Genomic DNA, 55,760 nt, shown 5'->3' with positions numbered 1-55,760 from the left:
ATGATGTCATTTTCATCATAATGAATCAGCGAGTCCATCGCGACGACATGGTCGAAAACGCCCAGATTATGGCTGCGCATATCACCGACGCGCCAGTCGATAGCCAAGTGACTTGGCGTGCGTTTTTGCGCGATCTCGACCAGGCCATGCGAAACGTCAATGGCGACAACTTCGGCCCCGCGTTGCGCTGCGATCATGGCGAGCGCGCCTGTTCCGCAACCTGCATCCAGCAAACGCATGCCGTGCATATCCGTTGGCAAGGTCGACAAAAGAAGTTCCCGCATAGTGTCGCGCCCCGCCCGCACGGTGGCGCGGATTCCGCTGACCGGAACGTCAGAGGTCAGATCCTCCCACGCCTTTCGCGCTGTCTTGTCGAAATAGGTTTCGAGCTTGGTTCGGCTCTGCTGATAGCTGGTCGAGGCGAGGCTGCTGTCCATCATTCAAATCCCAGAAAATCGAAAATGTCACGGTCCTTCATTGGGCGGGCTTCCTGATAATCGACGCCGTCCCAAAGCTTTTGCGCAAGATCCATATATTCCTGGCAAGCGGCATCGACTTCGGGCGTGCTGTCCATTTCGAACAAGGTGCACTTTTTCAGGCGCGACCTACGAATGGCATCAAGGTCGGCAAAATGCGCAAGACGCTTCATGCCAATTTCATTTGCGAACCGGTCGATTTCGTCAGTGGCTTTCGAACGGTTGGCAACAACGCCCGCCAAGCGCACATTATAATTTTTCGCCTTCGCGTTGATGGCGGCAACGATGCGGTTCATTGCAAAGATGCTGTCAAAGTCATTGGCGGCCACGACAATTGCTGCATCAGCATGTTGTAATGGCGCCGCAAATCCGCCGCAGACGACGTCACCCAAGACGTCAAAGATCACAACATCGCGATCTTCAAGCAGATGGTGCTGCTTGAGGAGCTTTACAGTCTGGCCAACGACATAGCCGCCACAGCCCGTTCCGGCAGGCGGGCCGCCAGCCTCAACACACATCACGCCATTGTAGCCCTCGAACATATAATCTTCGGGGCGAAGCTCTTCACTGTGGAAGTCCACGGTTTCCAGAACGTCAATGACGGTCGGCATCATCTTTTTCGTCAGCGTGAATGTCGAGTCATGCTTGGGATCGCAGCCGATTTGCAGGACGCGGTGGCCAAGCTTTGAAAAGGCAGCCGAGAGGTTCGACGACGTTGTCGATTTGCCGATGCCTCCCTTGCCATAAACTGCGAAAACCTTGGCGCTGGTAATCTTGTCGCTTGGGTCCAGAGCGACTTGAACGCTGCCTTCGCCATCGGGTGGAGCTGTATCCAAAAGATTAAGTGTCATATCTGTACTCCAGTCATTCTGCTGCGACCAGGCCTTCGAGCCGGTCTTCCAAGTCGTTGCTGGCGGCTTTCAGGCGCGCCAGTGTATCTGCATCGGGTGTCCACAAATTGCGTTCGCATGCTTCGAGCAGCCGATCTGCAACGCGGGCGGATGATTTCGGGTTGAGGTCCGAAAGGCGCGCACGCATTTCGGGGTCAAGGACAAATGTTTCACTGATTTGCTGATAGACCCACGGTGAAACCGTACCTGTAGTCGCAGACCAACCCATTGTGTTGGTCACGTGCAGTTCAAGGTAACGCACACCTTCAAAGCCATGCTTCAACATGCCCTCATACCATTTTGGATTCAGCATGCGGGTCCGTGTTTCAAGGTCGATTTGCTCGCCCAGCGTGCGAATCTTTGTGTCGCCCTGTGTTGCGTCCACCACATAGATTGGGCTTGCCTTGCCACGTGCCTTTTCAATGGCTTTGCTCATACCGCCCAGACCATCGACATAATGGTCGATGTCGGTGACGCCGGCTTCGACTGATTCGAGATTTTGGTAGGACAGTTCAACGCCAGCCAATTCTGTTTCGAATAAAGCGCGGTGCTGTACCGGTGCACCGCTGCGGCCGTAAGCAAAGCCTTTTTTAGCTTCGAACATATTGGCGAGCTCTTCAGGGTCAGTCCAGGTGCCGCCATCGATCATCATATTGACGTTTGCACCATAAGCGCCCTGCGCGTTGGAGAAGACCCGCAACGCGGCGGTTTCAAGATCGCATCCATGCTGCTCCTGGTGCGCAAGGCTGTGCTTGCGGACGAAATTGTATTCAGCTGGCTCATCGGCCATTGTTGCAAGATAGGTCGCGTCTGCGATCATCCGGGTTTGCAATGGCAATAGGTCACGGAAAATGCCCGACATCGTCACGACGACATCGATCCGTGGACGGCCAAGCTCTTCCAGCGGGATCAGCTCGGCACCGGCAAGCCGGCCATAATCGTCGAAGCGTGGACGCGCACCCAATAAGGCTAGAACTTGTGCAACCTGCGTACCTTCGCTCTTCAGATTGTCGGTGCCCCAAAGCACCATCGCTACGGTTTCGGGGAGCTTTCCGCCGTCAGCCATGTGGCGCGCCAGAAGCTGGTCAGCTTGCGACCGACCCTGAATGCAGGCAAATGTGCTCGGAATGCGGAAAGGGTCGAAACCATGAATGTTGCGGCCGGTGGGCAGCACATCAGGATTTTTGAGGATGTCGCCGCCAGGAGCTGGTTGTACATAAGCTCCGTCCAATGCGCGCATCAATGCGCCAAGCTCGTCGTTGGAATCGATTTTCGCTTCGATTACGGAACGTTCGACATCAGGTGATGCGCCTGCCATGGCATCGACGAGGCCTTCGCGATCCTCTGGTGTCATTTTGCCGCCAAACACGTGCAGGCCGTGCGGGATCAACTCGCGCTCGATCTCGTACAAGCGGCCAGCGAGATCGTTAAGGTCACCAGCTTCAATATCAAGCGTGGCGCATTGGTCGCGGATGAGGAGTTCAAGGTCGCGGCGTTCGTCGCTATCATCTGAGATGGACCGATAGCGCTCCAGAAACGATTTGAGATCCGTAAAGCCTTTGTACAAGCCAGCCTCGGCTAGCGGGGGTGTCAGATAGCTCACCAAAGTGGCACCCGAACGGCGTTTTGCAATGATGCCTTCCGAGGGGTTGTTCGATGCATAGAGATAGAAATTGGGCAAATCGCCAATCAGGCGGTCAGGCCAGCAATCGCCACTCATCCCGGCTTGCTTGCCGGGCATGAACTCAAGCGCGCCATGGGTGCCAAAGTGCAAGGCGGCATTGGCGCCGAAATCTTCGCGGATATAACGATAAAAGGCTGAGAAGGCGTGCGTTGGGGTGAAGCCGCCTTCGAAAAGCAACCGCATCGGGTCGCCTTCATAACCAAAGGCGGGTTGAACACCAACAAACAAATTTCCAAAATGTGCGCCGAGCACGTGGATGGACTGACCATCGCTTTGCTGGCGGCCCGGAGCTGGACCCCACTGCGCCTCGATCTGGGGCAGATATTTTTCGCGGCGTACATGGTCATCGGCGCTGATGCGGGCGGCGACATTGGCGTCTGCACCAAATTGCGCGGCGTTGCCGTGCAATAGCGCATCACGCAGTGCATCGACGCTGGTGGGGACCTCTACTGCATAGCCATCGTCGTGCATGCGCTGCATCGTTGCATGAAGCGATTCGAACACTGCGAGGTGGGCGGCGGTTCCGGTTGCACCGGCGTTTGGCGGAAAGTTGAACAATACGATCGCGACTTTGCGTGCGGCCTTTTCGGACCGGCGCATCCGGATCAAAGCGGTGACTCGCGATGCGAGTGCCGCCGCCCTTTCAGGGCAGCTTTGCATTGCGCGGACATTGTCGGTTACGGAAAACTTGCAATTGCGGTGGCAACCGGTGCAGCCTTCTGGTGAGCCGTCAGACCGACCACCAAATACGCTTGGGGCGATGGCGCCATCAAGCTCGGGGATCGCCATCATCATTGTGGTTTCAAGCGGCAAAAGCCCCATTTTGCCTGCGCCCCATTGCTCCAATGTCTGGAACTCGATGGGGTGCGCTGCGATATATGGCACGTTCAAACGGGTTAGCGTTTCAACGGCTGCATCAACGTCATTATAGGCAGGTCCGCCGACAAGCGAGAAGCCGGTAAGATTGATGATTGCGTCGACAATCGCAACGCCATCCTTGACGAAATAGGCGTCAATAGCCGGGCGAGAATCCAACCCACTGGCAAAGGCCGGGATAACCTTGAGACCTTGTGCTTCCAAGGTTTCGATCATGCCGTCATAATGGCCGGTATCTTTGCCAAGCAGATAGGAGCGCAGCATAAGCAACCCAACAGTGCCTACAGGGCTTTTCACCGACGGCAACAAGGTTGCGTCAGCGGTTAGACGCGCTGGCATGTCGGGATGATAGACGCCGACTTCCGGATATTCGCGCGGTGCATGGGCAGGCAGATGCCCTTTCAGCGCTGCCCGGTCACCCGCAGCATAACGGTCAATCAAGCCGCGGATCATATCAACGACATTGTCGTCCGAACCCGACAGCCAATATTGCAGCGTTAGAAAATACTGCCGGACATCCTGTGCTGGTCCGGGAATGAAACGCAGGATCTTGGGTAAGCGGCGCAGCATTTTCATCTGGCCCGCACCTGAGCTGCCGCCTGGCTTGCCTGAACCGCGCAGCTTCTTAAGCAACGCCAGCGGACCCTTGGCTGGCTTGTCCATGCTGTAATTGCCGAGACGCGTTAGTTTTACAATGTCGCCAGCCGACATGATGCCGACAATTGCATCGCACGCCTCACGTCGCGCGAGCAATGCTGGGTGAATGGCGCGGACATGGTCGTCGAGGAACAGCATGGTCGCAATGATAATGTCAGCGCGTGCGATGTCGGCCTGCGCGCGTTCCAGCACCTTTGGGTCGCGATCCCAGTCCGATGCGGCATAGAAACCGATGCTTACATTATCACGCGCCAAATCGTGATTTGCGCGTTCCACCGAAGCGGCCAAATGGTTGTCGAGCGTGATGATGACGACACGGACGCTGGGTTTGGCATTATCGCGCATAATGTGCCTTTGCCTCGTACAAAGTGGTCAGTTCGATGGTCACCACGCCATTTTCAGCGGCGAACACTTCGGTGTTGCGGCGGGCTTTGCCGCGGACGAAAAAAGGAATTTTCTTAAGTTCGCGGCTCGCTTCGTCGCTCCAGATGGCTTCGCTGCCTTCTGCCGACACTGACGGCGCGGCCTGTTCTTGCGGCGCCGAATGGCCCGGGCCCAAATGCGATGCGCCCGCACCGTCATGAAATTCAAAATCGTCGCGGAACATCGTCAGCAAATGTTCCTCAAGCCCCATCACTAAAGGATGGACCCAGCTATCAAAAATGACATTTGCGCCTTCGAAGCCCATTTGCGGCGAGAAACGCGCTGGAAAATCCTGCACATGCACTGGCGATGAAATGACGGTGCAGGGGATAGAAAAACGCTTGGCAATATGGCGTTCCATTTGCGTGCCAAGGACCAGCTCGGGTTGCGCTTCCTGAATAGCCTTTTCAACCTCAAGATGGTCGTCGGTAATGAGCGGCTCTAGTCCGTATAGCTTTGCCGCAGCGCGTACATCGCGTGCATATTCGCGGTTGTAGCAGCCAAGGCCAACAACCTTGAAACCAAGTTCTTCACTGGCAATCCGCGCCGCCGCAACCGCATGGGTGCCATCACCAAAGATGAAGACGCGCTTGCCAGTGAGGTAATTGGAATCAATCGACCGGCTCCACCATGACAGCCGGGAAAGCCCTTCACGCAGCATGGGTTCGGGATCGACGTTGGCGAGGCCAGCGACTTCACGGATGAAATCCTGCGTTGCGCCAACGCCAATGGGTACAGTCCGCACGGTAGGTTGGCGGAATTCGCGGGCAAGATAATCGGCGGCCAGATCACCCGTTTCGGGATAGAGCACGATGTTGAAATCGGCTTCGCCCAGACGCGCAATATCGGCGACATTTGCGCCCAACGGGGCGACGACGTTTATGTCGATGCCGAGACTATTTAGCAGGCCTGTAATTTCAATGATGTCGTCGCGGTGGCGGAAACCCAATGCCGTTGGTCCAAGCAAGTTCACCAAGGGGCGGCGGTTTTCGCGGTCTGAAGGGCGGCGGTTCTTGTCGACCAGGTGCCGGACGATCTGGTAAAAGGTTTCTGCCGCGCCCCAATGCTCTTTGCGCTGGTAGCTTGGAAGCTCAAGCGGGATCACCGGGATAGGCAGGCCCATTTTTTCGATGAGGCCGGCTGGGTCGTCCTGGATAAGTTCGGCGGTGCACGATGCACCCACGATCATGGCATCTGGCTTGAACCGTTCGATGATATCCATCGCGGCGGTTTGAAACAGTTGCGATGTGTCCTTGCCAAGGTCACGTGCTTGAAACGTCGTGTATGTCACTGGAGGGCGCTTGTCGCGGCGTTCAATCATTGTGAACAGCAGGTCCGCGTAAGTGTCGCCTTGCGGTGCGTGGAGCAGATAATGCACACCTTCCATTGCGGTTGCGACTCGCATTGCGCCGACATGTGGTGGGCCTTCATATGTCCAGACGGAAAGTTGCATCGCCTAAACCCTCAACACGTCGCGGCGGCGCAATGGCCGCGCAAAAAGTTCTGCAAGATCGCCCGCCTGGTCAAAACCATGGATAGGTGAGAATACCAACTCAATGGCCCATTTGGTCGACAGGCCTTCCGCCTCAAGCGGATTGGCAAGTCCAAGGCCGCAGACGGTTAGGTCGGGCCGGGCAGCGCGGACGCGGTCAAGTTGCCGGTCAACATCCTGACCTTCACTGAGCATGACGCCAGCGGGCAAGGCGGCGAGTTCCTGCGCAAGATGTGTGCGATGCAGATAGGGTGTGCCAACCTCAATCAGTCGCATGCCGAGTTCATTGGCCAGAAAGCGCGCAAGCGGCACCTCAAGTTGCGAATCCGGCATGAAGAAGATGGACCGGCCAGCGAGACGCGCACGTTGATGTGCCAAAGCGGTTGTCGCCCGCTCTTGATAGGGATGAAGCACGGCATCGAAATGCGCATCGGCAACGCCAAACGCTGTGGCCGCAGCGTGCAGCCAATTGGTGGTACCTTCGACGCCAAAGGGGAACAATGCATCGAGGCGAGTCGCACCGCGCGCCTCAAGTGCGCGTCCAGTATCCCCCAAAAATGGCTGGGCGAGCAGGAACACCGTGTTCGGACCAATTCCGGGAAGGTTGGCCACGGTGCGTTCGGGCAGACTGGCGACATTGGAAATCCCCAATTCCGCAAACAAGCGGCGGAACTGGTCTTCGACAATATCAGGTAACGACCCTACGATAATCAGGTTTGAAGGCGTCCCTTCGTCCAGCATGGGCATGATTGGGACCAACGATGCAAGGCACGCGTCCTCGCCTTCGGTAAAGGTGGTTTCAATGCCGCTGCCGGAATAATTCAATATGCGCACATGGGGGCTGTGCTTTGCGCCAAGACGCTGGGCTGCCTTGGAAAGGTCAAGCTTGATAACCTCTGAAGGGCAGCTGCCTACGAGGAACAATGATTTGATCTCCGGGCGGCGCGCTAACAACTGGTCTACAATGCGGTCGAGCTCAACATTGGCGTCTGCCAGGCCGGCAAGGTCGCGCTCTTCCATGATGGCAGTCGCGAAACGCGGCTCGGCAAAAATCATGACACCTGCGGCGGATTGCAAAAGATGGGCGCAGGTGCGCGATCCGACAACGAGGAAAAATGCGTCCTGCATTTTGCGGTGCAGCCAGATAATGCCTGTGAGCCCACAGAACACCTCGCGCTGTCCGCGTTCCTTTAAAACCGGCGCCATCGCCGTCGTTGGCTTTGCGAGCGGTGCCAGAGCGTTCATGCTGCCACCTTGCTGTTTTGGGCCGCGTCAAGCCGAGCCACACGGAGCTTGTAGAGGAACTGACCTGCGTTGATCACATAAGACGCATAAGCCGCTAGCGCGACATACATGCGGTCGTGCGACGATCCCCAGTCATTGAAAAGCATGAGCAAATAGGCAGTGTGCAGCGCGAGCACCAACATGCTGAAAACATCTTCCCAGAAAAATGCTTTCGCAAAGAGCCATGCGTCAAACACGACCTTTTCCCAGATCGAGCCCGTAATCATGATGGCGTAAAGCGCGAGCGTTTTAACAAGAACAGATATTTCAGCTGCCTGCTCGCCCGACCCGGTGGCAAGAAACCGAATCACGAGAAACAGACTAATCCCGAAAATCAGAAACTGAACGGGGGCCAATATGCCCTGAATAAATGTCCAGACCGATTCGTCGCGACGCTTGCGTTGCGCCGCAGTGTAGAGAGGCGCGTGGCCGCTTGCTGCTTTTGGCGCTGCGATCGTGAAATTTGCTTCCGACTTAATCTGCGTGCTGATGGACAGAACACATCCTCCCTATCTCCGTTCGACAAATAAAGGCGTGATTTATAAAAGTGTCAAGTTTTTTAGACGTCCAAAAATATTGACACTTAAGGTTTGCCATTCTGTTTGGCTTGCTATACGGTTGTGGCCACTTGAGATGATTTCATCGGAGTAAAGGCCGACGTTATGCCACGCCGACCAGACCGTAAGGGAGTCTGAATAATGGCTACTGTTTTTGGACTTACTGGACTTAAATCCAAGCTAGTTGACTGGCGGGGCGGCCAAAAAATTGACCAGATTCAGGAAATCGATGGCGCAGATGATGTCATCAACAGCATTCGGCTCGTCGTAAATCGCAATGAACAATATGACCTATCCCTTTTGCTCGAAAATCTTGTCATTCCGCGCCTGATTGCGGATCGCAGCGATGACGCACCTTGGCCTGATTCTCTCAAGCGACCGGTGGTTGATAGTGCTATTGAAAGGACGCCCAGTCGGCGGACTATCGATGAACAGGATGTTGAAGCTTTTTCTCATATGTCCGTCAATGAAGAGGCGCATGTTCTCCTGGCATTTGTCGAGGCGCGTCTTGCAACCGGCAATTCTGTTGAGACAATTTTCGTAGAATTGCTTGCGCCTGCCGCGCGCCGATTAGGCGAGTATTGGGACGCGGACAGCGAGGATTTTGTCGGCGTCACCATGGGCTTGTGGCGAATCCAGGAAGTTTTGCGCGCTCTTACCTTACGTATCCCACCAGCGGCGCGCCCCGGCCAAGGTCAGCGTTCGGCGTTGTTTTCGCCGATGCCCGGGGAACAACATAGCTTTGGAACGCTTATGATAGCCGAATGTTTTCAGCGGGCAGGCTGGGAAACCGATGTTTTGATAGAGCCGACTCAATCCGAGTTAACCGGGAAATTTGCCATGCGGCACTATGATCTCATCGGATTGACGGTAAGCAATGATTGTTCTACGGGCGCGCTTCACGGCTTAATAAGCATGATAAAAGCTGTATCGAGCAATCCCCATGTTAAGGTGATGCTTGGTGGACGCGTTATTAACGAGCAACCTGATCTGGTAACCCGCAGTGGCGCAGATGCTACAGCGGTGGACGCACTGTCCGCCGTGGCACTGGCAGATCATATGATACCAATAAGCGCCGCAAGTTTTGAAAATCTGAGTTAGGAAACTGGTCCATTCGATGAACCTTGAGTCAACGCACACGGACCGGATCCCCTTCGGCGATCCTGAAGTCATTTTTGATGGTTTCTCAAAAGAGGACATCATCAACCTCGCTTATTGCGCTGGGGATTTCATGCTGGCGATCGATGAGGCTGGCGTCATCCGCGACATCGCCGTAAATGTCCGCGATCATGGATTTGCAAACATGTGGATCGGCCAGCGCTGGTCCGACACCGTCACGGTCGAAAGCCAGATGAAAATCGCGCAGTTATTGGGTTCGGGCCCTGCGTCCGGCGCGGTTTGGCGGCAGGTCAATCATATGCACGATGGTGACGATGTCCCGATAAATTATAAAGTGATAACACCTGTAAGTGGCGGGTGGAAGGTGGCCATCGGTCGCGATTTGCGTTCGGTTTCTATATTGCAGCAGCGTCTTTTGAAAACGCAGCAATCCATGGAGCGCGATTATCTGCATTTGCGCCAAACCGAAACGCGCTATCGGCTCTTGTTCGACAATATTTCCTATCCAGTCCTGATTGCCGATGCTGAAGGGCTAGATATCCAGCAAGCAAACCGCGCTTGCCACGCGCTCGTAAATGCAGCTCCAGGTTCACTTGAAGGCAAAAACCTGTTGGGCCTTGTGCACCCGGATTACCGCGACGACATCATTGCCTATATCGGCGCCGTCACCGTCAACAGCCAAACGGTTCCGGCCAATGTCCGGCTTTTGGGCAGGGCCGGGTCGGTAAAGATCGCAGCCTCAGCTTTTCGGCAATCCGGGAAGCAGTTTTGGCTGATCAACATTGACGACGGCTTGCATGAGGTCCCGGGTAAGCAGTCTGATCGCTATGTACTCGATGTCGTCGAGAAAATGCCTGATGCGTTTGTCCTGACAGATGAAAAGCAAGCAATCATCGTTGCCAACCGTGCCTTTGCCGAGCTGGTTCAGGCAGGCTCGGTCGAACAGCTTTTGGGCGTATCGCTCAGCCGGTTCGTTGGACGTCCCGATGTTGATGTAGGGCTGCTTAAAAAGCAGCTTAAAGACCATCAGAATGTCCGGAACTTTAGCTCGATCATTAATGACCTGAATGGCGGTGAAGAGCCCGTTGAAATATCAGCAATCATGATTGATCATGAACAGCCGTTATTTGGATATTCAGTCCGTGGCATTGGCCGCCGGGAACGTGATCTGCCACAAAGCAGAAACGAATTTCCGCGCTCGGTCGAACAACTTACCGAATTGGTAGGTCGCAAGACGCTAAAGGAAATCGTGCGCGAGAGTACCGATCTAATCGAACGCATGTGCATTGAAGCGGCTTTGGTCCACACTGCGGATAACCGTGCATCGGCAGCAGAGATCTTAGGACTGAGCCGGCAAAGTCTATATTCAAAGCTGCACCGTCATGGGCTTGGCAATCTGATTGGCAAAGACGACTAATGTCACAATAAATGGACATTTTAATGTCCAATTTATTTGACACTATGTCATAAGTGACATAGCTTCGTGACATGTCAGAATCTTTGATTTCGCCAGATATTCCACGTGTTGCCGTTAAGCGACCGCGTGTTGCCGATATAATCGAACTGACCAAGCCGGTAACTTGGTTTCCGCCGATGTGGGCCTTCATGTGTGGAGTAGTATCTTCGGGCATCGCGATCAGCGAAAATTGGATATTTCTGGTGGCCGGCATCGCACTAACCGGTCCATTAGTGTGCGGTACCAGCCAGGTTATCAACGATTATTGCGACCGGCACGTCGACGCCATTAACGAGCCTGCGCGACCCATTCCATCTGGTCGCGTACCGGGCATTTGGCCCATCGGCATTGCAATCACAGGATCGATGATCTCGCTGATCTTGGCCGCAGCACTGGGGCAATGGGTATTGATTGCCACTTGCGTCGCCTTATTTAGCGGGTGGGCCTATAGCGCCGCGCCGTTCCGCGCAAAACGCAGCGGCTGGTTCGGGCCACTTTTGTGTGCGTTGAGCTATGAAGGACTGTCCTGGTTTACAGGGGCCAGTGTTATGCTCGGCGCTTTGCCAAGCGCAACGGTCTTGATTGTTCTTCTGCTGTACAGCCTTGGCGCGCATGGCATCATGACCCTGAATGATTTCAAAGCGGTTGAGGGCGACAAAGCCACCGGCCTGCGGTCTCTGCCCGTTACTTGGGGCGTGCGACCAGCGGCAATCTTTGCATGTCTTGTCATGGCGGTAGCCCAAATGGCGGTGATAGGCGTTTTATTCGCGCAAGCCCTGACGCTGTCTGCGGTAATCGTCCTGGTCTTTACACTGCTCCAGCTGATATTGATGGTGCGGTTGGTTGGTGACCCCGCAAAATATGCACCTTGGTACAACGCCACCGGGGTATCGCTGTATGTATTTGGTATGTTAGCCGCAGCGCTTGGTCTTGGGGCATATATATGATCGCGAACCAGGGATCAACGCACGGCATTGGCTGGTTTTCCATTATCCGCCTTGGCACGGTGCAAGCAGCCATTGGTGCCATCGTCATGCTCGCAACATCGCTGTTGAACCGCGTGATGGTCGTTGAATATGCCATTGCTGCATCGGTGCCGGCCGGGCTCGTCGCATGGCATTACGGGGTCCAGTTAACGCGGCCGATATGGGGGCACAATTCCGACAGGTCAGCGCATCGCAGCACCTGGGTAATTGGCGGCATGGGGGTGCTGGCCTTGGGCACTTTGCTGTCTGTGGATGCCACGATAATGATGGCATCGAAGGGCGTATTTCCTGTATTCCTTGCCATTGCCGGATTTTCGATGATCGGGCTTGGCGTCGGCATGTCTGGCACAGCTTTGCTGGCTTTGCTCGCTTCGCGGGTGTCGGTCGAACGTAAGCCAGCTGCTGCTGCAATCAGCTGGACGATGATGGTTGCAGGAATTGTGGTCGCAGCGGGCGTTTCGGGCAGTTATCTTGATCCGTTTACCGAAACGCGTCTCGCTATCGTTACCAGCATCGTCGTACTAGTTGCATTTTGTGCCGCTGTCCTGGCGCTGCACGGACTTGAGCGTGGCAGCCAACCTGTCGACAGCGGGATGCCAAAGCCGAATATACCTTTGCGTGAAGTGATCCAGAATATCTGGGATGATGGTCCGGCCCGCCGTTTTACCTATTTCGTATTCATATCGATGCTGGCTTACAGCATGCAGGATCTCATCCTTGAGCCATTTGCCGGTTTCGTTTTCGATATGAGCCCTGGGGAATCCACCAAGCTAGCGGGCGTTCAGCATAGCGGGATCTTGCTGGGGATGTTGATATCCGGCGCTGGCGGCAGTCTGCTCGCGCGGAAATACGGTCAAAATCCACGATTTTGGATTATCTTGGGCTGCTTCAGTTCAGCCATCATGCTGGTTGGCTTGTCTTTTGCTGCCACGGTAGGCCCCGCATGGCCTTTAAAGACCAATGTGTTTGCGCTTGGAGTTGCCAACGGCGTTTTTGCGGTCGCTGCCGTGGGCGCGATGCTTCAACTGGCAAGCGATGGGCGCGCATCGGGCGAGGGCGCGCGCATGGGCGTCTGGGGCGCAGCGCAGGCAATTGCCTTTGGCGCAGGGGGTCTTCTGGGCGCCGTCATCGTTGATCAACTGCGCGCCCGGATCGGGCAAGACAGCATAGCATTCCAAACAGTTTTTGCGGTGGAGGCAGCCATGTTCGTGGTCGCTGCCCTGATCGCAACCGCCACGCAAATGACGCGGCCAACACCTGCAAGAAAGGCGGTGATATTGTGAGAACCCAAACAGAATATGACGTGATCGTCGTCGGCGGTGGACCATCGGGCGCAACTGCTGCTCATGATCTTGCCTGTGCTGGCTATAAAGTTATGCTACTAGACAAGGCTGGCCGGATCAAGCCCTGCGGTGGCGCAGTGCCCCCACGCTTGCTCAAGGATTTTGACATCCCGCAAACTATGTTGGTCGCGCATGCAAAATCCGCGCGCATTATCGCACCTTCAAACAAAAAAGTCATGATGCCTGTGGGTGATGGCTATGTTGGCATGGTGGACCGTGACAGCTTTGATGAATGGCTGCGCAATCGCGCCGCAGAGGCAGGGGCAACGCGGGTAACCGGTAAATGCGAAACGGTCGATGACAGTGCTGCCGTGGTGAAGTTGTCCTATCGTTCCGAGCGCAATGGGCCACTGCATACAGTAACCACTCGGTCGGTCATTGGCGCTGATGGCGCGCGGTCCTCCGTAGCGGCGCAATGCCTAAAAAACGCCGAACGCGTTAAGTGTGTCTATGCCTATCATGAAATTGTCGAAGTACCCGACAATGTTACAGAGGATTATGACCCGACACGCTGCGATGTGTATTATCAGGGGCATCTCTCACCCGATTTTTACGCGTGGATATTCCCGCATGGCAAAACCGCAAGTATTGGTTTGGGCAGCGCTGACAAAGGCTTTCCGTTGCGCGAGACAACCCGGCTGATGCGTGAGCAGACCGGACTTTCCCATTGGAAGACGTTGCGAAGGGAAGGCGCGCCAATCCCGCTCAAGCCACTGAAGCGCTGGGATAATGGCAGGAATGTCGTAGTCGCGGGCGATGCCGCTGGTGTTGTCGCACCGTCATCGGGTGAGGGCATTTATTACGCGATGACTGCCGGCCGGATGAGCGCCGATGCTGTTGCCGCGTTTTTGAAATCCGGCAACCCGAGTGCGCTTCGACTGGCGCGCAAATCCTTTATGAAGGCGCATGGCCGGGTATTCTGGATCCTCGGCATCATGCAGTATTTCTGGTACAAAAATGACAAAAGGCGCGAACGTTTCGTGAAGATGTGCGAAGACCCCGATGTGCAGCGCTTGACATGGGAAGCCTACATGAACAAACAACTGGTACGGCGCGATCCCATGGCCCATCTCCGCATCTTCTTTAAGGATTTGGGGCATCTGTTCGGGCTAAAACCAGTGGAGAGATAAGCCTGGCATGAACAGAGCGCGCATTTTCCCGACCATTATCGCCGGGTCATTGGCTGTGGTCACTGCGATTGTCGGAGGAACGATAACGGTCCTCGATGACTGGTATTATTCGCTTCAGCAACCCGCCTGGGCGCCGCCAGACTATATGTTTGGTGTTATCTGGACCGCAATTTTTGCCATGATTGCGGTTTCCGGCGTGTTGGCTTGGGAGAAAGCACCCACACGCCGCGAATCCGAAACCATCCTTGGCCTCTTTGCGCTGAACGGTTTTCTCAACCTGGGATGGAGTTTTCTATTCTTCCGGATGGAACGACCCGATCTTGCCGTGTTTGAGCTCATTGCCTTGTGGCTATCCATTCTGCTGCTGATCGTCTTTTGTGGCCGCTTTTCCAAGTGGTCGGCAATCATGCTGGTCCCGTATCTCATTTGGGTGACCATCGCGGGTGTCCTCAATTATCAGGTGGTTCAGCTGAACGGCCCGTTTAGCTGATGGAGCATTTCTTCGCCAGCGGCCGTGCCGTTGATGTGGTGCTGGTTGTATTGGTTGTCGAGGCATTGTGGCTTCGCCTGCGTGGGCAGAAATGGGCGGACATCTTTCCTGCCTTGCTGCCCGCCATATTCATGATGCTTGGCCTGCGCGCTGCCCTTACCGGAATGGCTTGGCCCTTTGTCTCAATACCGTTGGCCCTGGCGTTCCCCGTACATCTATATGATCTGCACCGGCGCAAGATGCTTCGACGCTCTTCTTAGTACGAGCCAGCCATAAAAAAACCCGGCGCAATGGCCGGGTTTCTTTTTGCCTATTTGCAGCCCTTAATAATCAGGGGCGTAGCCATGTTCTATGGCCCACAGGTACCAGTTGTCAACGACAGTGCCAGTCAGCAATATGCCGATACCCCCGGTTAATGTCGTCAACACCGCGAACCACCAAGCCCAGCGATGGATCGATTCCATCGTGGCGTTGAAGCCCATGGTCCATCTCCAGAATAAGGCAGCGCGTTCCGATGCGGTTCCACGGTCCGTGATCTGTTCCAACTCACGCTCGCCTCCATAACGGCCGACCGCAAGGATGGTTGCTCCGTGCATGGCGAACAAGAGAGCCGATCCATACAAGAAGACGATTGAGAGCGCGTGGAACGGATTGTAGAATAGGTTGCCATATTGCAGCGAGAAATTGTTCGTCCATTCCAGATGTGGGAAAATTCCAAATGGTACTGCTTCAGCCCAACTGTCCATGAAGAATGGACGGATGAAACCAAGAACCAGATAGAGCCAGATGGCCGAAGCAAATGCCCAGGACACATGGGTTCCCATGCCAAGTGCGCGCGCCCTGCGATACCCGCGGGCCCACCACAAGATGATCGATGTTGTCAGGAAGAACCCTGCCAAGATCCACCAGCCGCCTTTGGCAAGCGGAACAAACGGCGTGAAGCCATATTCCGGGGCAGGCGGGTAAAGCCCAAGCCAGAAGAACTGGCGGACAAATTCAACAGGGTTCCAGTCGACCGAGGCCAACATGCTGAACCCGATAATCTCGATAGCGAAAAAGCCGAAGACGAGCGAGGTGAGGCCAAGCCAGCCAAGATAGATCGGACCGATTTGTGCTTGGCCGAACTTGCCCATCCAGTAGCTGAACCCGGTCATCTCGATGCGGCGTTCGTCCAGTGCGGGTAGCTTCATCCCCATTTCTGGGGAATAAGCCAACTGCACCTGGGTAAATATGTTTTGATAACGTGCCATTTCTTTACCCCTCAATTAAGACCAGATCGGAATGTTGCGCCACCACTCCCACCATTCCGGCCAGCCACCTGCATAAAGTGGCCCCGCGATGATGATGCAGACCGCGCTCCAGAATCCAGCATTCAGCGCGAGGAAAAGACCAAGACGGTGAATACCGATTGTACCGACCGAATAGCCGATGAAATCGCGGAAAAAAGTGTCTTCATATTCCGGTGTTTTAACTTTCTCGCCCTTCATCGGGTTAACCGCTGAAAGGATGAGAGCGCCATGCAGCGCCAATGCGAAGCAGGTTGTGAAGAAAAACGACACGGCAATCATATGGGCCGGGTTGTAATGGAAATTCACATACATGTATCCGGTGTTCGAAACCCAGTCGAGGTGACTGAAAATTCCGTACGGAAACCCGTAGCCCCACGCGCCCATTAAAAACGGGCGGAAAATCACCAGCGTCATATAAGCCAATATGGCAAAGCCGAATGCGACAGGGACATGATATCCCATGCCCAGTTTGCGGCATATTTCGACCTCGCGCAGTGCCCAGGCAATAAAGGAGCCAGTGGCGCACATTGTTATGACTTGCCAAAAGCCACCTTCTTTGAGCGGGGCAAAGCCCAGCCCGTATTTAATGTCCGGCGGATTTATAGAAATCAGCCATGGGTTCCAAGTATCCCCCAATGACGCGGCATAGAAAATCAGCGCGGTCCCCAGAATGGCACAGATCGCCGAAATCACACCGAAAAAGCCGACGTAGAACGGCCCGATCCAGAAATCGAACAGGTCTCCGCCAATCAGCGTCCCGCCACGAACACGATATTTTCGTTCAAAGCTCAACAGCGACATAATACGTCCCCTTCTACCCCCAATGGGCAGGCACCACGGACCTGTCACACGATGCAACAGGTTGATTGTTTTGATCCCCGGGAGGTTCGTGACGCCGAAGCGCCACGACCTCTTAGGGGTTCTGGTTCAGGTCAATTCGCCGGAGCCATTGCAGGTGCAGCAGCCGGAGCAGCAGCAACCGGAGCTGCGACAGCAGCCGGTACAATAGTTGGACCCTCAATCCAGTTGAAGCGATCGGTGCTCAACAGGATAAAGTGAATTAACAAGGCCAGGACGAACAGGAAGATTGCCAAAGCAACCAATGTTCTGCGCGGATCAAATATTAACCAAATTCTCCACATGATACCGCCTCCTTATGTTAATATTGTTGTAATGGTTGCGGTAGCAACCTGGACCGCATCATTCAGCATTGCGTAGCCATTGACGGTTGGAAACCAAGGTCTCCACATCCATACCAACACATGCGCAATGATTGCGACGATGGTAAAACCAATGAAGCTGCTCACAAAAATTTTGTGAAACTCCTTGGCTTCTTCCGGAGTCAGATAGGCTCCGGGTCCAAAGCGTTCGTTATCGCTCATATTCCCTACTCCATTTTAACCCCTTCGAGCCGTATTTTGTGACTCTTCCGGGCGTTTGCCCTGCAGCACCCTTTGCTGCAAAGTTAAGCGACATCCGGCCCATGGCTGGATGAATATGCGGGGCGCCGGTCATGCGTCTGCCCCCTGTAACATGGCAGCGGCGAGCCGTTCGGCGGACACATGGTCCTCACCGGCGCGGCGGGCGCTGCGTTCTGCGGCATCGCGCAGGTTTTTCGCGGCTGAAATGCGCACCAATACCGGTTGCGCTTCGACAATGGAGTCCAGCTTTGCTTTGGCCTCATGATCCCAACGCAACATAGTTTGGCTTCTGGCTGGCGTAGCAGCCCCTGAGTCCATCTGAGTTGAAAGCGGCAATATGTGGAAAAGCGCATCGAACAACGCGTTGCACACTTCCTGCACCAAATAGGTCGCGCCGGAATAGCCCATATAGGGTGTTCCGGTGTGGCGGCGGATGGCTGCACCAGGGAATGAGGCGGGGACGAATATCCCGCGCCCGCCGCTTTCGGCCATGTACATGCGTTCGTTATAGCTGCCGAAAATCACCAATGGCGGATTGTCGAAAATGGCATCGCGCACCGCTTGATTGTCGGGCTTTTGCCCCGCAGTCCGGCTGAATGAAAAATTGCACGGGAGGCCCATGTCATCTTCAAGGAACTTGCGAATGCCTCGTGCGTAAGTATCTGTAGCGACAATACCGAAGCTTGCGGTACCGAAGAAATCCTGGGTCACCGAACGCCACAAGTCCCAAAGCGGTTTGATGGTCGTATGCTTTTCTTTTTCAATAAAGGGCTCAGGATCCAGCCCGGTCATTTCGCCAAGCTGGCGCAAAAACCGCGTCGTTGAATCAAGCCCGATGGGTGCCTGAAGATATGGACGCTCAAGCTTTTCACACAGGTTGCGACCAAACTCACGATACATGCAGACATTGACCGAAGCGAGCGCAAGCTTCTGGATATCTGCCAGATGCGTACCCAACGGGAACACCATGTTCACCTCGGCGCCAATGCCCTCGATCAGGCGGCGGATCTCGGCAAGATCCGATGGCATGTTGAATACGCCATAAGATGGACCAATAATGTTAACTCTCGGCTTATCACCTTCCGCCAACTCTTTTGGCATGATATTCTTTTTTGGACCAAATTCGGTCCAGAGCCAAGTCAGCGCGCGGTCTTCGGACTGCCATTGGTCCTCGTCAATGGTGCGGGGCAAAAACCGCCGGATGTTGGTGCCTTCGGGCGTGACACCACCACCAATCATTTCCGCGATGGAGCCAGTTACAACAACAGCTGGCAAATCCGGGTCGAGCGCTTTCCAGGCGCGGCGCATAGCGCCTTCGGTGCCGGTTTTTCCCAATTCCTCCTCGCCAAGGCCAGTGACGACGATCGGCAATTCATGCGGCGGAAGGCCGTCGGTATAATGCAGCACCGATGTGACCGGCAGGTTTTCGCAGCCGACTGGACCATCAATGATGACTTGAAGGCCCTTGATGGCAGTGAACGCGTAAACGGCGCCCCAATAGCCACCGGCGCGGTCATGGTCGATGATGAGTGTCATGATCCAATCGCCTCCGCTGCTTTGGCGGCTGCGGCATTTTGTGCTGCAAATTTCGCTTTGAACTTGGGCCGGTCGGTTGGCGTGTCTTCCCAGATACCGGCGGTATAGCCTGAACCCACACCTTCGAAAAAGGCATGCATTTTGTCGAAGCGTTCTTTGTTGCCGATGGCGGCGTTGATGACTTGCGCAAGGCTTCCTGCGCCGGCGGGGCCCATCAAAGGACGCGCGGAGATGAGGTTGGTGAAATACAACCCTGGAATGGCCTTGGCCTTGGCGTGTTGAACGACCGGGGTGGTTCCGATTGCCAAGTCAGGGTGGAATTCTTCGACTGCTGCAATATCCTGTTCAAGACTTGCACGGTAATTCACACGAACGCCCTTGGCCTCAAGCCATTCGCGGTCGGGGTCCGACCACTTCGTGCGTGGGCACGCGGTGCCGACATAAGGAACATCAGCGCCGCTTTCGATCAATAGCCGCGCGACCAGCAATTCCGAGCCCTCATAGCCCGATACCGTGATCCTGCCCTTAATGGGCTTTGCGGCGAGTGCGCCCTGGATTGCAGGTAATATGGCGTTTTGGGCCGCGGCGATTTGATCAGCGCTTGCGCCCGTTGCTTCACCAATCGCTTTAAGCCATGCGGCTGTTCCGTCGCGGCCAACTGGCGCAGAGCCGACGACTTTGCGTCCAGCGGCTTCAAACTCGCGCACGCTGGCGGTGTAAAAAGGATGGATTGCGGCGATGACCGCGCCATCGAGTGCCGCATATAATTCGCGCCACTCGCGTGTGGGCACTACGGGTCCGGCGGCAAGTCCAAGTGGCTCGAGCATATGTGCAATGCCCATCGGGTCAGCAGGGAACATTTCGCCGAGCAAAGTGACTGAAGGCTTGTCCGGTAGTGAGGCTGGTGCGGCGACCGGGCCTTGCCCAGCCTCCGTCCGCGCATATTTCAGCATGGCCCCTGCAAGCACGTCCTTAGCTTCGGCATGAGTAGGAATGCCAAAGCCGGGAACATCAATACCGATGATGCGTACGCCATTAATTGAGTCAGGCAGCAGCCGCAGAGGCACGCCGCTTGCGGTCGGGACGCACAAATTGGTCACGACGATCGTGTCATATTTTTCGGGGTCTGCCATCAGTTCGACGGCTTCTTTAATGTCTTCGAATAATTTGCCGGTGACGAGGGTTTCCGAGCTGAACGGTACGTAGCCAACGCTGCGCCGTGCGCCGTAGAAATGCGAGGTGAAAGTCAGGCCGTAGACGCAGCATGCTGATCCTGACAGGATCGTTGCAGTACGGCGCATGCGCAAACCAACACGAAGCGAGCCAAAGGCTGGGCACATTGATTGGGGCTGATCGTGCGGGCCAACCGGATAATCGGCGGCATATTGGTCAAGAATCTCGGTTTTGCCGGCCTTCTTTGCAGCCTCAAGCATTGTGTCCTTGCCGCCATGGCATCCGCTGCCTTCTGCAGGCGCAGCGGTAAGATCAATGCGATCACGCGCACGGTCTGTTCCTGCAGGGGCAACGAGTTCAGTCACGCATCATACCTCATCATAAATAACTTCAAGCGATGGCTTCACTTCGTAAGTGCCGCCGCGCATGTCCGCCTGCGTGGCGGGAACAAGTTGAATGTTGCCGCCTACTTCATCGGGCGAGAACAGGCCGAGCAGCCCGTCTTGCTCAAGTGGCTTTGGCTGACGTGGCGGGGCGTTGGCGACATTTTCGCCAAGCTGCGCGAACAACGTGCCCCATTCGCTGTCGGACGTGCCGATGATTTGATAATTGGCTGATTTGCGGCGAATGTCTTCGTTTGCGGGGATCGCAATAAGCACAGGAATATCGACTGCCTCAGCAAAAGCCTGTGCTTCTCCGGTGCCATCATCCTTGTTGATGATCATGCCCGCAACGCCGACATTTCCGCCCATTTTGCGGAAATATTCAACGGCCTTGCAGACATTGTTCGCGACGTAGAGTGATTGCAGATCGTTTGATCCAACGACGATGACCTTTTGGCACATGTCCCGCGCAATCGGCAGACCGAAGCCGCCGCAGACAACGTCGCCCAAGAAGTCGAGCAGGACATAATCAAAGCCCCAGTCATGGAAGCCAAGTTTTTCCAGAAGTTCGAATCCGTGAATGATTCCGCGTCCACCGCACCCCCGGCCAACTTCGGGTCCGCCAAGCTCCATGGCAAAGACACCGTCGCGCTGAAAGCAAACATCCTCAATGGAAACTTCTTCACCAGCAAGTTTCTTACGTGACGAAGTCTCAATGATTGTGGGGCAGCTTTTACCGCCAAACAGCAATGATGTTGTATCCGATTTGGGATCGCAACCGATGAGCAGCACACGCTTGCCTTGCTGCGCCATCATGTAGCTGAGGTTTGATAACGCGAAGCTTTTGCCCGAGCCACCTTTGCCGTAAATGGCAATAATCTGTGTTTCTTTTTTGATTTCACCCGTGTGAACGGGATCCGGTTCAATCGCGGCTTCACCGCGTAAAGCCTCTATGTCGAGCATAGTCATTGGCATTCTCTCCAATCGAGTACCATTTTCAGGCAATCAGGGTTTTCAAAAGCTTCTGGATAGGCCGCATCGGCTTGCGTTGCGGGTTCAATGCGGGAAATCAGGCCCGAAAGGTCAAGCGCGCCGGTTTCAATCAATGCGTGCACCGAATGCAGGTCATCTGGCTGCCATTCCGCAGCAATGCGGATGCGGGCTTCACGTTGAAAGGCGGGCGCAAAATCGAAGTTGATCGGTTGGCTGTAAAAACCAGCCAGGACGAGTTCACCCCCCTTGGCAAGACGGCCGATAAAGCTGTTTATCGACGACGCGTCGCCGCTGACGTCATATACATGCGCATAATCACGGCGGTCATCATCTTGCGGATGGATCACGTGATACCCAACGCCGCCGCCCTGCCGTGTCACATTGGTTTCCCAGACGACGGGGGCTGGTGCGCCAGCGGCGATCGTCAGGCGCGCGAGCAACCGTCCCAATATGCCGTGTCCAATAATGAGTTGTGGCGGCTCGCCGCGACATATGGCGTGCAACGCGGTTGCAGCAAGCGCATATAAAACGCCCTGCTCAGCAAGATTTTCGTTGATGGGCATTGCGCGGGCAGACGCGACGATGACGTTGCGTGCAGCGCCCCCGAAGAGCCCGCGGGCGTCGCGGTAACAACTTGCGCCGGGGACAAAAACCCACTCGCCGATTCTTTGCTGATGCTCTGGACCTGCATCAATGATGCGGCCAATCGATTCGTACCCGGGAACCAATGGATAACCCATGCCGGGAAAGCTTGGCATATTTCCGGTCCATAACAGCTTTTCTGTACCGGTGCTGATGCCGCTATAATGGATTTCCACCCGAACGTCTCCGCTTCCCATCGCCGTCAATGCGGTGTTGCGCATCGCGAGCTTGCCTGGGGCTTCGAATATGATCGCTGAAGTTTCCAAAACTGTCTTTTCTTCCCTGTCCACCTCACTCCAATTGATGGATGGAGGCTCTCTCAGGTGTCAAACTATCCTAACAGTTTTAATTGTCAAATAAATTGGACAGTCATGTGTCATTTAATTGCGACAATCGCGCTCGTGATGATTGGCAAAGCGGTGCGCACTCGCTTGATATTCGCAAATCCGGCGGCTTTCAGCATGATTTGCAGTTCGGCAGCGGTTCGGGGCCGACCTGAGCCCATCGCCCATAGATAGAGCCCGAAATAGGCGTGGCCCATCGGTTTGGCATGCGGGCTGTCGGCCATTGGCTCGACTATGAGCAGTCGCCCACCAGTTGGTAGGGCCGAATAGATTTTCGCCAACAAGGTCTGCACGACGTCGTCGTCATGGTCGTGGAGGATTCGCGACAGGGTGATCAGGTCATAACCTTCAGGCAGAGGACTGGCCTTAAAACTGCCGGGGTGAAGCTGCCAGCTGGCGGACAAAGGTGCGTTCGCGAATCGCTGCTTTGCGGCCTCTATGACCTCCGGTAGGTCAAAGATCCCGACCTCCAGTGCGGGCGCTGCCTGAAGGATTGCTGCCGCAAAAGCGCCCGATCCACCGCCCACATCAAGCATCCGGCGGTGCGCCTTAAAATCATAAGCATCGATAATCTGCTGCGATACCATTGGCTGAGTCGCCGCCATTAATTCCGAATAATCCGCGGCCTTTTCCTGGCTGCCGCTTTTGGATGCGTACGTCCAATAGGCCGATAACGCCGTTTCCTCGCGGCGGTCCTTAGCAAAAAGCGCCAGCGGGTCGGTCAGGTCCCGGTAGAGCAGGCGGTGGTGACGAATCATCGCCAGCGCACCATCATTGCACGACAATGCGGCTCCCGCCTCACCAAGTGTCCACCAGTTGTCAGCAAGCGACTCGGAGATTTGCAGCGACTCGCCCGCATGTAGCAGGCGGGATGCGGCATCTGGCGCAAGCCCAGTAAACGCCGCGACTTCCGGCGTGCTACGCAAGTGGCCATTAAGATAGCTAATCAAATCCGACTCAACGAAGGCGGCAAGAACCTGCGCGTAGACAAAGCCTGCAATCATATCGAACTGCGCTGCTGCCTTGCGCCGTGCAATGCTCCGCACAATCGGCGTGCGCGAGGCCCAGCGCTGAAATCCTGGACTGCCTAGGATCGCATTCCGCCGAAGCACCCAACGCGCCTTCAGAGATGGAGTGTAATAACTATCGGACATAAATGTTTGTCCATTTGATTGGACTTCTGATAGCCTGCGGTCAATTCAATCTTTACGTGGAGCCGTTATCACCCGCCAAGACTCATCCGCATTGATCATCGGCGCTGGCATTGGCGGTCTTGTCAGTGCGGTATTGCTGGCATCGCGCGGCATGGCAGTGACGGTTGTCGAAAAGGAAGCAGCGGCAGGCGGCAAAGTGCGGCAACTCGGCGTGTCCGGTGCTAAAGTCGATGCGGGGCCGACGGTATTTACGATGCGCGCGGTGATCGACGATATCTTTGCGGCGGCGGGCGCGAACACATCCGATTATCTGACTTTGCACAAAGCACACCGCATCGCGCGCCACGCGTGGAATGCGGACACGCGGCTTGACCTGTTTGCTGACCATGCGCGTAGCAAAGATGCTATCGGGGAATTTGCAGGGGTCAAAGCAGCGGCTGGGTTTGACAGCTTCTCACAAGAAGCGCGGCGGATATTTGAGATATTGGATCGGCCGTTTTTGCAGGATTCCAAGACATATCCGCCCGGCCTGATGTGGCGGATCGGGCTTTGGCGCGTCGGCGCGTTGGTTGCCATTCGCCCTTATGAAAGCCTGTGGAAAGTGCTCAAGGAGCATTTCGACGACCCGCGCTTGCTTCAATTATTTGGTCGCTACACAACCTATTGCGGGTCATCGCCATTTCACACGCCAGCCACTCTTATGCTCATCGCGCATGTCGAGGCGCAAGGGGTGTGGGCGATCGAAGGCGGGATGAGTGCGCTGGCGGCAGGTCTGGAGAAGCTGGCCCGCGAAAAGGGCGTGATATTCCGTTATAATGCGCCGGTTTCGCGCATCGATGTTCAGCACAAGGAGGTCACCGGTGTTGCGCTTGCCAGTGGCGAATATCTGGCCGCCGACAAGGTCATATTTAACGGTGACCCTGCCGCCTTGGCATCCGGCCTACTGGGCGCATCTGCCGCGCGCGCTACGCGCAAAATGCCTGCAAAGGCACGGTCGCTTTCCGCTCTGGTCTGGCTTGCCAACGCCAAAACCAGCGGCTTTGAGCTTGACCATCACAATGTCTTCTTCTCGGACGATTACGAGGCCGAGTTCAGAGACATCAAGGCTGGCCGTCCGCCCGCCAGTCCCACCGCTTATGTCTGCGCGCTTGATCGCGGGCAGGCAGGCGTCCCGGCAAATCGGCCCGAGAGGCTTCAAATCATCGTCAACGCGCCTGCCAATGGCGACACAGAACAATACGCATCAAGGGAGAGAGACAGATGCACAACGGACATGCTGGCACGCTTGCGCGCGTGCGGACTGGAACTGGAGGATCCACTGCCACACCGGCTGGTGACACCAGCGGATTTCGCGACGCTCTTCCCGGCGACGGGTGGAGCCCTTTATGGACGGGCCTCGCACGGGTGGGCGGCTTCCTTCCTCCGGCCCGGCAGCCGGACATCGATCCGTGGGCTTTACTGCGCGGGCGGGGCGACTCATCCGGGAGCAGGGGTCCCGATGGCCGCCTTGTCGGGGAGGCTCGCGACGCAAGCCTTGCTGTCCGACCATATTTCGACACGCTGGTTCCACCGCAAGGCTATCGCTGGTGGTATGTCGACGCGCTCAGCAATGATGGGCGCTTCGGGCTAACGATCATAGGCTTTATCGGCAGCGTCTTTTCGCCTTATTACAAGAAGTCGGGCCGCAATATCCCCGTCGACCATAGCTGCCTTAACATCGCGCTTTATGGCAAGGGCGCGCGCTGGGTCATGACCGAGCGGGGCGTGGGCGAAACAACCCAAGAGCGCGACTGCTTGCAAATCGGACCAAGCGCGATGCGTTGGGACAAGGACCGGCTGATCATCGACATCGAAGAGCGCGATATCCGTTTGGGCATCCCATGGCGTCGGCGGGTGAAGGGCCAGATCATATTGACGCCCGAATTGCTCAACGACCGCAGTTTCAAGCTGGATCCGCAAGGCCGTCACCATTGGCAAGCCATTGCCCCACGGGCATCGGTCGAGGTCAAGATGCAGCAGCCTGACATATCGTGGAAAGGCAGCGCCTATCTCGACAGCAACCAGGGCAGCGAACCCATCGAAAACGGCTTCCAAAGCTGGCATTGGTCGCGCGCGCATGTCGCCAAGCAGGTTGCCGTCATTTACGAAGGCAAACGCCGCGACGGAAGCCATTTCGCAAGCGCGCTGCGTTTCGATTCAAGCGGTACGCCAACAGAGGTGGAGCTGCCTATGGTCGCACCAATGCCATATACTTATTGGGGCATGGAGCGGCAAACCCGCGCTGACCGCGGGCATGCCTCGGTTATCAAGACATGGGAAGATTCGCCCTTTTACGCGCGCACCGCTTTGTCTGCGCGTCTGTGGGGGGAGCCAGTCATTGCGATTCAAGAGAGCATTTCGCTCGACCGGCTGATCAATCCGGTGGTGCAGTTCATGCTGCCGTACAAGATGCCGCGCGAGGCGAAGTAAAACTTTTGCCTCCGTTGGTGGCGAGCCGAGTCGAGACACGGAGCGTGGGAGCGCGACCGATGGGTGTCTCGACTGGGCTCGACACGAACGGGATCGGGAGATTGAGCCTCTCCTTCGTCCTCCCCGCGCAGGCGGGGATCCAGCGCCTGACGTCAATTTAAACTCAACGGCTTTGCGCAACCAACCACCACGTGTTGGATCCCCGCCTTCGCGGGGATGACGACATTTGTGGACTGAGAAGGATCGCCAACCATCCACGAGATTGGAAAGTCACACTAAGGTCTCACCTAAATGGCTGCAGAAAAATCTACGGGCTGATTGCATGCCCCTACAGCCATTTGGGCGGTTACCGATATAGTCTGATCAGAATGACAGGCCAAATCCTACATTGCAAGCAGGGGCATTACTCTTTTTCCGGCGCGCGCTCTTTGCCAGCCTTTTCCTTGTCTTTGGCAATTTCACGATTGATCGACCATAATTGCCAGAAGCCGAAGCCAAGCGCGACAATGCCCCCGAAAACGATCTCGATCCAACCCATATTGTCGAATGCGCTCGGTTCCACTTTGCCTCTCCCATAACGACTCATTTGTCGTATATTTAATGATTATGGCTTCAACTTTGCCTTAGCGAATACGGTTACAATTTCCTTAGCTTGCTCGGGATCTTCTTCATGGGCCAGATGGCCAAAACCCTGCATGTCCAGCACTTCACAATTCGGCAATAGTCGGGCGGCATCGGTCACGGCGGATTTTGGAATGGCGGCGTCCTTGCTTGGGTGGATCAGCAAAACAGGTGACGTGACTTCGCCAAGCCGCGCGCCCAAAGCCTCAAGCCGCCAGTTTGCCATCATCCGGATCGCGCCGTCGCAATGGCCCGATTTGCTGAACAGCCGCGTGTAAAATTTTGCGCCTTCAGCGTCGATCTTCGATCCAGTGGAGCGGGCAAGAAACTTGGCAGTCTGCCCCGGGGCCTGCGCCATCCGTGAAAAGATGATCGAAACAAAGGGATTGGTGAACAGCATTATGGCAAGCGAGGGGAATATGCGCGCCGCAAGACCTGGGAACGGCATCAAGGCTGGCGCAAAACCGACCAGCGGAACCGACCAACGCTTATCGAGCATCAGTTGCGCAGCGATTGCAACGCCTGCGCTATGGCCGACGATCAGGTCAGGCGTGCATCCTTGTTCGTCCAGCAAGGCGGCAAGCGACGCGGCCATTCCGGCCAGCGTGACATTGCCCGTCACGCCGGACTTGGTGAAACCGTGACCCGGCAAATCCATCGCAACCACGCGATATTGTTTGGCCAGCAACGGCATCAATGCGCGCCAGCTGTGCGTCGCGGCACCCGTGCCATGGATCAACAGGCACAGCGGTGCGTCGGCCGCGCCAAGGCCCATATGTTGGACATGCCAATGATATCCACCCGCGCGGACGAAACTACTCGATTCGCGATTTGGCCAATCCTTGCCGTCACTTGCCCAATCGGGATAGCGCCCGCTCACAGGCTTTCAATCGCTGCGACCATCGCCGCGCTTTGCGCCTGAGGCAGCGGTAAATAGCGACCATTCAAAGCCGCCGCGAGCGCGGCAGCCTCTTCGCGCGGGCGCGGCGAGATGTCTATGACAATGCTGCTCAGCCCAAGCATCGCCAGATTGCGCGCCGCCTGATTGGCTTCTTCCATCGCCACAGTCCGGTTGGCGCTCCCGTCCATCGCGACGTTGCCCTTGCCGTCGGTCAGCACCGCAATCAACGCCGTCTGGCCTGATCGCGTCGCCGATTCCGCCAATTGGCCTGCGGCAATCAATCCAGCCGCCAATGGCGTGCCGCCACCGCCGGGCAAAGCGGCCAGCGCGCGCCGTGCCCGAGTCAGCGAACGTGTGGGCGGTAACAATATCTCGGCTGCCGATTGCCGGAACGCGATCAACGCGACCTGGCTTCGTTTGACATAGGCTTGCGCCAGCATCATTTCGACCGCGCCCTTTGCCTCGGCTAATCGCGACAAGGCTGACGAACCAGAGGCATCGACTGCAAAGATCGTCAATGTCTCGCTGCGCTGCTCGAAATGGCGGACGCGCAGATCGGACGTTCGGATGTGGATTTTGCGGGTATCGCCCGCCTTGGCCGCCTGCCTGCGGATATTCTGCCATGGCGCGGCGGCGCGCAGGCTATCGATCAGCGCGAGCCTTTTGCCGTTTCCCGGCGTGCCAGGCCGTGCACTCATCGGGCGGCCACGGCTTGCGGACTTTTGTTTTTGCCCCGACTTACCCGCGGCGCCCTTGCCGCCGCGCCGTGTGGCTGAATCTATCTGGTCGAGAATATGTTTGGGGATCGCGGCGGCGGCGGCATCAAGCATGATATCGTTCAGGTCGATATCCTCGATACTGCGGTTCTCATCGCTGTCGTCTGGTTCGTTGTCTGGAGGTGTGTCGTCCTGCTCGGGCTCGGGCGGTGGCGGAGGTTCCATCTGCGGCACTTGCGTCGCGCGTGGCGACAGGACCAGTCCAACCGCAGCGATGATATCGGCATCAATCGCTATAGCACGTCCGTGCAATGCGGCATGCGCGCGTGCCGCCAGGTTCGTGAAAATCAACGGCCGGACCGAACCAACCCCAAGCGCAAGGGCGGTGGATGCAACTGCATGCAGTTGCGCGTCGGTCAGAGAGGCGACGGCGGTCAGCCTGATGGCGTCCGGCCAATCTTTTGGGCATCGCGTGCGCAGCGCCGATAGGTCGGCATGGAATGCGGCCCGCTCCATCAATATCGCGGGCGGCGCTTCGTCAGGCTCCGCGCCATCGTCGAGCAGGATGACTGCCAGATTCCCGTCGTCCATCGCCTGCGCGACATGCGCCGCGACATTGGCCGCGATCCGTTCAGCCATCGGCAAAATGACCGCGCCGCCCGCTGCTGCAGTCAGCAGGCCCGAGCGCATCACGGTTCTGCCCGCAGACAAGGTGGCGGTAAGGTCAAGTCCGCCAAGCAAGCGTTCGGCATCGACATTGGAGGGTATTTTGACGACAGGGCCGTGGAGCGCGGCGCGCGCATCATCCAGCATCTCGTCGCGCACCGGGCTATCGCCGCGCAAGATGATCCCGCCGAACGCCGCTGGTGAAAGAACGAAAAGCTGAAGCGCCAATTCTGCGTCACTGATGGTCGCGTTCAGTGACGGCGCGTCGCTCACCCGAAAAGCTCCTCCAGCGCGCGTTCGATACGGACCGTTGATCCGGTTTCATCCAATATATTGCGCCGTAACCGGTGCCGAAGCGCAAGTGGCGCAATCGATTTGAGATGCGCGCGCGTAACGGTTTTCTTGCCGTCCAGTGCAGCCACCGCGCGGCTTGCGCGCATCAAGGTGAGCTCGCCGCGCAGTCCGTCAGCGCCGACCGCTTTGCACAGTTCAGCCATGTCGGACAGGATGCTTTCGGGCGTCTCGACCGAGGGCAAGGCAGCCTTGGCGCGGGCGATGCGGCGAAGCACCTTGGCGTCCTCGGCGGCCCAGGCTGCGGCAAAGCTTGCGCCGTCCTGTTCATTGGCATCGCAGCGCTTCATGATTTCGACACGCTCTGAAATGTCCTGCGGGGTGCGGACCTCGACCGACAGACCGAAGCGATCAAGCAATTGTGGGCGAAGCTCGCCCTCTTCGGGATTGCCGCTGCCGACAAGGACAAAGCGCGCGTTGTGCCGGATGCTGAGGCCATCGCGTTCGACGAGATTTTCGCCTGACGCCGCCACATCGAGCAGCAGGTCAACGACATGGTCCTCAAGCAGGTTGATCTCGTCAATATAGAGAAAACCGCGATGGGCTTTGGCGAGCAATCCAGGCTCAAACTGCTTTTCACCATGCGCAAGCGCGCGTTCGAGATCGAGCGAGCCAAGCACGCGGTCCTCGGTCGAGCCCAAAGGCAGATCGACAAAGGGCACCGAAATCTTGCGCGCACGGTTGCTGCTGCAATGGTCGGGGCAATCATGCGGCTGGTCGGGGTCGCAATTGAACCTGCATCCTTCGACAATCTTGATCAGCGGCAAAGTCGCCGCAAGCGCGCGTGCCGCCGTTGACTTGCCCGTGCCACGGTCACCAAAGATCATGACCCCGCCAATACGCGCATCAACCGCAGCTATTAACAATGCGCGCTTCATTTCGTCTTGGCCGACGATCGCGCTGAAAGGAAATCCACCCATGCGCCGTTGCTATCATACAAAAGCGGCACGGCAAGCCGCGATTATGCCAACCGGGATATTCTGCTGGGGATTAATAATCACCTTCAGGGGCTTTCAGTAGCGCTTACGTGGCCGGAACATTCATGCCCGTCTCAGGTTTTGGCAATCAGTTCAGGAAAAAACAAACAAACATAAAAAGGAACTTGAGGATGCGAAATATGCAAGAAAATTGGAAAAAGATTGGCATTTTAGCTCCATTGCTCGCGGTTGGTCTGGCCGGCTGCGCTACGGTCGAAGAAGCCGTCGCGGAAGCAACGTCGGAAACCAAGCGCGCTAGTCTGACGGGCGCCGAGATCGTTGGCATGCGCGGTGACACCGATGGCTATGCGAAGGCAGAGTTATCAGTATCCGATGAAGCCAACCAGATTTGCTACGACCTTAACGATGTACGCGGCATTGGCGAAATCACCTCAGCCGCGATTTATCGTGGCGGCAAGGGTGTGAAAGGTCGGGCGGTTATCCAGATGCGCAGAGCCAATGAAGGCGGCTGGAAAAACTGCGTTGGCCGGACCGAATGGCTGGAAGATTCCGCTGAGCGCGCATCAGGCGCGTATTACATCCAAGTTAACACGTCCGAATTCCCGAATGGTGCCATTCGCGGCCAGTTCTACTAAGTATTACGAAGTAACATGCATGCCGGGTTGGTTTACGTTTCGGATAGCGAACCCGGCATTGCACGCGTTCGGCGCGGCAAAGGCTTTAGCTATGTCGATGCCAGCGGCAAGACGATCAGCGACAAGGCTAAACTGGAGCGCATAAGGGCGCTGGCAGTGCCGCCGGCATATCGCAACGTGTGGATATGCGCCGATGAAAATGGCCATATTCAGGCAACGGGTCTGGATGAGGCCAATCGCAAACAATATCGTTACCATGCCTTGTGGAGCGAAGCGCGCAGCGGGGCGAAGTTCGACAAGCTACACAGCTTTGGAGTCGCGTTGCCGCAAGTCCGCCGTGTGGTGGAATCCACATTAGCCGGGGCCAAGAAAAGCGACGTCTTTGCAAAAGAGGTGGCGATTGCAGCGGTCATTCGGTTGCTTGACCATACTGCCATGCGGATCGGTGGCCGTTCGCGCACCAGCCAGGGCGCAACCACGTTGATGTTGCGGAATATCCGCTATGATAAAGACCGGCTGAAGCTGCAATATACGGCAAAGGGCGGCAAGAAGGTGCGGTGCAGCGTCACTGACAAAAGGCTTCAGCGGATCCTGGAGAAAATCCATGATTTGCCCGGCAAGCGGCTGTTTCAATATATCGGGGCGGACGGCGCAGTGCATCCACTGGACAGCGGTGACGTCAATGCCTGGCTAAAGGACCGGACAGGCGTTGACCATATCAGCGCCAAGATGTTTCGCACCTGGCATGGCAGCGTTGCCGCCCTGGAAGCGGTGCGCAAGGCAAAGAAGCCAAGCATCCGTATTGCCTGCGAAGCGGCATCGTGCGTGCTGTGGAACACGCCAGCGATTGCGCGTAAAAGCTATGTCCATCCAGCCATCCTCGACCTAGTCGCGACGCCCGTTGCGGCAGAGACAATATCTGCGCTCAACATACGCCGAACAAAGGGGCATATCGCTGCCGAGCAACGCTTAATGGCGCTGATTGCCCCTGATGCCGCTTAACGCAGTATGCAGTTGAACCAAGCAGCGTTTGCCGCGTTATCCTTGAGCAAACGCAATAAGGAGCAAACTGCATGATAATTAAAAAAGAAGACGCCCGCGCCGGTAAGACCGGCATGGGCGTGCGTTATGTTCTAGCAGTTTCGTTGGTCCTCGCGGTGATTGCAATGATCGCCGTCTATCTGGGAGTAATCTGATGACAAATGTGCAAGATTTTGGTGATCCTGATCCAAAGCCCTACAGCCCGCCCAATGAGGTGCCCGGCACAACCCCCGATGAAGTGACACCGGATCAGGGCGATATTGATTATCCCGGCGGCATGCCGGACGAAACGCCGGTAGAGTCGCCGCCGCCGGCCTCGGAACTGCTCAATTAAAAAGAAGAGGCTGCTGGTGTTCGCACCGGCGGCCTCTTTTTCTCATCCGTTGATCCTCATACATGGTCACGCTGGTGCAACTGACCATCGCACCGCCTGAGGGAGTATGTTCGCCGCATCACCGCTCAGGAAGCAGTGCCGGGCGTAAAGGATGGCGGGTCGCTTGCCGGGAACGAAGCGTCGGACATATCGTCGACTTCACTCCAGTCATCACCGGGGTTATCTCGCATCGAGTCCGAACCTGCATGGCGTGTCTGATCAAAATTTTCGGCGTCGGTTTCATTGTGGGCAAAGGCAGCCGCGAAGTCGTCGCCATATTCATCGGTTTTTGGCAGCCATTTGTCCCGCGTCGCGTACAATCCTGCGCCTACTGCTGCACCAACGCTCACCAGCGATACAAACGGAACTAACCAGCCCGGAAGTTCTGATGTCGATTTACGTTTGCCACCACCCTTGCCGGATTTCGCGCTTTGTTTGGACCCGTTGTTGTTGAGCGAAGCACTGGTCGATTTTTTGTCGTTTTCTGGTTGCGCCATTTTCTGTTCACTTTCCACAATTACCGGCTTGAATGCCGGAATGCTGTTCAAAACAGTTAACAATGCAGACGCGGAGCATGTTCCTCTGAACAACGCCATATTTGCTCACATGGACGATCATCGAGCAATATGGGAACCATTTGGGATGAGCGATGTTTTCCCTCGCACTCTGAAAGGGAGAATTAACATGAACATCATTATCATTCTGGTCGTCGGTGGCATTTTGGGTTGGCTGGCCAGCATCGTAATGCGCACGGATGGGCAACAAGGCATATTCTTGAATATCATCGTTGGCATTGTAGGTGCCTTTTTAGCAGGCTTTATTATCACCCCGTTGATCGGTGGCGCGCCAATTACGAGCGGAAATTTTGACATCCGTTCTTTGATCGCTTCGTTCCTGGGTGCAGTCGTTCTGTTGGCGATCGTCAACATGTTCCGTCGCGGCCGTGTCCGCTAAACATTAAAGAGGGAATAACTTATGAAAAAGTCCATTATGATTCTTGCGGCTTCGTTGTCGCTTGCCACGCTTGGCGCTTGTGATTCAGGTGCGGAAAACGCGCAAGAAAACCAGGCTGATGCCGTTCGTGACTCGACCGAAGCGCAAGCTGATGCGATGGAAGACAAGGCTGACACCATGGATACCAAGGTTGATGGCGTTGATTCTGCTGCTGAAAACAACATGGAAGATAAAGCCCAAGTGGTTCGCGAACAAGGCGAAGCCAAGGCCGATGCCATGGAAGACAACGCGGACAAAATGAACTAAAAACGGTTCTTTTACGTGATAATAAAGGGCTCGTCAGGAAACTGCCGGGCCCTTTTTATTTGGTCGATGCCTACGGCTAAATTGCCGCCTGATATAAATGATGCAGATAATTAGGATTGAACAAAGCGAGCGTGCGAAGACCGCTTAAATCGTGAACGCGCAGCGTCCCTCGTTGGATCGTGACGACGCCAGTTGCGTTTAAATCCTTGATCGTCCGACTGACATGAGGCTGCGTCATGCCCAAAGCATCGCCGATGTCGGACTGGGTCAGAGGAAACCGGCACAGACCATTTTCGGCAAGGCCAACCATCTTCAGTCGCAGGAACAATTCGCAGGCCAAATGTGCGAGACTTTCGACTGCGCTTCTTTGTCCGACCGACACCAGCCACTCGCGCTGGATGGAAGACATCAGTAGTGAATCCCACCACAAGGCGCGAAGGACACGGGGGTGTTCGTCCCCGAGCTTTTCAAACTCAGTCGGCTTGAACATGGCATATTGCAACGGCGTGATTGACCCAATCGAGTGGTCCATTGCATCCAATATGTAGACATGCAGGTCGGCAAGATCGCCCGGTACGAAAAATGCCAAAATCTGGCGTCTGCCGTCCTCGAGTATTTTGTACCGGCAAGCCCAGCCGTCGACGATGAGGTTGACGGTTTTCGGATCTTCCCCTTCGCTGATGATGTCATGGCCGCGCAAAAGCGATTTGACGCGTTTCGAAGCCAAAGCTTCAAGGGCGCTTTCGCCATCTGCCCGCAGCGGAAGAAAAGCATTCAGTTTGCGAATGAGAAACGTACCCGACACGCATCGATCCTTACAATTGCTTATGAAACGGGTGCACTTTCCGGCAGCGCGGAAGGTTCAATGGGCGTATTTGGTAGAGGGAATTTCAATTGCACGTGTGTGCCCACGCTTTCTTCGCTGGCAATCGAAAGCGTGCCTTCAACCTGGGTAGCAAAGCCGCGCATGAGTTCGGTTCCCATTTGGCCAGCTTCGTCGTTGACGATGTACCCTTGGCCGTTGTCCGAAATTTCGAGCGTCGCAATGCCGCCATCAAGGTGAAATTCGAGGACAACCACGCCCCGTGTTCCTGCGGGGAAGGCATGGCGAAACGCATTGGTCACGGCCTCGACTACAAATAACGTGAGCGGCACGGCGTAATCGATGGGCACGGGGAAATTGCTGGCGCGACAGCTCAGTTCAACATTGGGCATCGACCTGCTGGAACCGCGCAGCTGCGTGCAGAGCTCGGTCATCAGGTTATCGATTGCGACTTCGCCGCTTTCGTAACCATTGTCCTGTTCATATAAAAGTCTGTGGATGAGCGCCAGTGCGCTGATCCGTGCACGTGTTTGCGACAATGCGGCTTTCGCGGCAGATTCGCGCACACGACCCGACTGAAGCGTCAGGAGGCTGTTGATAATCTGCAAATTGTTTTTGACGCGGTGGTGAACTTCACGGGTCAGCAGGCTCTTTGCCTCCAATGCTTGAGTGAGGTCATTGTTACGGCGATCAATGACGTCAGCCATGCTGTGCAAATCTTCGCTAAATGCGGCGATTTCTTCCGGTGCCCGTTCAAACCGGCCTCGATCACCGGTGAAGTCGCCTTTGGCGAAACGGCCTGACACGCTGCGTAATTCGCGCAACCAAATCAGGGCAAGACGGTTGGTGCCGACCCAGATGGCGAGCGTAGCAAGTAGGATGGATATTAACGGCAATAATATACTGGCACGCACTTGGGAGACAGCGGTCGCCATGAGTTTTTCGCGTGGTTCCGCGTAAACAATAAAAAGGTCTGAACTGTATAGTCTGTGTATACTATATATCCATTCCCTGCTGCTGGCTGTGCGTGCCTCGATCGGTTGGTCTTGACGCGAACCCAATTCGGGCTTGAAAGCCAGCGGTCGGCTACCGCTAGCAACAATCTTTCCATCACGCGTCACAATGGCGATGGCACCTGCATTGCTTAGGGGCGCCTGGTTCAGGGCTTGGCGCAGATAACCGACGTCGATTGCTGCGGTCAAAGTCCCATCAGGTTGTCCACCGCTCTTGCGCAGCGGCAGAATCAGGAACAGGACATTACGTTTGGCGATAGGCCCATATATCGGCGACCTGGTGATGGTCATACTGTCGGCTTTGACGCCGCGTTGCCACCATGGTTCATTCGCGAGATTCACCTTGCCAACAAAGGGTATCGCCGAGCAGCGCACATTGCCTTCAGCGTCAGTGCGCGCAATGTTGGCGATAGGGGGATAGTTGCTTAAGGAGGCTCGCAATGCGCCATCACATTGATTGGAAATACCACGCACGTCCTGGTTGGTTGCTTGGGCAAGCAACAAATGCTGCGCAATCACAAAGGGGTCTCGCTGGCGTTCCGCCACCGCGCGCCCTGTGCCGCTAAGCCGTTCGAACGCCAGTTTCCGGGTATTTTCCAAAGTCGACAGACCCTGAAAAAAACTTGCGATAACGACCGGCAGCAAGGCCGCAAAAACGACAAGAATTAGCCCTTGGCGCATGGTCAGTGGTCGAAAACTTTGCACTTAATTTCCCGGCTGCTGGAAAAATTCCGTCAAATGCTTGGGGTGGGGTTTGCACGGCGGGAGACGTCGCCTTGCAAGGACTTGGAACTAGGCTTTTTCAACGCAACCTCGTCTGGCCCGTTTATCAACGCCGCTAGCGCGACCCGGCCGCGTGCCAGGCGACTTTTGACCGTACCAATGGCACAACCCGTAATTTCGGCAGCCTCTTCATAGCTGGCACCACCTGCGCCTACGAGCATAAGGATTTCACGCTGCTCGGCGGGTAGTTTCTGCAATGCTTTTTCAACGTCGGTCATATGGATATGATGCTGCTGGGGCGGTGCCTCAACCAGCAACCGTTCTGCGGCTTCCGGGTCCCAGCTTGTCATCCGCGAATTTTTCCGCATTGTCGTGTAAAACTGGTTACGCAAGATCATAAACATCCATGCGCGGAAATTCGTGCCGGGGGTAAAGCTTTCATGTGCCGCCCATGCCCGCATCATCGCTTCCTGGGCAAGATCGTCTGCCAGTTCACGGTTTCCACACAGACCGCGGGCAAACGCACGTAACGAAGGAATAAGCGCAACCATCTGGGCCCGAAAATCATCGGAAGCGTCGCGCTGATTTTCCTTAAGGCGTGATTCCACTGGCTGGGCGCTCATGAAAATTTCTTATGGGCCGAAAATTTGGCGTCGATTTGGTCCAGAAGATCCAAAAAATCGTCAGGAACGGGCTCGTTCGCGATGCTGTCATGCATTTGCCGCAACGCTGCTGTAAGCGAATCAAATTCCGGGTCCATAGCCCCGCTCAAGCTGTCATCAGCTTGCTTGTTACGCCTTTTATTTCCCAAGTGATCCTCCCCCTCGTTCCACGCGCTCGGAAAGGAGCCCGACCCCGGGTGACCATAATTTGTTGTTATGCCCATTGTTTAATACCACAATTTCGGCGGAAGAAGATATCTTTTCATAGGCGATAAAAGCCGCAAAAGATGATATTGTTCCATGCAGTGGGAACAAAATTGCTTTTCGGGCGTATGGGTTTTGCTAGCAAAGGGAGCAACTATGTCATTTAGGCAGCAACTGGCATCGCAATTGCCATATCTTAGGCGTTACGCACGTGCATTGACCGGGTCGCAATCACTCGGTGACGCCGCAGTGCGGGAGACACTGGAAGCATTATTGGAGGCTCCCGAAGAATGGGACGAGACAGCGCCGGTGAAGACCGAGTTGTTCAGAACCTTTCATCGTATCTGGAACAGTGAAATGATCGCTCCGCTTGAATCGCGCGGGCGCAGCGGCGTTATCGCCGAATTTCCTGTCAAGCGCCGCCAAAGCCTGCTGCTGTCGACCGTTGAGGGTTTTACTGTAACTGATGTCGCGGCGATATTGGGCATTTCGCAAGACGACGTTAGCCAGCATGTGCAGGCCGCACGCAGCGCGATCGAAGACGCATTGTCGGCGCGCGTTTTGATTATCGAAGATGAATCAATCATTGCACTGCACATTAAGCAGATTGTCGAAAGTCTTGGCCACGAAGCAATTGCGATCGTGCGCACTCGGGCTGAAGCGGTTGCCAAGGCCCGCGATGAACGGCCCGAGTTGGTGCTTGCAGATATCAGCCTTGCCGACGGTTCTAGCGGAATTGACGCCGTAAAAGATATTTTGGCCGAACAAACGGTGCCTGTGATTTTCATCACGGCGTTTCCGGAACGTTTGCTGACGGGTGAACGCCCGGAGCCTACTTATCTGATAACCAAGCCTTTTGAACCTGAGACGGTCATTGCTACTATTGGGCAGGCGTTGCTGATGCACCGCGATGTGGATGTAGATTCAAAAGCTGCATAATTTTTTGGAAACTTCGGGAACAATGTGCGCGCAGTCGCGTTCACTTTTTCCCAACGACATTTTAGGTCGGGAAAAACGTAAAGTTGATTTCGACCAGCTGGTCGCCCTCCCCCCCCTAGACCAGCGCCCTAACACCCCGGCTTAACCGCCGGGGTGTTTTTGTTTGGGCGCGCGCAAACGAGCGTTATGCATGAAAAAATAGGCCCCATTGCAAGATGCAATGGAGCCTATTGTGTATCTTGGCGTCGCGGACCCCGTTGGGGGCGATTATCCGTCTTTGGATTAAGAGGCGGTCATACCGTTTTTCAAGTCGCGCATCTGGTCATGTCCTGATTTGACTGAATCAAAACATTGGCTGATGAGTGCGCGCGTGTCGGTGCCGAGTTCGCCGTCTTGCAAAGCGGTCTCGTACTTGGCTTTGATGTGATCTTCGCCGCGTTCCACTTCTGCGATAACGGCTTGGTCATCCCTGCCTGTAACCGCATCACGCAGGTTCATGAAAACCCGATGCGCACCGGCCAAAAGCGAACCGTCATCCTGTGCATCGCCGCCGAGGGCAACAACATGCTGGCGAAGTTCCTCAACGACGTGTTGACGCTCGTTCGCGCGTTCGAAAAAGATAGACTGAAACTGGTTGCTGTCAGCGTCTTCTGCCGCCGACCTGTAGCCGTCGACGCTGTCGATGGTGGTCTTGATCAGATCGTTTACTGTTGCAATGTCGTGGTTACGTGCGTCCATGATTTTGTCTCCTATATGGTATTGCATCTATTCAACGCACGGCCATGGCAATTGTTTCAGCGCCGTCAATTTCGGCAGGGAACGGTCACATCCAAGTCGCTTTTGGGACGTTCATGCGGCTACTGCAACGGCGGATCTTCTGGCCGGGAACCATGGCGGGATTCAGGCGTTGCCATCTGAAGTCTGGATACAAGGCTGTTCATCTGGCGTGAATATACCTGCGGTATATCCCTCGCGTATCGGAACATGTCATATCAACTGGACGCTGCTTACTGACAAGGACAGTCGCCACCGTTTCTCGATGGAATAGAAATACAATATATGATTCATGAAAATCGCAAATCTTCGGTGACGGTGAACCATGAATATTGGCAAACGCCGATCACATCTGTCGATATATCCAGCGCGGATTTGCCCGCCTCTGTCGGACACGATGACTATCGACTGATCGTTGATGCGATCCCTGCCTTATGCTGGATGGCGCGCGGAGACGGTTATATCTATTGGTACAACCGCCGTTGGCACGATTATTGTGGCTCTACACCCGAATCGATGGAGGGCTGGGGTTGGCAATCTGTGCACGATCCGCTTGAATTGCCGAGGGTCGTTGAACAGTGGAAGCATTCCATCAGCGAGGGCGAAGCGTTCGAAATGACGTTTCCATTGCGCGGTGCCGATGGGCTATTTCGTCAGTTTTTGACGCGGATCGTTCCCGTGCTTGGCGCAGATGGCAATGTGGTGAGGTGGGTTGGAACCAACACCGAATTCGACAGCGAGAACAGCGTAAAGGAAGCCCTGGCGGTCAGTGAGGCGAAATTCCGGGTGCTCACCGATGCACTGCCCCAGATGGTCTGGTCGACGGGGGCAGACGGGTTCCACGATTATTATAATGCACGCTGGTATGCCTGTACCGGCACGCCTTATGGCGCAACACATGGCGCCGGGTGGATGGACAAGTTCCATGAAGATGATCGCGAAGCTGTCGCTGCAAAATGGCACGAAAGTCTTGCCACTGGCCAAGATTATGAAATCGAATACCGCCTGCGCCATGAAAGCGGGGAATATCGCTGGACGTTGGGCAGGGCGCTTCCGGTGCGCGATGAGCATGGTCATGTTTTGCGATGGATCGGTACCTACACCGACATTCATGAAAGCAAATTGATCGCCGAACGTACCGAATTGATGTCCAAAGAACTGAGCCATCGCATAAAAAATATCTTCGCAGTGGTGGCTGGCCTGATCGGGTTGTCGGCGCCGAAAGACGCACCAACCGCGACTTTCGCAAAGCAGCTTGCGGGGCGGATTTCAGCCTTGGGACGCGCGCATAACTTCGCGCGCCCACATAGTGTTTTGTCAGACCCCGGGCATGACTTTGGCACGCTGCACGGTTTGTTGAACGAAATCCTGAAACCTTATGATATGGACGGCAAGGCCCGCTATATTATCAGCGGAACCGACACCGATGTGGGGGAACGTAGCACAACGCCGATTGCACTTGTCATCCACGAACTTGCGACAAATGCGATGAAATACGGAGCGTTGGCAACGCAAGACGGTCACGTGCGGATAGAAACCGAAATCCGCGCGGACGAGGTTACGATATCATGGACAGAGAATGGCGGACTCCCTGTGGACTCGGCACCCGAGCGAACGGGGTTTGGGACACAATTGTCCGAAATCGGTATCACCAGTCAATTGAGCGGAAGGATCGAGCGTTTCTGGAATCATTCCGGCTTAAGAGTAGTCATGACCGTGCCAACGGCGCATTTGTGAAATCATAGCTAAAAGCTATTGGCGGCGCTGCCCCCTGCCTGCGCGCTGCTCTTTGGAAAAACGCGCAATGCAGAAGGCGGGGTAACAGCCTTTCCACTCAAAAAATCAACGAGAAAATCAAGGGCGTTCTCGACTTGAACCTCGTCCACGGGTTTGGAAATACAGCCTATAGTGCCATCTATACCTTCGCCCAGGCTGGCCGGATTGGCGGTGAGGAATAACACGGCGGCACCATATTCCTGCGCCAACATTTTGCCGATGTCGGGACCGGTTTCGCCATCGCGCAAATTGACATCCACAAGCGCAAAGTCCGGCATTTCATGCGCCAAACGCAACGCCGTTTTGGCATCAGGTGCAATGCCGACAGTTTCAAATCCTAGCGCCGATAAGGTGCGGCTTAGATTTAGCGCGACCAGGAATTCATCTTCTACGATCAGGATTGTTTTGCCCATGGGTACACTCTTCGGTTATTCTAACGAAGGTTAAAACCGTTCCGTTGAAAATGGTTCCCGCCATCCATCGCATTACACCTATTGCGTACCGGGTTTGATGTGAATGGCGGGTATTCTTTAAGGCATATTTCTATCCCAATAAAGCGCACATAAGCCATTATCTTACGTGCATTGCCGTCGTTTACCTTTCAGCAAGACGATGTTGCTAAGTCCGTTGGGAACACGAAAGAAGCGATCAGCGATGCCAGCAAAACCTGCCAGGGAAACGTCCCGAAGTGCTACTACACCGGAAGGTGGGGCCCGCCGGTTTTTGGAACGTTGGACATCTTCTAAAGCCGACATGGATGTGGGTGGTCCTGACGGATTTGGTTCACCTGAGGAAGCCCAATCCTTACTCCGCAACTTTGAAGAAAGCGGCCGCGGATGGTTCTGGGCGACCGATGTTCGTGGCTTTCTTACCTATCTAAGCCCCCCGGTTCTTACACTTTTAAAGAAAGAACCGTCCGAAATATGCTCTCAACCGTTTCTCGATCTTTTCAGCAGAGTCGAGAATGATGCAAGTCAGCGTACGCTTCCATTTATCCTGACCAAGCAGTCAAAGTTTGATGATTTGCTACTGCAAGCTGCGGCCGATGGTGACGAAGTTTGGTGGTCGGTTTCAGGAAGGCCCTTTCGCGATCGGGCTGGCAATTTTGCCGGGTATCGCGGTAGCGGCACCGACATCACCAATATGCGTCGGTCGGCGCAAGACACCTCCAAACTGGCGACCTATGATACGCTCACGGGGCTTTTGAACCGGTTGAATATGTCAAAGCTGCTTGATGCAACCTTGTCTGCCTTCAAAGTGCAAACGCGTGCCTGTGCTATTATGTTGATCGACCTTGATCGGTTTAAGCAGGTTAATGAGACGCTCGGCCATCCTGCCGGCGATACCTTGTTGAAACAGGTCGCCGAAAGATTGGTCAAGACAGTTGGCGACAAGGAAAAGATAAGTCGGCTGGGCGGAGATGAGTTTCAGATTATCTTGCCCGACGTCGAAGACCGAAGTGCGCTGGGCGATTTGGCCGACAAGATTATCCGTAACTTGTCGCAACCCTATTCGGTAGACGGTTTCCGTTGTATCATCGGCGCGTCAGTCGGGATTGCCGTGAGTCCGTTCGACGGGCAAGGCACTGAGGACTTGATCCGTAACGCTGACTTGGCGCTCTATGCAGCAAAGGGAAGCGGACGCGGGCGATTCCGCTTTTATTCAAGTGACTTGCTTCAGGCAGCCGAAGAACGCCGGATACTTGAAAGCGATTTGCGCGACGCACTTGCCAACAACGAGATGGAACTGGCGTACCAGCCAATCGTCGATTCCAAATCCAACGTAGTTTCCGGCTTTGAGGCACTGTTGCGTTGGAACCACCCTGAACGCGGGCTGATATCGCCGTCATTGTTCGTTCCGATAGCCGAAGAAACTGACCTGATTGGCGCACTTGGCATTTGGGCATTGCAGCGGGCATGTACAGAGGCGGTGCATTGGCCAGGCAAGTTAAAGGTAGCGGTGAATGTTTCGCCTGTTCAATTCGCCGACGGGTCTTTCCCGAAGGCCATTGAGAATGTCCTTGCAACCAGTGGGCTACCGCCAGCGAAGCTGGAACTCGAAATTACCGAAGGCGTCTTTCTTCAGGACTCCGCTGATACGGACAGCATTTTTGCGGCGCTGAAGAAAATCGGTGTGCGGCTGGCGCTGGATGATTTTGGAACCGGTTATTCATCGCTCGGCTATTTGAAAAATGCGCCCTTCGACAAGATCAAAATTGACCAGAGTTTCGTCCGGGGCGCAACCGTGCCCGGATCACGCAATAGCGCGATTATTGCGGCTATTGTTGCCTTGGCCGAGGCACTCAATATGGAAACCACGGCGGAGGGCGTCGAGACGATTGATCAGTTGTCGCTGACCCGCGACCTGCGCGTTAGTCATGTGCAAGGTTACGTCTACAGCCAACCGGTGGACAATGAAACTTTGCTTGCAAATTGTTCAGATGGCGATTGGACGATCGAACCAACTGGCCCAGCGGTGCAGAGGAGCGATCGTTATGCGATGTTCCGCAAGATTGCAGCCATTCACGACAATCATTGCTACGATATCGTATTGCGTAGCCTGTCGGCGACTGGCGCACTCATCGACGGCATTTACGACGTTCCCGTCGGAACCAAGTTCGTTCTGGATTTCGGTGATGGACAATTGGCCGTGTCGACTGTCGTTCGTTCCACCGGATCGCAGCAAGGCGTGGAATTTGAAGAACGGCTCGTCAACGACGGAAACGGCGGACTGTGCACCAATCGGCGGGTGTCGCCTCATATGATTGCCGCTGCGGGATCGTCGGCTGCATTTTTATCCTTGGGCGCGCACTCACCCAGTAATGGCGATAGCCATAGGGGCGCGCTTCCCGTGTTCCGCACAGTCAATGACTGGAAAGCAGGCTAAAAAGCTTAATTTGAGGGTATCAGCAGCTTTGGATCAATGCGGGCGTTGTTCCATTTCAACCCCCAGTGCAAATGTGGCCCACTCGCCCTGCCAGTTGCGCCGACCTCGCCAATGACCTGACCCTGTTTTACAACATCGCCTTCTTTTACAAGCAGTCTGGAGCTATGCAAAAAGGCACTGTTCAGGCCCATCCCGTGATCGATCATCAACAAATGGCCTTCTAAAGTGAACACATCGGCCGCTGATAGTATGACAACGCCGTCCGCGGGCGCCACAAACGGCGTGCCATTGGACGCCGCGATATCCATACCGCTGTGATAGCTGCTTGGGGTGCCGTTATAGATGCGCTGCGCGCCAAACAGGCCAGATATACGCCCTGATACGGGTCGAATGAATTGCTGCCGCCATCCGGTGGTGTCGCTGCGGATCGCGCGCGCGGCGTTAATCCGCGCAAGTTCCGTGCTGCGTCTGGCTTGAAATTCAGCGGACGTTTTCGCACCGCCGGTGAGATTGGCTGACACGTTTTCGATCCGCCAATTGCCCGGTGCGACGGCAAATTGCCGCTCGATCTTGCGGCCGTCATCAAGCACAAAAACCACGCGTGCCTGCATATCGGCGTCGCGGTCAAAGCCCATGAGGAATATGCCGTCGCTGCCAAGCGCCAGTTCCTCATCATTCAAAAACACAGCGCGTGTGCCATTGGGTGCGCGGGCCGTAACAAGGCCACCTTGAACCGCGGTGCCAGACATCCAGAGATCGGCTTCTGCTTGCGTGGCACTTGCCTGCTTTATTGGCACCGTTTGCGCTGCAACCGGGACAAACGCAAATCGAATACCAAGAATGAGAGCGGGGATAGTCAGAAGCACCCGGAAGCTACGGTGCAATCGCCTAGCCTTTGGACAAGGCCGCGCGCGTCGACGCCTCGGCGCTGACATAAGGTTCCTGTTTGATGACGCTCCAATAGCGCAGTTCTTCCAACGCAATGGCTTGGCCAGTCACAGCGCAAACGACATGGTCGCCTGCGGTGAGCAGCCGGAAACTGTTGGCCATGTAATGGAGGCGGGCGACTTTGTTCTTGGAGGACATCAACATGACTCCATTATGGCGCATCGCTGCGTCATGGGCAATGCGCGGAATTAGCCGTCGAACAAATTGCCTTGATTGACTGCCGGCTTTGTTGGCTTAAGCAGGGCCGGTCGGGGTGCAGCGCCTCCCTGAACTGTACTGCCAACTTCGCCATCGGCAAAGCGCAAGGTAACGTCACCTGCCTTCACCGCCGCCTCTCGCGTCATAATGGTCTTGCCTTCTGCATCGGTGACGCGCGCAAAGCCGCGTTTCAAAGGTGCTTCGGGATGCAGGCTGCCCGCAAGCCGGGTCAGTGCATCGAGCCGTTGCTGCCCTTGCTCGACGCGCCTGCTTAAAAGGCGCGGGTGCAGCATCATCGCTGGTCCGGAATAGGCGATTTCAGCGCGGCCAACGCGGGTACGAAGTGACTGACGCAGCCGTTCAGCAAGGTCGTCGGTGCGTTGTTGATGCGGCGCGGCGAGGTCGGCCAGGCGCGGCATGAGTCGCCGTTGCGCTTGTAGCCGTTCAGCGGCCAGGTCGACCTGCTTGCGGACACAATTTGACATGCGCAGGCCAAATTGGCCGACGCGCTGTATCAGTTCACTGCGCACCGGCACCGCGATTTCAGCGGCAGCGGTTGGCGTCGGGGCGCGCAAATCAGCGGCAAAATCGCATAAGGTCGTATCGGTTTCATGCCCGACCGCCGAAATGATGGGTATCGTGCAATTGGCGACCGCGCGCACCACTGACTCGTCATTAAACGCCCACAGATCCTCTATCGAGCCGCCACCGCGCGCAACAATGACGAGATCGGGACGGCGGACAGACCCATCATCAGGCATATTGGAAAAACCGGTTACTGCGCGTGCAATCTGCGCCGCCGAACCTTCACCCTGGACCAATACAGGCCAGACGATCACGTGCGTCGGAAACCTGTCGGCAAGGCGGTGCAATATGTCGCGGATGACTGCGCCGGTCGGCGATGTGACCACGCCAATTGTGCGCGGCAGCGCAGGCAGCTTCTTCTTGCGGTCCTCCGCAAAAAGACCTTCGGCTGCCAACCGCGCCTTCAGCTTTTCGAACAAAAGCATCATTGCGCCTTCGCCCGCGACCTCAAGGCTCTCCACAACGATCTGGTAATTGGAGCGACCGGCATACGTCGTGAGCTTGCCCGTGGCGACAACCTCAAGCCCGTCCTCTGGCGCGAAAGGAAGCCGCGCAACGCCGCCTTTCCACATCACGGCATCAAGCCGCGCGTTGTCATCCTTCATGCTGAAATAGATGTGCCCTGATGCCGCGCGCTTGAAACCCGATATCTCGCCGCGGACACGGACATGGCCAAACCTGTCTTCAACGGTACGCTTGAGCGCAAACGACAGTTCCGACACGCTCATCGGCTGGGCATTGTCGCCGGGGCGCTCCTCGGCTAACAGGCGGGCAACTTGCGGGTCAGCGGTTTCGAAGGGGTCATTTGCGGACATGAATATCTTGCTCATCGGTTCGGGCGGTCGCGAACATGCGCTGGCGTGGAAGCTCGCGCAATCGCCAAGTTGCGATACACTCTTTGCCACGCCGGGCAATCCCGGGATCGCGCAAGAGGCCGAATTGGTGGAACTCAGCATCGCCGACCATGCCGCCGTCATCGCCTTTTGCGCTGGCCATGACATCGGTTTGGTTGTGGTAGGTCCTGAGGCACCGCTCGTTAGCGGCCTTGGTGACAGCTTACGCGACGCGGGCATCCCGGTCTTTGGTCCCAACCAGAAAGCAGCGCAATTGGAAGGGTCGAAGGGCTTTACCAAGGATATGTGTGCCGCAGCAGGCATTCCAACCGCTGGCTATGCCCGACACGATAGCAAGGCATCTGCGCGCGCTGGTCTCGATGCGTTTGACGCGCCTTATGTCATCAAGGCCGATGGCCTCGCAGCCGGAAAAGGCGTTATTATCGCCGAAACGCGCGCCGAAGCAGAGGAAGCCATCGAGGATATGTTCGGCGGCGGCTTTGGCGATGCTGGCGCGTCGGTGGTCATCGAAGAATTCATGATGGGCGAGGAAGCCAGTTTCTTTGCTCTGACCGACGGGCGCGACGTGGTCGCCTTTGGTTCGGCGCAGGATCATAAACGCGTCGGCGATGGCGACACTGGACCCAATACCGGTGGGATGGGGGCGTATTCGCCTGCTTTTGTGCTAAATAATGACCTACAGGCGCAAGTTATGGAGCGCATTATCGCGCCAACTGTTGCTTATATGGCCGCCAATGACATGCCTTATTCGGGCGTGCTGTTTGCTGGCCTGATGCTCACTGACGAAGGGCCGAAGCTGATTGAGTATAATGCGCGCTTTGGTGACCCGGAGTGTCAGGTTCTGATGACGCGTTTTGAAGGCGATTTGGCCGCATTGATGTTGGCCGTTGCGACTGGCAGATTGGCGCAAGCAGAAATCCCTGTTTTTTCATCACAAGCGGCATTGACGGTGGTCATGGCGGCGAAGGGATATCCGGCGCACCCCGTTAAGGGGGGAACCATAAATCTGGCCGCTGTGACAGGCGCGCAGGTTTTTCATGCAGGCACCGCCGAAGTAAATGGACAACTGGTCGCGGCGGGCGGGCGCGTGTTGAACGTAACGGCGACTGGCGCTTCGGTCACGGACGCGCAATCTGTTGCCTATGCCGCAGTCGACTGCATCGATTTTGCCGACGGCTTTTGCCGCAGAGACATTGGCTGGCGTGAAGTCAAGCGCGAGGCAGCATCATGCGCGCCATAGTCGGCAATCGTTCCGGCTGGCGATTAACGCTTTCATGCCTTCGTAAAATTGCGTAGTTCGATGGGGATACTGGGGTTTTTGGGGAAGAAAATATGTCGGGCTATTTACCTGTAATCATCAGCGCAGTGCTTATCATCGCGATTTTATTATGGTGGCTAATCGCGCTCGATGGCATCAAAAAAACGGACAGCGGGTCTGATCAGGTTGCACCGCCGCCTGCGCCACCCAAAGCAGTCCCCGCGCCACCCGTGGTGCAGCCCGCTGCGTCGATTTCCCCCGTGGCCCCGACAGCCCCCAAATTGATGGACGACCCAGCGCCTGCGACCAAGACGGCAAAGGCGAAGGTTCAGGCACCTTTAAAGGCAGCAGCCACCAAGAAGGCGCCGACAGCAAAGCCAGTTGCACCCAAGACAACGACCCCCAAAACAGCAGCACCCAAGGCAGCTGCGCCAATAGCACCAGTCGCCGAAATGGCTGCACCTGTGGCGGCGGCCAAGCCCAAGGTGGTCAAGCCCAAGGCAGCAAAGCCTGCGCCAGCAGTATCCATTCCTGACAATCTTGAAGTGTTGAAGGGTCTTGGTCCAAAGGTCGCAAGCATACTCCAGGCGCTTGGCGTGACCAGCATTGCGCAGGTGGCGGGTTGGACAGAGGCTGACGTGGCCGAGATTGATGCCAAACTTGGAGCCTTTGCTGGCCGTATTAAACGCGACAATTGGGTCGATCAGGCGCAATTGCTTGCCGCTGGCGACATCGCCGGTTTTGAGTCAAAATATGGCGCGCTGGGCGGCGGCGTTAAGGGCTAAAGCTGGTCATTTTTTAATGCGCTTTGGCCTTGGCTGAAGGTCGCCGTGGCAATTGGAGCAATGTCCATTTAAGGGGCCAGCTACGCAGGGCGCACAAAATGTGCATTCGTAGCTGCAAATCATCGCGTCGCCGCTGTTCATTGGCAACGGTGTTTTGCATCTTTCGCAACTGTCACGCATTTCGAGCATGTGCTTCTCCTTATCGGCCGACGCGCTGCAACCCTGTGCCATGCATTTTAAGCCATTGGTCAGCGGTTTTCCGGTTGCCGTCATATAGCGTATCGAGCCACGCATAAAATTCGGCGCTGTGGTTCATGTGGCGGATGTGCGCTACCTCATGCGCGATCACCGAGCGCCGCACAAAAGCAGGGGCCATGATCAAGCGCCAGCTTAAGGAAATAGTGCCGAGGCTGGAGCAGCTCCCCCACCGACTGCGCGGGTCGCCAAGCGACAAGCGTGGCGTTTGCGCATTCGCCTTTTCACAAAAATACGCGATTTCCTCTGTATATATCCGCCGAGCCTCTGCCTTAAGCCACCGCAAGATGCGGGCTTCTACGGAAGATTCAGGACCACCCAGGCGAATTGTGCCCTCCATGCATGCGATGGTACGCGGCCATTCTTCGCGCCATTCGATGACATGCGCTTCACCTGCCACAGCAATTTCGCTCCCTGGCGCGATCGGTGCGGCATCTGCCCCGCTGTTCAGTCGCGTGGCGATCCACTGTCGTTTTTTGTACACAAAATCGAGCGCGGCGTTTGTGGGGGTATAATGCGGCATTGTGATGCGAATTTCGCGCTTTACTGCGTCGGCGCGCATGGAAATTCGCTTTGCACGCTGGTTGCGGTGAATGCGCACAGGCACGCTCTCTCCTTCAATATCCACCTGTGGATCAGAGAGGCTGTTCGACAATATGGTTTTCAAGTGGCCCAGCATGTATTTCCGATATAGCGCGTCCTTTGACCGACATGCCAGCGTCATGAATAGTCTCACGGCTCCCGCTGACAAGATAATGCCATTCGGGCAGCGGTTGGCCCGCTGCACGCAGTACATAGGCGCAGGTGGACGGGAGCCAGACATAATCGTCGATTTTGTCGGGCGTTAGCCGCAAACAGTCGGGGACTATGGCCCGCCGGTTGCGATAATCGGCGCACTGGCAAGTTCGCAAATCGAGCAATTTACACGCAACATTGGTCGGGTAAATGCGCCCGGTATCTTCGTCCTCAACCTTGTTCAGGCAACATTTGCCGCATCCGTCGCACAATGCCTCCCATTGCGCACGATCGAGGCTTTCAATCGGGGCCTGCCAAAAGGGTCTATCCTTCAAATCAGCGGACCCATTTGGCAAGTTCCGCCTCAACCTTGTCGGGCGCGCCCTCATTCTCATCCGTGTTGGGGACGTCTGCCGGCATAAGGGCTAATGGCTCGCCGCTCGGACCCATCAAATAAGGCGTCTGGCTGTGACTCATCAGATAGTTTTCCGGGCTGCTGCCTTCGACCCGGCTTGAATAAATGGCGAACTTCTTGGTTGTTTCGGTAATTTCAGCTTCAGTACCAGTCAGGCCAATGGCACGCGGGTGAAAGGCGCGGACAAATTGCTTCAGCACCGCGCTCGTATCGCGCGAGGGGTCGACGGTAATAAAAATGGGCTGAATTTTTGCACCCAGCTCAGGGTTTTTCTTCTCAAACGCTTTAAGGCCAGCCATCAGATTTTGCATGTCGGGCGTGCAAATATCGGGGCAATTGGTGTAGCCAAAATAAACGATCCGGTACGCCCCATCAAATTCCTTGAAGCTGCGTTTTTTGCCGTCCTGGTCCGTCAACAAAAAGTCGCCGCCAATTGTTGCACCTGCCAACGGGGCTTCGCTCAACGGCGGTTGCGATGGTGTGGAGTTGCACCCAGCGACAAAAAGCAGGGCGGACAGAGCGAAAAGCGGAGTTTTGTTCATAGCGGGGCCAGACATGGTCTGCTAAGGCGCAGTTATCAAGCAAATTGGAAACGAAGATGGGGCAGATTCTGTTGAAAAAGACATTTTTTCTCTGCGTTGGCGCTGGACTTATGGTGCCTGCGGCGGTGGGTGTGATTTCCCCTGCTGCTATGGCGCAGTTTTCCGATAGCTACAATTTTCTGAAAGCGGTGAAAGATCGCAAGGGCGAAGAGGCCGAAAAGTTTCTGTCAGAACCGGGGTCTGTCATCATCAACACGCGCGACGGCACGACTGGCGAAACGGCGCTGCACATCGTCATAGAGCGCCGCGATTCTACTTGGCTTGGTTATTTGCTTCAAAAAGGCGCAAACCCTAACCTGTCGGATAAAAAGGGGACCACCCCGCTGATGCTCGCAACACAATTGGGCTATATCGATGGAATTGACTGGCTCGTTCGCAAAAAAGCGCAGGTCGATCAGACCAATCGTGCAGGCGAAACCGCGCTTATTCTGGCTGTACAGCTTCGTAACGCAGAGGCGGTGCGTGCGCTGTTAAAGGCAGGTGCCAGCCCGGATAAAACGGACAGCAGGGCAGGATATTCGGCGCGCGATTATGCAAAGCAGGATGGGCGGGCATCATCAATTGCCGCCATTATCGAAAACCATGGCAAAAACGACGCCGCCAAAAAACCTGCCGAGCTCGATTTTTCAGGAATCGGCACCCCAAAATAATTTGCGGTCGCTTTTGGTGCCCAGCCTAATCAGCCGGGGACAAATTTCATCGCGACACCGTTCATGCAATAGCGTTTGCCGGTTGGTTTTGGGCCATCGTTAAACACATGCCCAAGATGCCCGCCGCAACGTGCGCAATGCACTTCAGTGCGCGGGAGACCAATTTTATAGTCGGTTTTCGTGCCTACTCCGGCGGCGAGGGGCGCGTAGAAGCTTGGCCAACCCGTTCCGCTTTCAAACTTGGTCGTAGACGAAAATAGCCGCGTCTTGCATCCGGCACACACAAATGTGCCTTTACGCTTTTCGGCATTTAACGGGCTCGTATACGGTCGTTCGGTGTCCTCCTGGCGCAAGACGCGGTAGGCCGCAGGCGACAGACGCTTTTGCCATTCGGCATCACTATATGTGACCGCGAAATTGACCTTTGCCGTCGCATCCTTGCCGCAACCGAAGATGAACGCGGCGGCCCCCGCACTTGCGAAGGATAGGAAATTGCGTTTGCTCAGCTTCATGACATGTTCCTTAATAAACTCTGCCAAGAGATACGCCGCAGCACGCAGAAAGTTTCACATCAATAACGCGACAGTTCCACATCCATCTTGCGATAACCATGGACGAAGCAACCGGCAACGCGCTCCGGTTCAGCCACCACATTGGGTCGCAAACGCCGCGCAGCCATTTCTTCAAGCAAGATGCGTATTTGCAGTTCGGCAAGCCGTGCGCCCACGCAGCGGTGGATGCCATAACCAAATGCAAGGTGACGCCGTGCATTTTCGCGGTCGACGATCAGCTTGTCGGGATTGTTAAAGACGGTTTCATCGCGGTTGGCGGACAGATACCACAACCCAATCTTGTCCCCTGCCTTGATGGGCGCACCATAAAGATCATAGTCCTGCGTCGCCGTACGCCGCATGTGCGCGAGCGGGGTCTGCCAACGGATAATTTCGCTGACCGCGTTGGTGATGAACGCAGGGTTCTTTTCCAGCTTCTCACGCTCGTCCTGAAAGCTGTGCAGGCCATAGGCATAGCCAGTCATCGAATTGCGCGTCGTGTCGTTGCCGCCCACGATGAGCAAGATCAGATTACCCATATACTCAAACTGGGTCATGTCCTTCATCGGCGAATGGATCATCCGGCTGATGAGGTCGGGTGCTTGGCCCTTATTTTTACGTTCTTCCCACAAATGCTGGAAATAAGCCCCCATTTCGAACATTTTGGCCAGCCGGGCTTTGCGCGTTTCTTCAGTGCGGAACAATTCGACGTCGCCAGCCCAATCGGACCATTCGGTGAGCTTGCGCCGATCTTCCCAAGGGAAATCGAACAACAATGCGAGCATTTGCGTCGTAAGTTCAATCGATACGAGATCGACCCAGTCGAAGCTTTGCCCTACCGGCAGCGAATCCAGCAACTCGCTTGTTCGGCGGCGGATGTCGCCCGACATCCGTTCCATTTCACCGGGCGTGAATGCAGGCGCAATGACGCGGCGTTCTTCGGTATGCTTGGGGCGGTCCATCGCAATGAACATCGGCATGACCACTTTCTGGTCTTCGGGGATGGGCTCTTCAAGCGCGTTATCATCGATAAGCGTGATGCCGCCATGTTCGAACGAAGATGAAAAGACATCGGGAAGCGCCTCGACATGCTGAATCGCCTTTAGCGTCGTGACATTCCAATAGCTGCCGAAGTCAGAGCCTTCGATCTTGTTGATCGGTGCCTTTTCGCGCATTTCCTTGAATATGGGATGCCAACGATCCTCAAGGTAAATATCCGCTTTGGTCACATCCCAACGATGCGGGGCTTGGTTGATTTCCCAAGGCAGTAAATCGTTCTCGATCAGGGGGGCAGTTGCCATTTTCGTCGACTCCTCTCGGCCGCGAAACTGCCATTACTGACAGAAATGTCAATCCAGTTTCGAACCGCAACTTATTTTGCCTGTCGCCGCTTCACCCGCGTACTTTTATCAAGCCAAATAATTTGCGGGTGCCTTCTTCTGATATGCGGCCAGCGCTTCCTGACTTCATGACATTTTTCTTGAACAGATAAACACCCAGCCGCAACAACAGGACCGCGAACAAGATCTGGCCGATTATGGCCACGCCATGATGCCACAAAGTCGGCTCAAGCGCGGCGCGTCCGATCATCGCAAATGGCGAGCTGAAGGGAAATATTGCGGCGAATTTTTCCATGGGCTCGCCGGTCTTGGTCAGGGCATAAGACGCAAAGAAGAAGTTGATCAACTGCGCCATAGTGACGGGCATGGAAATGGTCTGCACCTCGCGCACCGTGGCGGCCATCGCGCCGATGCCTAGGAACAACGCGCCCAACATCAGATAGGCCATGATAAAATAGGTGAAGCACAGCCCGATGAACATGGGCCATCCCACCGCAGGGGTCGGATAGCTCGGCAGATTTGGGCCGATTGCAACAAAGCCAATAGCGCCAAGGGTGGTCCAGACCAATATGCCCAGTAACGCCATGGCGAGCATGGCAAACAATTTGCCCAGGAATACCGATTCCATCGGGATCGAAGCCGCCAATATTTCGATGATCTTGTTGGATTTCTCCTCCACCAAATTGGACAACACCATGCCAGCAAGCAGCATCGTCAGGAAAAAGACCAAAATCTGGCCGCCTTGCGCGGTAATGGTGCGCAGTTGCTTGTCATTATTCGCGCTTTCGATGACGATGTCCGGTGTTGCGGTAGGCAGTTTCACATTGCCGCCGCTTTGCGCATAACCGGCCAACAGCTCAATGTCCGCGCGTTCGCGTTCGATGGTATTGGCCGTGCCGGTTACTACCGGCTTGGCGAGTGTCCCTGTCACTACAACGCTGAGATTATCGGACTTTTTCTGCAAATATTCCTTTGCACTTTTGCCTTCCGCCGCGGCGTCACCGACGACGGTCATTTCGGCAAAATAGCGCGCGCCCAATGTCTTTGAAAGCGCACTTCGGGCAGCGAGGATTTTTTCCGAATCCGCCTTGGCCATCGCAATGCCGACAACGGGCTGCGACACTTCTTTTGCGATCTGGCCGCCCAGATTGCCTGCGGCAAAACCTACGAGCACCGGGAAAAATGGCCCAAGCAGGAAAAAGATAAACGCCTTGGAGTAAATAATCGCGGTGAAATCACGGCGGGCGATGACGAAAGCTGCGCGGAAAATCTCTTTCATTTCGCCTCTCCTTCGGCTGCATCGTCCATTTCGGCGGCAACGGCCTCGCCTGCGATGGCCACAAAGGCATCGTGCAAGCCGGGTCGCTCGATTGACAGTGACTTAATGCCTGCTTTGCCTTCAACCAAGGCAATCAATAGCGGCTCGACGCCGGTTTCCGGCAAGGTAAAATGCCAATAATGCCCTTGTGCCTGTGTGTCTGCGGGTAGAGCTTTACGCCACGGCCCATCAAGCGTTTCGGTTTCCAGATGGACCTGAGGCCGCAAACGATCTCGCGCCTCCGACACAAGCCCGTCAAAGCTGATTTTGCCCTTGGCTATGATAGCGATGCGCTCGCAGAGCCGCTCCGCATGTGCGATGACATGCGTCGAGAAAATGACGGTGACGCCCTTTGCGGCCTGCGCGCGGATCATTTTCTCCAGCTTGGCCTGGTTGAGCGCGTCGAGCCCCGAAAAAGGCTCATCGAGAACGATAAGCTTTGGATCATGAACGATGGTGCCCATCAGCTGAACGGTCTGCGCCATGCCTTTCGATAGCTGCCGGATTTGCCGGTCAGCGGCATAGCCAAGGCCAGCCTCTTCAAGCAAAGCACGCCCTTTCTGGGCTGCGTCCTTGAGCGACAGGCCGCGCAATGCGCCCATGAAAGCAATGGTGTCCACTGCGCGCATCGATTGATATAATCCGCGTTCTTCCGGTAGATACCCCACGTTGCGCGATTGCGAAATCGGCCGGTCGGAGCCAAGCAATGTGCGTGTGCCAGCATCGGGGTCAATGATGCCAAGCAATGTCCGAAGCATCGTCGTCTTGCCCGCACCATTGGGGCCCAATATGCCAAAAATGCTGCCCTCGGGGATTTTCAGGTCAACGCCATCGACAGCGCGAAAGCCGTCGAATTGCTTTAATAGTCCCTTTGCCTCTATTGCATACATTCTGAAGTGCCCCGGAGTAATACTCGGTGCTGAATAGGGTTGGTGCGTGAAGAGAGACAAGACAAATCTGGTTAATTCTTTGCACGATAGGGCGAAGTCTGAGGGTTTCGTAGCCTTTGGCATTGCGCCTGGCCGGCTTGCGCCGATGGCAGGCGAGCGGCTTCGGCAGTGGTTGGAAGAAGGCCGCCATGGCGACATGCTATGGATGGAAAGCCGGATTGAGGAGCGCGCAAACCCCGATATTTTATGGCCGGAAGTGAAATCGGTAATCATGCTGGGGATGAGCTATGCGCCGCCGCAAGACCCGATGGCGCTTGCAGACCAAGACACGCGCGCGCGCATTTCGGTTTATGCACAAGGGCGCGATTATCACGATGTGGTTAAGGGCGCGCTTAAGCGGCTCGCCGGTTGGCTGGCGCATGAAGCAGGCGCTGGCGTCAAAGTTTTCGTGGATACTGCGCCCGTAATGGAAAAGGCGCTGGCACAATCGGCTGGGCTCGGCTGGCAAGGCAAGCACAGTAACATCGTCAGCAGGGACCATGGCAGCTGGTTGTTTCTGGGTGCGATTTACACAACGGCAGAGCTTGAACCCAGTTCAGACGAAGACGACCATTGCGGGTCGTGCCAGGCCTGTCAGGACATTTGCCCAACCAACGCTTTCCCTGCGCCCTATCGCGTCGATGCCCGGCGGTGTATCTCTTACCTTACGATTGAGCATAAAGGCCCGATCGACCGCGCGTTACGTCCCCTGATGGGCAATCATATCTATGGCTGTGATGACTGCCTTGCGGTGTGCCCATGGAATAA

The 55,760-nt window shown here is 55.7% G+C and carries 59 protein-coding genes (1 of these 59 running past the window's edge); 22 read left to right on the top strand and 37 right to left on the bottom strand.

Annotated features, from left to right (window positions below):
• The 6 genes in view from bchM to bchF are tightly spaced (at most 13 nt apart) and all read right to left on the bottom strand, a layout consistent with a single transcriptional unit that may run on beyond the window.
• On the bottom strand, positions 1-440 hold the 5' portion of the coding sequence (gene bchM, locus ACLL9E_RS11500; RefSeq protein WP_411291868.1) for a magnesium protoporphyrin IX methyltransferase. The gene continues 256 nt to the left of window position 1, outside the view; the window shows 440 of its 696 coding nt (coding positions 1-440); its start codon is at positions 438-440; its stop codon lies beyond the left edge, outside the window.
• Entirely contained in the window at positions 437-1,327 is an 891-nt protein-coding gene (gene bchL / locus ACLL9E_RS11495; RefSeq protein ID WP_411291867.1) for a ferredoxin:protochlorophyllide reductase (ATP-dependent) iron-sulfur ATP-binding protein, read from the bottom strand. Before bchL ends, bchM begins: the two co-directional genes overlap by 4 nt.
• Before the next feature lie 13 nt (positions 1,328-1,340).
• Complete coding sequence (locus tag ACLL9E_RS11490) at positions 1,341-4,928, bottom strand: magnesium chelatase subunit H (RefSeq protein WP_411291866.1); 3,588 nt, start codon at positions 4,926-4,928, stop codon at positions 1,341-1,343.
• The gene (gene bchB, locus ACLL9E_RS11485; RefSeq protein ID WP_411291865.1) at positions 4,918-6,459 is read right to left on the bottom strand and encodes a ferredoxin:protochlorophyllide reductase (ATP-dependent) subunit B; all 1,542 of its coding nucleotides are present in this window, start codon (positions 6,457-6,459) and stop codon (positions 4,918-4,920) included. The genes ACLL9E_RS11490 and bchB overlap by 11 nt, the downstream gene beginning before the upstream one ends.
• 3 nt (positions 6,460-6,462) lie before the next feature.
• The gene (locus tag ACLL9E_RS11480; RefSeq protein ID WP_411291864.1) at positions 6,463-7,743 is read right to left on the bottom strand and encodes a ferredoxin:protochlorophyllide reductase (ATP-dependent) subunit N; all 1,281 of its coding nucleotides are present in this window, start codon (positions 7,741-7,743) and stop codon (positions 6,463-6,465) included.
• Complete coding sequence (gene bchF / locus ACLL9E_RS11475; protein ID WP_411291891.1) at positions 7,740-8,237, bottom strand: 2-vinyl bacteriochlorophyllide hydratase; 498 nt, start codon at positions 8,235-8,237, stop codon at positions 7,740-7,742. Before bchF ends, ACLL9E_RS11480 begins: the two co-directional genes overlap by 4 nt.
• Before the next feature lie 243 nt (positions 8,238-8,480).
• Between bchF and ACLL9E_RS11470 the strand changes: the two genes are divergently transcribed.
• From ACLL9E_RS11470 to ACLL9E_RS11440, 7 genes are all read left to right on the top strand, one after another.
• A complete protein-coding gene (locus tag ACLL9E_RS11470; protein ID WP_411291863.1) occupies positions 8,481-9,440 on the top strand; it encodes a B12-binding domain-containing protein in 960 nt (319 codons plus the stop codon).
• 16 nt (positions 9,441-9,456) lie between these two features.
• A complete protein-coding gene (gene ppsR, locus ACLL9E_RS11465) occupies positions 9,457-10,875 on the top strand; it encodes a transcriptional regulator PpsR (RefSeq protein ID WP_411291862.1) in 1,419 nt (472 codons plus the stop codon).
• A 71-nt stretch (positions 10,876-10,946) separates the two neighbouring features.
• On the top strand, positions 10,947-11,861 hold the full coding sequence (gene chlG, locus ACLL9E_RS11460) for a chlorophyll synthase ChlG (RefSeq protein WP_411291861.1): 915 nt from the start codon (positions 10,947-10,949) through the stop codon (positions 11,859-11,861).
• On the top strand, positions 11,858-13,183 hold the full coding sequence (locus ACLL9E_RS11455; protein WP_411291860.1) for a BCD family MFS transporter: 1,326 nt from the start codon (positions 11,858-11,860) through the stop codon (positions 13,181-13,183). The genes chlG and ACLL9E_RS11455 overlap by 4 nt, the downstream gene beginning before the upstream one ends.
• Positions 13,180-14,373, top strand: a complete 1,194-nt coding sequence (locus ACLL9E_RS11450; protein WP_411291859.1) for a geranylgeranyl diphosphate reductase — start codon at positions 13,180-13,182, stop codon at positions 14,371-14,373. Before ACLL9E_RS11455 ends, ACLL9E_RS11450 begins: the two co-directional genes overlap by 4 nt.
• A 7-nt stretch (positions 14,374-14,380) precedes the next feature.
• Positions 14,381-14,863, top strand: coding sequence for a TspO/MBR family protein (locus tag ACLL9E_RS11445; protein WP_411291858.1), 483 nt, complete (start codon positions 14,381-14,383; stop codon positions 14,861-14,863).
• The gene (locus ACLL9E_RS11440) at positions 14,863-15,123 is read left to right on the top strand and encodes a hypothetical protein (RefSeq protein WP_411291857.1); all 261 of its coding nucleotides are present in this window, start codon (positions 14,863-14,865) and stop codon (positions 15,121-15,123) included. The genes ACLL9E_RS11445 and ACLL9E_RS11440 overlap by 1 nt, the downstream gene beginning before the upstream one ends.
• A gap of 63 nt (positions 15,124-15,186) precedes the next feature.
• Here ACLL9E_RS11440 and pufM read toward each other — a convergent pair whose 3' ends face one another.
• The 9 genes from pufM to ACLL9E_RS11395 all read right to left on the bottom strand — a co-directional run bounded on the left by pufM (position 15,187) and on the right by ACLL9E_RS11395 (position 23,798).
• Positions 15,187-16,113 carry a photosynthetic reaction center subunit M gene (gene pufM, locus ACLL9E_RS11435; protein ID WP_411291856.1) on the bottom strand — a complete coding sequence of 309 codons (927 nt, stop codon included), beginning with the start codon at positions 16,111-16,113 and terminating at the stop codon, positions 15,187-15,189.
• Positions 16,114-16,128: 15 nt separating this feature from the next.
• The gene (pufL, locus tag ACLL9E_RS11430; protein WP_411291855.1) at positions 16,129-16,953 is read right to left on the bottom strand and encodes a photosynthetic reaction center subunit L; all 825 of its coding nucleotides are present in this window, start codon (positions 16,951-16,953) and stop codon (positions 16,129-16,131) included.
• 131 nt (positions 16,954-17,084) lie between these two features.
• Positions 17,085-17,294 (bottom strand): light-harvesting antenna LH1, alpha subunit, encoded by a 210-nt coding sequence (pufA, locus tag ACLL9E_RS11425; protein ID WP_411291854.1) that lies wholly within the window; start codon positions 17,292-17,294, stop codon positions 17,085-17,087.
• Positions 17,295-17,306: 12 nt separating this feature from the next.
• Entirely contained in the window at positions 17,307-17,534 is a 228-nt protein-coding gene (pufB, locus tag ACLL9E_RS11420; protein ID WP_411291853.1) for a light-harvesting antenna LH1, beta subunit, read from the bottom strand.
• A 129-nt stretch (positions 17,535-17,663) separates the two neighbouring features.
• Complete coding sequence (gene bchZ, locus ACLL9E_RS11415; protein WP_411291852.1) at positions 17,664-19,109, bottom strand: chlorophyllide a reductase subunit Z; 1,446 nt, start codon at positions 19,107-19,109, stop codon at positions 17,664-17,666.
• Positions 19,106-20,542 carry a chlorophyllide a reductase subunit Y gene (gene bchY, locus ACLL9E_RS11410; protein ID WP_411291890.1) on the bottom strand — a complete coding sequence of 479 codons (1,437 nt, stop codon included), beginning with the start codon at positions 20,540-20,542 and terminating at the stop codon, positions 19,106-19,108. Before bchY ends, bchZ begins: the two co-directional genes overlap by 4 nt.
• 108 nt (positions 20,543-20,650) lie before the next feature.
• On the bottom strand, positions 20,651-21,634 hold the full coding sequence (locus ACLL9E_RS11405; RefSeq protein WP_411291851.1) for a chlorophyllide a reductase iron protein subunit X: 984 nt from the start codon (positions 21,632-21,634) through the stop codon (positions 20,651-20,653).
• Positions 21,631-22,566, bottom strand: a complete 936-nt coding sequence (gene bchC, locus ACLL9E_RS11400) for a chlorophyll synthesis pathway protein BchC (RefSeq protein ID WP_411291850.1) — start codon at positions 22,564-22,566, stop codon at positions 21,631-21,633. The genes ACLL9E_RS11405 and bchC overlap by 4 nt, the downstream gene beginning before the upstream one ends.
• 110 nt (positions 22,567-22,676) lie before the next feature.
• Positions 22,677-23,798: a methyltransferase gene (locus tag ACLL9E_RS11395; protein ID WP_411291849.1), complete on the bottom strand. Its 1,122-nt coding sequence runs from the start codon at positions 23,796-23,798 to the stop codon at positions 22,677-22,679.
• A gap of 91 nt (positions 23,799-23,889) precedes the next feature.
• Here ACLL9E_RS11395 and crtD point away from each other — a divergent pair, with 91 nt between their 5' ends.
• Positions 23,890-25,428: a 1-hydroxycarotenoid 3,4-desaturase CrtD gene (gene crtD, locus ACLL9E_RS11390; RefSeq protein ID WP_411291848.1), complete on the top strand. Its 1,539-nt coding sequence runs from the start codon at positions 23,890-23,892 to the stop codon at positions 25,426-25,428.
• 119 nt (positions 25,429-25,547) lie between these two features.
• Positions 25,548-26,267 carry a hydroxyneurosporene dehydrogenase gene (locus ACLL9E_RS11385; RefSeq protein ID WP_411291847.1) on the top strand — a complete coding sequence of 240 codons (720 nt, stop codon included), beginning with the start codon at positions 25,548-25,550 and terminating at the stop codon, positions 26,265-26,267.
• A gap of 403 nt (positions 26,268-26,670) precedes the next feature.
• Here ACLL9E_RS11385 and ACLL9E_RS11380 read toward each other — a convergent pair whose 3' ends face one another.
• From ACLL9E_RS11380 to bchI, 4 genes are read right to left on the bottom strand one after another with little or no spacing between them, the layout of a single operon-like run.
• Positions 26,671-26,829 (bottom strand): hypothetical protein, encoded by a 159-nt coding sequence (locus tag ACLL9E_RS11380; RefSeq protein WP_411291846.1) that lies wholly within the window; start codon positions 26,827-26,829, stop codon positions 26,671-26,673.
• Positions 26,830-26,871: 42 nt separating this feature from the next.
• Positions 26,872-27,768: an alpha/beta fold hydrolase BchO gene (gene bchO, locus ACLL9E_RS11375; protein ID WP_411291845.1), complete on the bottom strand. Its 897-nt coding sequence runs from the start codon at positions 27,766-27,768 to the stop codon at positions 26,872-26,874.
• On the bottom strand, positions 27,765-29,444 hold the full coding sequence (locus ACLL9E_RS11370; protein WP_411291844.1) for a magnesium chelatase subunit D: 1,680 nt from the start codon (positions 29,442-29,444) through the stop codon (positions 27,765-27,767). Before ACLL9E_RS11370 ends, bchO begins: the two co-directional genes overlap by 4 nt.
• Complete coding sequence (gene bchI / locus ACLL9E_RS11365; RefSeq protein WP_411291843.1) at positions 29,441-30,442, bottom strand: magnesium chelatase ATPase subunit I; 1,002 nt, start codon at positions 30,440-30,442, stop codon at positions 29,441-29,443. The genes ACLL9E_RS11370 and bchI overlap by 4 nt, the downstream gene beginning before the upstream one ends.
• Before the next feature lie 197 nt (positions 30,443-30,639).
• On the opposite strand from bchI, the gene ACLL9E_RS11360 reads away from it, so the two are divergent.
• The 4 genes from ACLL9E_RS11360 to ACLL9E_RS11345 all read left to right on the top strand — a co-directional run bounded on the left by ACLL9E_RS11360 (position 30,640) and on the right by ACLL9E_RS11345 (position 32,470).
• A complete protein-coding gene (locus ACLL9E_RS11360) occupies positions 30,640-31,095 on the top strand; it encodes a CHRD domain-containing protein (RefSeq protein ID WP_411291842.1) in 456 nt (151 codons plus the stop codon).
• A 15-nt stretch (positions 31,096-31,110) separates the two neighbouring features.
• Complete coding sequence (locus ACLL9E_RS11355; protein ID WP_411291841.1) at positions 31,111-32,097, top strand: DNA topoisomerase IB; 987 nt, start codon at positions 31,111-31,113, stop codon at positions 32,095-32,097.
• Between the two features lie 71 nt (positions 32,098-32,168).
• Positions 32,169-32,291, top strand: coding sequence for a hypothetical protein (locus ACLL9E_RS11350; protein WP_411291840.1), 123 nt, complete (start codon positions 32,169-32,171; stop codon positions 32,289-32,291).
• Entirely contained in the window at positions 32,291-32,470 is a 180-nt protein-coding gene (locus ACLL9E_RS11345; protein ID WP_411291839.1) for a hypothetical protein, read from the top strand. Before ACLL9E_RS11350 ends, ACLL9E_RS11345 begins: the two co-directional genes overlap by 1 nt.
• A 125-nt stretch (positions 32,471-32,595) precedes the next feature.
• Here the strand turns inward: ACLL9E_RS11345 and ACLL9E_RS11340 are convergent, their stop codons facing one another.
• Positions 32,596-33,006 carry a hypothetical protein gene (locus tag ACLL9E_RS11340; protein WP_411291838.1) on the bottom strand — a complete coding sequence of 137 codons (411 nt, stop codon included), beginning with the start codon at positions 33,004-33,006 and terminating at the stop codon, positions 32,596-32,598.
• Positions 33,007-33,193: 187 nt separating this feature from the next.
• Between ACLL9E_RS11340 and ACLL9E_RS11335 the strand changes: the two genes are divergently transcribed.
• Complete coding sequence (locus ACLL9E_RS11335; RefSeq protein ID WP_411291889.1) at positions 33,194-33,463, top strand: GlsB/YeaQ/YmgE family stress response membrane protein; 270 nt, start codon at positions 33,194-33,196, stop codon at positions 33,461-33,463.
• A gap of 21 nt (positions 33,464-33,484) precedes the next feature.
• On the top strand, positions 33,485-33,769 hold the full coding sequence (locus tag ACLL9E_RS11330; RefSeq protein ID WP_411291837.1) for a hypothetical protein: 285 nt from the start codon (positions 33,485-33,487) through the stop codon (positions 33,767-33,769).
• Between the two features lie 76 nt (positions 33,770-33,845).
• Here ACLL9E_RS11330 and ACLL9E_RS11325 read toward each other — a convergent pair whose 3' ends face one another.
• The 4 genes from ACLL9E_RS11325 to ACLL9E_RS11310 are packed head-to-tail and all read right to left on the bottom strand — an operon-like array spanning position 33,846 to position 37,046.
• Positions 33,846-34,574, bottom strand: coding sequence for a Crp/Fnr family transcriptional regulator (locus ACLL9E_RS11325; protein ID WP_411291836.1), 729 nt, complete (start codon positions 34,572-34,574; stop codon positions 33,846-33,848).
• A 20-nt stretch (positions 34,575-34,594) separates the two neighbouring features.
• Positions 34,595-36,310, bottom strand: coding sequence for a sensor histidine kinase (locus ACLL9E_RS11320; protein WP_411291835.1), 1,716 nt, complete (start codon positions 36,308-36,310; stop codon positions 34,595-34,597).
• Between the two features lie 29 nt (positions 36,311-36,339).
• Entirely contained in the window at positions 36,340-36,951 is a 612-nt protein-coding gene (locus ACLL9E_RS11315; protein ID WP_411291834.1) for a sigma-70 family RNA polymerase sigma factor, read from the bottom strand.
• Positions 36,948-37,046 carry a NepR family anti-sigma factor gene (locus tag ACLL9E_RS11310; protein WP_411291888.1) on the bottom strand — a complete coding sequence of 33 codons (99 nt, stop codon included), beginning with the start codon at positions 37,044-37,046 and terminating at the stop codon, positions 36,948-36,950. The genes ACLL9E_RS11315 and ACLL9E_RS11310 overlap by 4 nt, the downstream gene beginning before the upstream one ends.
• 304 nt (positions 37,047-37,350) lie before the next feature.
• Here ACLL9E_RS11310 and ACLL9E_RS11305 point away from each other — a divergent pair, with 304 nt between their 5' ends.
• Positions 37,351-38,133: a response regulator gene (locus ACLL9E_RS11305; RefSeq protein WP_411291833.1), complete on the top strand. Its 783-nt coding sequence runs from the start codon at positions 37,351-37,353 to the stop codon at positions 38,131-38,133.
• Between the two features lie 282 nt (positions 38,134-38,415).
• On the opposite strand, the gene ACLL9E_RS11300 is transcribed toward ACLL9E_RS11305, so the two are convergent.
• A complete protein-coding gene (locus tag ACLL9E_RS11300) occupies positions 38,416-38,871 on the bottom strand; it encodes a ferritin-like domain-containing protein (RefSeq protein WP_411291832.1) in 456 nt (151 codons plus the stop codon).
• 321 nt (positions 38,872-39,192) lie between these two features.
• Here ACLL9E_RS11300 and ACLL9E_RS11295 point away from each other — a divergent pair, with 321 nt between their 5' ends.
• Positions 39,193-40,644: a sensor histidine kinase gene (locus tag ACLL9E_RS11295; protein WP_411291831.1), complete on the top strand. Its 1,452-nt coding sequence runs from the start codon at positions 39,193-39,195 to the stop codon at positions 40,642-40,644.
• 8 nt (positions 40,645-40,652) lie between these two features.
• Here ACLL9E_RS11295 and ACLL9E_RS11290 read toward each other — a convergent pair whose 3' ends face one another.
• Positions 40,653-41,096, bottom strand: a complete 444-nt coding sequence (locus tag ACLL9E_RS11290) for a response regulator (RefSeq protein ID WP_411291830.1) — start codon at positions 41,094-41,096, stop codon at positions 40,653-40,655.
• A gap of 241 nt (positions 41,097-41,337) precedes the next feature.
• Here ACLL9E_RS11290 and ACLL9E_RS11285 point away from each other — a divergent pair, with 241 nt between their 5' ends.
• Positions 41,338-43,569 (top strand): EAL domain-containing protein, encoded by a 2,232-nt coding sequence (locus tag ACLL9E_RS11285; RefSeq protein ID WP_411291829.1) that lies wholly within the window; start codon positions 41,338-41,340, stop codon positions 43,567-43,569.
• A 5-nt stretch (positions 43,570-43,574) separates the two neighbouring features.
• On the opposite strand, the gene ACLL9E_RS11280 is transcribed toward ACLL9E_RS11285, so the two are convergent.
• The 3 genes from ACLL9E_RS11280 to xseA are packed head-to-tail and all read right to left on the bottom strand — an operon-like array spanning position 43,575 to position 46,115.
• Positions 43,575-44,453, bottom strand: a complete 879-nt coding sequence (locus ACLL9E_RS11280) for a M23 family metallopeptidase (RefSeq protein WP_411291828.1) — start codon at positions 44,451-44,453, stop codon at positions 43,575-43,577.
• Between the two features lie 4 nt (positions 44,454-44,457).
• Positions 44,458-44,661, bottom strand: a complete 204-nt coding sequence (locus ACLL9E_RS11275) for a DUF2093 domain-containing protein (protein WP_411291887.1) — start codon at positions 44,659-44,661, stop codon at positions 44,458-44,460.
• Positions 44,662-44,705: 44 nt separating this feature from the next.
• A complete protein-coding gene (xseA, locus tag ACLL9E_RS11270; RefSeq protein ID WP_411291827.1) occupies positions 44,706-46,115 on the bottom strand; it encodes an exodeoxyribonuclease VII large subunit in 1,410 nt (469 codons plus the stop codon).
• On the opposite strand from xseA, the gene purD reads away from it, so the two are divergent.
• Together purD and ACLL9E_RS11260 are read left to right on the top strand one after the other, a co-directional pair.
• Positions 46,114-47,394, top strand: a complete 1,281-nt coding sequence (purD, locus tag ACLL9E_RS11265; RefSeq protein ID WP_411291826.1) for a phosphoribosylamine--glycine ligase — start codon at positions 46,114-46,116, stop codon at positions 47,392-47,394. The genes xseA and purD overlap by 2 nt on opposite strands.
• 92 nt (positions 47,395-47,486) lie before the next feature.
• The gene (locus ACLL9E_RS11260) at positions 47,487-48,197 is read left to right on the top strand and encodes a hypothetical protein (protein WP_411291825.1); all 711 of its coding nucleotides are present in this window, start codon (positions 47,487-47,489) and stop codon (positions 48,195-48,197) included.
• Positions 48,198-48,203: 6 nt separating this feature from the next.
• On the opposite strand, the gene ACLL9E_RS11255 is transcribed toward ACLL9E_RS11260, so the two are convergent.
• Genes ACLL9E_RS11255 through ACLL9E_RS11240 form a run of 4 tightly spaced genes read right to left on the bottom strand, consistent with a single transcriptional unit; the run spans position 48,204 to position 50,144 of the window.
• Positions 48,204-48,377 carry a DUF1272 domain-containing protein gene (locus tag ACLL9E_RS11255; RefSeq protein ID WP_411291886.1) on the bottom strand — a complete coding sequence of 58 codons (174 nt, stop codon included), beginning with the start codon at positions 48,375-48,377 and terminating at the stop codon, positions 48,204-48,206.
• Positions 48,378-48,396: 19 nt separating this feature from the next.
• Complete coding sequence (locus tag ACLL9E_RS11250; RefSeq protein ID WP_411291824.1) at positions 48,397-49,131, bottom strand: M48 family metallopeptidase; 735 nt, start codon at positions 49,129-49,131, stop codon at positions 48,397-48,399.
• Positions 49,088-49,522, bottom strand: a complete 435-nt coding sequence (locus ACLL9E_RS11245; RefSeq protein WP_411291823.1) for a YcgN family cysteine cluster protein — start codon at positions 49,520-49,522, stop codon at positions 49,088-49,090. The genes ACLL9E_RS11250 and ACLL9E_RS11245 overlap by 44 nt, the downstream gene beginning before the upstream one ends.
• Position 49,523: 1 nt before the next feature.
• Complete coding sequence (locus ACLL9E_RS11240) at positions 49,524-50,144, bottom strand: SCO family protein (protein WP_411291822.1); 621 nt, start codon at positions 50,142-50,144, stop codon at positions 49,524-49,526.
• A 56-nt stretch (positions 50,145-50,200) separates the two neighbouring features.
• Between ACLL9E_RS11240 and ACLL9E_RS11235 the strand changes: the two genes are divergently transcribed.
• Positions 50,201-50,854: an ankyrin repeat domain-containing protein gene (locus ACLL9E_RS11235; protein ID WP_411291821.1), complete on the top strand. Its 654-nt coding sequence runs from the start codon at positions 50,201-50,203 to the stop codon at positions 50,852-50,854.
• Between the two features lie 29 nt (positions 50,855-50,883).
• On the opposite strand, the gene msrB is transcribed toward ACLL9E_RS11235, so the two are convergent.
• From msrB to ACLL9E_RS11215, 4 genes are all read right to left on the bottom strand, one after another.
• Positions 50,884-51,366, bottom strand: a complete 483-nt coding sequence (gene msrB / locus ACLL9E_RS11230) for a peptide-methionine (R)-S-oxide reductase MsrB (RefSeq protein WP_411291820.1) — start codon at positions 51,364-51,366, stop codon at positions 50,884-50,886.
• 59 nt (positions 51,367-51,425) lie between these two features.
• Positions 51,426-52,706, bottom strand: coding sequence for a cytochrome P450 (locus ACLL9E_RS11225; RefSeq protein WP_411291819.1), 1,281 nt, complete (start codon positions 52,704-52,706; stop codon positions 51,426-51,428).
• 91 nt (positions 52,707-52,797) lie between these two features.
• Positions 52,798-54,024 (bottom strand): ABC transporter permease, encoded by a 1,227-nt coding sequence (locus tag ACLL9E_RS11220; RefSeq protein WP_411291818.1) that lies wholly within the window; start codon positions 54,022-54,024, stop codon positions 52,798-52,800.
• The gene (locus tag ACLL9E_RS11215) at positions 54,021-54,953 is read right to left on the bottom strand and encodes an ABC transporter ATP-binding protein (protein WP_411291817.1); all 933 of its coding nucleotides are present in this window, start codon (positions 54,951-54,953) and stop codon (positions 54,021-54,023) included. The genes ACLL9E_RS11220 and ACLL9E_RS11215 overlap by 4 nt, the downstream gene beginning before the upstream one ends.
• A 46-nt stretch (positions 54,954-54,999) precedes the next feature.
• Here ACLL9E_RS11215 and queG point away from each other — a divergent pair.
• A partial coding sequence (gene queG, locus ACLL9E_RS11210) for a tRNA epoxyqueuosine(34) reductase QueG (protein ID WP_411291816.1) occupies positions 55,000-55,760 on the top strand: 761 nt, incomplete at its 3' end.

Source organism: Sphingorhabdus sp., from assembly GCF_046596595.1.
GTDB lineage: Bacteria > Pseudomonadota > Alphaproteobacteria > Sphingomonadales > Sphingomonadaceae > Sphingorhabdus_B.
The sequence above is the reverse complement of the archived record's forward strand: the minus strand, read 5'-3'. Positions and strand labels throughout refer to the sequence as shown.

Coding starts and splice junctions, on each gene's coding strand:
- bchL (WP_411291867.1), bottom strand. CDS start 1,327: ATGACACTTAATCTTTTGGATACAGCTCCACCCGATGGCGAAGGCAGC.
- ACLL9E_RS11490 (WP_411291866.1), bottom strand. CDS start 4,928: ATGCGCGATAATGCCAAACCCAGCGTCCGTGTCGTCATCATCACGCTC.
- bchB (WP_411291865.1), bottom strand. CDS start 6,459: ATGCAACTTTCCGTCTGGACATATGAAGGCCCACCACATGTCGGCGCA.
- ACLL9E_RS11480 (WP_411291864.1), bottom strand. CDS start 7,743: ATGAACGCTCTGGCACCGCTCGCAAAGCCAACGACGGCGATGGCGCCG.
- ACLL9E_RS11470 (WP_411291863.1), top strand. CDS start 8,481: ATGGCTACTGTTTTTGGACTTACTGGACTTAAATCCAAGCTAGTTGAC.
- ppsR (WP_411291862.1), top strand. CDS start 9,457: ATGAACCTTGAGTCAACGCACACGGACCGGATCCCCTTCGGCGATCCT.
- chlG (WP_411291861.1), top strand. CDS start 10,947: ATGTCAGAATCTTTGATTTCGCCAGATATTCCACGTGTTGCCGTTAAG.
- ACLL9E_RS11455 (WP_411291860.1), top strand. CDS start 11,858: ATGATCGCGAACCAGGGATCAACGCACGGCATTGGCTGGTTTTCCATT.
- ACLL9E_RS11445 (WP_411291858.1), top strand. CDS start 14,381: ATGAACAGAGCGCGCATTTTCCCGACCATTATCGCCGGGTCATTGGCT.
- ACLL9E_RS11440 (WP_411291857.1), top strand. CDS start 14,863: ATGGAGCATTTCTTCGCCAGCGGCCGTGCCGTTGATGTGGTGCTGGTT.
- pufM (WP_411291856.1), bottom strand. CDS start 16,113: ATGGCACGTTATCAAAACATATTTACCCAGGTGCAGTTGGCTTATTCC.
- pufL (WP_411291855.1), bottom strand. CDS start 16,953: ATGTCGCTGTTGAGCTTTGAACGAAAATATCGTGTTCGTGGCGGGACG.
- pufA (WP_411291854.1), bottom strand. CDS start 17,294: ATGTGGAGAATTTGGTTAATATTTGATCCGCGCAGAACATTGGTTGCT.
- pufB (WP_411291853.1), bottom strand. CDS start 17,534: ATGAGCGATAACGAACGCTTTGGACCCGGAGCCTATCTGACTCCGGAA.
- bchZ (WP_411291852.1), bottom strand. CDS start 19,109: ATGACACTCATCATCGACCATGACCGCGCCGGTGGCTATTGGGGCGCC.
- bchY (WP_411291890.1), bottom strand. CDS start 20,542: ATGCTTGAGGCTGCAAAGAAGGCCGGCAAAACCGAGATTCTTGACCAA.
- ACLL9E_RS11405 (WP_411291851.1), bottom strand. CDS start 21,634: ATGACTATGCTCGACATAGAGGCTTTACGCGGTGAAGCCGCGATTGAA.
- ACLL9E_RS11395 (WP_411291849.1), bottom strand. CDS start 23,798: ATGTCCGATAGTTATTACACTCCATCTCTGAAGGCGCGTTGGGTGCTT.
- ACLL9E_RS11385 (WP_411291847.1), top strand. CDS start 25,548: ATGACCGAGCGGGGCGTGGGCGAAACAACCCAAGAGCGCGACTGCTTG.
- bchI (WP_411291843.1), bottom strand. CDS start 30,442: ATGGGTGGATTTCCTTTCAGCGCGATCGTCGGCCAAGACGAAATGAAG.
- ACLL9E_RS11360 (WP_411291842.1), top strand. CDS start 30,640: ATGCAAGAAAATTGGAAAAAGATTGGCATTTTAGCTCCATTGCTCGCG.
- ACLL9E_RS11355 (WP_411291841.1), top strand. CDS start 31,111: ATGCATGCCGGGTTGGTTTACGTTTCGGATAGCGAACCCGGCATTGCA.
- ACLL9E_RS11350 (WP_411291840.1), top strand. CDS start 32,169: ATGATAATTAAAAAAGAAGACGCCCGCGCCGGTAAGACCGGCATGGGC.
- ACLL9E_RS11345 (WP_411291839.1), top strand. CDS start 32,291: ATGACAAATGTGCAAGATTTTGGTGATCCTGATCCAAAGCCCTACAGC.
- ACLL9E_RS11340 (WP_411291838.1), bottom strand. CDS start 33,006: ATGGCGCAACCAGAAAACGACAAAAAATCGACCAGTGCTTCGCTCAAC.
- ACLL9E_RS11335 (WP_411291889.1), top strand. CDS start 33,194: ATGAACATCATTATCATTCTGGTCGTCGGTGGCATTTTGGGTTGGCTG.
- ACLL9E_RS11330 (WP_411291837.1), top strand. CDS start 33,485: ATGAAAAAGTCCATTATGATTCTTGCGGCTTCGTTGTCGCTTGCCACG.
- ACLL9E_RS11315 (WP_411291834.1), bottom strand. CDS start 36,951: ATGAGCGCCCAGCCAGTGGAATCACGCCTTAAGGAAAATCAGCGCGAC.
- ACLL9E_RS11310 (WP_411291888.1), bottom strand. CDS start 37,046: ATGCATGACAGCATCGCGAACGAGCCCGTTCCTGACGATTTTTTGGAT.
- ACLL9E_RS11305 (WP_411291833.1), top strand. CDS start 37,351: ATGTCATTTAGGCAGCAACTGGCATCGCAATTGCCATATCTTAGGCGT.
- ACLL9E_RS11300 (WP_411291832.1), bottom strand. CDS start 38,871: ATGGACGCACGTAACCACGACATTGCAACAGTAAACGATCTGATCAAG.
- ACLL9E_RS11295 (WP_411291831.1), top strand. CDS start 39,193: ATGATTCATGAAAATCGCAAATCTTCGGTGACGGTGAACCATGAATAT.
- ACLL9E_RS11290 (WP_411291830.1), bottom strand. CDS start 41,096: ATGGGCAAAACAATCCTGATCGTAGAAGATGAATTCCTGGTCGCGCTA.
- ACLL9E_RS11285 (WP_411291829.1), top strand. CDS start 41,338: ATGCCAGCAAAACCTGCCAGGGAAACGTCCCGAAGTGCTACTACACCG.
- ACLL9E_RS11275 (WP_411291887.1), bottom strand. CDS start 44,661: ATGTTGATGTCCTCCAAGAACAAAGTCGCCCGCCTCCATTACATGGCC.
- purD (WP_411291826.1), top strand. CDS start 46,114: ATGAATATCTTGCTCATCGGTTCGGGCGGTCGCGAACATGCGCTGGCG.
- xseA (WP_411291827.1), bottom strand. CDS start 46,115: ATGTCCGCAAATGACCCCTTCGAAACCGCTGACCCGCAAGTTGCCCGC.
- ACLL9E_RS11260 (WP_411291825.1), top strand. CDS start 47,487: ATGTCGGGCTATTTACCTGTAATCATCAGCGCAGTGCTTATCATCGCG.
- ACLL9E_RS11255 (WP_411291886.1), bottom strand. CDS start 48,377: ATGCGTGACAGTTGCGAAAGATGCAAAACACCGTTGCCAATGAACAGC.
- ACLL9E_RS11250 (WP_411291824.1), bottom strand. CDS start 49,131: ATGCTGGGCCACTTGAAAACCATATTGTCGAACAGCCTCTCTGATCCA.
- ACLL9E_RS11240 (WP_411291822.1), bottom strand. CDS start 50,144: ATGAACAAAACTCCGCTTTTCGCTCTGTCCGCCCTGCTTTTTGTCGCT.
- ACLL9E_RS11235 (WP_411291821.1), top strand. CDS start 50,201: ATGGGGCAGATTCTGTTGAAAAAGACATTTTTTCTCTGCGTTGGCGCT.
- msrB (WP_411291820.1), bottom strand. CDS start 51,366: ATGAAGCTGAGCAAACGCAATTTCCTATCCTTCGCAAGTGCGGGGGCC.
- ACLL9E_RS11225 (WP_411291819.1), bottom strand. CDS start 52,706: ATGGCAACTGCCCCCCTGATCGAGAACGATTTACTGCCTTGGGAAATC.
- ACLL9E_RS11220 (WP_411291818.1), bottom strand. CDS start 54,024: ATGAAAGAGATTTTCCGCGCAGCTTTCGTCATCGCCCGCCGTGATTTC.
- ACLL9E_RS11215 (WP_411291817.1), bottom strand. CDS start 54,953: ATGTATGCAATAGAGGCAAAGGGACTATTAAAGCAATTCGACGGCTTT.